At 54.1% G+C, this 55,975-nt stretch carries 54 protein-coding genes and 1 tRNA gene (2 of these 55 only partly in view); 23 read left to right on the top strand and 32 right to left on the bottom strand.

The features are described from left to right. The 4 genes in view from dxs to ABXG94_RS13245 are tightly spaced (at most 14 nt apart) and all read right to left on the bottom strand, a layout consistent with a single transcriptional unit that may run on beyond the window. A protein-coding gene (gene dxs / locus ABXG94_RS13260) for a 1-deoxy-D-xylulose-5-phosphate synthase (protein WP_353534883.1) crosses the window boundary here: on the bottom strand, positions 1–1,256 show its 5' portion. It extends 673 nt beyond the left edge of the window; 1,256 of the gene's 1,929 nt are visible here — the first part of the coding sequence; its start codon is at positions 1,254–1,256; its stop codon lies off the left edge, out of view. A gap of 14 nt (positions 1,257–1,270) precedes the next feature. After that, positions 1,271–2,140 (bottom strand): polyprenyl synthetase family protein, encoded by an 870-nt coding sequence (locus ABXG94_RS13255; RefSeq protein WP_353534881.1) that lies wholly within the window; start codon positions 2,138–2,140, stop codon positions 1,271–1,273. A 2-nt stretch (positions 2,141–2,142) separates the two neighbouring features. Next, positions 2,143–2,385 (bottom strand): exodeoxyribonuclease VII small subunit, encoded by a 243-nt coding sequence (locus ABXG94_RS13250; protein ID WP_353534879.1) that lies wholly within the window; start codon positions 2,383–2,385, stop codon positions 2,143–2,145. Next, positions 2,382–3,311 (bottom strand): histone deacetylase family protein, encoded by a 930-nt coding sequence (locus ABXG94_RS13245; protein WP_353534877.1) that lies wholly within the window; start codon positions 3,309–3,311, stop codon positions 2,382–2,384. Before ABXG94_RS13245 ends, ABXG94_RS13250 begins: the two co-directional genes overlap by 4 nt. Before the next feature lie 47 nt (positions 3,312–3,358). Here ABXG94_RS13245 and ABXG94_RS13240 point away from each other — a divergent pair, with 47 nt between their 5' ends. Then, entirely contained in the window at positions 3,359–3,904 is a 546-nt protein-coding gene (locus ABXG94_RS13240) for a hypothetical protein (protein ID WP_353534876.1), read from the top strand. Between the two features lie 65 nt (positions 3,905–3,969). Here ABXG94_RS13240 and ABXG94_RS13235 read toward each other — a convergent pair whose 3' ends face one another. Together ABXG94_RS13235 and ABXG94_RS13230 are read right to left on the bottom strand one after the other, a co-directional pair. Then, positions 3,970–4,668: a response regulator gene (locus ABXG94_RS13235; RefSeq protein WP_353534873.1), complete on the bottom strand. Its 699-nt coding sequence runs from the start codon at positions 4,666–4,668 to the stop codon at positions 3,970–3,972. Further along, positions 4,668–5,165 (bottom strand): MarR family winged helix-turn-helix transcriptional regulator, encoded by a 498-nt coding sequence (locus tag ABXG94_RS13230; protein WP_353534871.1) that lies wholly within the window; start codon positions 5,163–5,165, stop codon positions 4,668–4,670. Before ABXG94_RS13230 ends, ABXG94_RS13235 begins: the two co-directional genes overlap by 1 nt. 169 nt (positions 5,166–5,334) lie before the next feature. Between ABXG94_RS13230 and ABXG94_RS13225 the strand changes: the two genes are divergently transcribed. After that, positions 5,335–6,204, top strand: coding sequence for a branched-chain amino acid aminotransferase (locus tag ABXG94_RS13225; RefSeq protein WP_353534870.1), 870 nt, complete (start codon positions 5,335–5,337; stop codon positions 6,202–6,204). Positions 6,205–6,289: 85 nt separating this feature from the next. Here ABXG94_RS13225 and ABXG94_RS13220 read toward each other — a convergent pair whose 3' ends face one another. After that, positions 6,290–7,213 carry a DMT family transporter gene (locus ABXG94_RS13220; protein ID WP_353534868.1) on the bottom strand — a complete coding sequence of 308 codons (924 nt, stop codon included), beginning with the start codon at positions 7,211–7,213 and terminating at the stop codon, positions 6,290–6,292. Positions 7,214–7,335: 122 nt separating this feature from the next. Between ABXG94_RS13220 and ABXG94_RS13215 the strand changes: the two genes are divergently transcribed. After that, complete coding sequence (locus tag ABXG94_RS13215; protein WP_353534866.1) at positions 7,336–8,838, top strand: malonate--CoA ligase; 1,503 nt, start codon at positions 7,336–7,338, stop codon at positions 8,836–8,838. A gap of 3 nt (positions 8,839–8,841) precedes the next feature. On the opposite strand, the gene ABXG94_RS13210 is transcribed toward ABXG94_RS13215, so the two are convergent. The 3 genes from ABXG94_RS13210 to ABXG94_RS13200 all read right to left on the bottom strand — a co-directional run bounded on the left by ABXG94_RS13210 (position 8,842) and on the right by ABXG94_RS13200 (position 11,064). Then, positions 8,842–9,531, bottom strand: a complete 690-nt coding sequence (locus ABXG94_RS13210; RefSeq protein WP_353534863.1) for an HD domain-containing protein — start codon at positions 9,529–9,531, stop codon at positions 8,842–8,844. Further along, positions 9,531–10,634, bottom strand: coding sequence for a chorismate synthase (gene aroC / locus ABXG94_RS13205; protein ID WP_353534862.1), 1,104 nt, complete (start codon positions 10,632–10,634; stop codon positions 9,531–9,533). The genes ABXG94_RS13210 and aroC overlap by 1 nt, the downstream gene beginning before the upstream one ends. Before the next feature lie 118 nt (positions 10,635–10,752). Continuing rightward, positions 10,753–11,064, bottom strand: coding sequence for a hypothetical protein (locus ABXG94_RS13200; RefSeq protein ID WP_353534860.1), 312 nt, complete (start codon positions 11,062–11,064; stop codon positions 10,753–10,755). Between the two features lie 191 nt (positions 11,065–11,255). Between ABXG94_RS13200 and ABXG94_RS13195 the strand changes: the two genes are divergently transcribed. The 5 genes from ABXG94_RS13195 (at position 11,256) to ABXG94_RS13175 (ending at position 14,637) form a co-directional block, all read left to right on the top strand. Continuing rightward, positions 11,256–11,332: transfer RNA gene (locus ABXG94_RS13195), tRNA-Arg, on the top strand. A gap of 155 nt (positions 11,333–11,487) precedes the next feature. Beyond that, a complete protein-coding gene (locus ABXG94_RS13190) occupies positions 11,488–12,342 on the top strand; it encodes a hypothetical protein (RefSeq protein ID WP_353534857.1) in 855 nt (284 codons plus the stop codon). Continuing rightward, complete coding sequence (locus ABXG94_RS13185; protein ID WP_353534855.1) at positions 12,339–12,812, top strand: plasmid mobilization protein; 474 nt, start codon at positions 12,339–12,341, stop codon at positions 12,810–12,812. Before ABXG94_RS13190 ends, ABXG94_RS13185 begins: the two co-directional genes overlap by 4 nt. A 39-nt stretch (positions 12,813–12,851) precedes the next feature. Continuing rightward, positions 12,852–13,154, top strand: a complete 303-nt coding sequence (locus ABXG94_RS13180) for a hypothetical protein (RefSeq protein WP_353534853.1) — start codon at positions 12,852–12,854, stop codon at positions 13,152–13,154. 271 nt (positions 13,155–13,425) lie between these two features. Then, on the top strand, positions 13,426–14,637 hold the full coding sequence (locus tag ABXG94_RS13175) for a hypothetical protein (RefSeq protein ID WP_353534852.1): 1,212 nt from the start codon (positions 13,426–13,428) through the stop codon (positions 14,635–14,637). 42 nt (positions 14,638–14,679) lie between these two features. On the opposite strand, the gene ABXG94_RS13170 is transcribed toward ABXG94_RS13175, so the two are convergent. Both ABXG94_RS13170 and ABXG94_RS13165 read right to left on the bottom strand, forming a co-directional pair. Beyond that, positions 14,680–14,970 (bottom strand): HigA family addiction module antitoxin, encoded by a 291-nt coding sequence (locus ABXG94_RS13170; protein ID WP_353534850.1) that lies wholly within the window; start codon positions 14,968–14,970, stop codon positions 14,680–14,682. Positions 14,971–14,982: 12 nt separating this feature from the next. Then, complete coding sequence (locus ABXG94_RS13165; protein WP_353534849.1) at positions 14,983–15,264, bottom strand: type II toxin-antitoxin system RelE/ParE family toxin; 282 nt, start codon at positions 15,262–15,264, stop codon at positions 14,983–14,985. A gap of 168 nt (positions 15,265–15,432) precedes the next feature. On the opposite strand from ABXG94_RS13165, the gene ABXG94_RS13160 reads away from it, so the two are divergent. The 3 genes from ABXG94_RS13160 to ABXG94_RS13150 all read left to right on the top strand — a co-directional run bounded on the left by ABXG94_RS13160 (position 15,433) and on the right by ABXG94_RS13150 (position 22,245). Next, entirely contained in the window at positions 15,433–16,116 is a 684-nt protein-coding gene (locus ABXG94_RS13160; protein ID WP_353534846.1) for an NUDIX hydrolase, read from the top strand. Positions 16,117–16,131: 15 nt separating this feature from the next. Beyond that, complete coding sequence (locus tag ABXG94_RS13155) at positions 16,132–19,941, top strand: SIR2 family protein (protein ID WP_353534843.1); 3,810 nt, start codon at positions 16,132–16,134, stop codon at positions 19,939–19,941. 96 nt (positions 19,942–20,037) lie between these two features. Next, positions 20,038–22,245: a KAP family P-loop NTPase fold protein gene (locus ABXG94_RS13150; protein WP_353534842.1), complete on the top strand. Its 2,208-nt coding sequence runs from the start codon at positions 20,038–20,040 to the stop codon at positions 22,243–22,245. A 45-nt stretch (positions 22,246–22,290) separates the two neighbouring features. Here ABXG94_RS13150 and ABXG94_RS13145 read toward each other — a convergent pair whose 3' ends face one another. The 3 genes from ABXG94_RS13145 to ABXG94_RS13135 all read right to left on the bottom strand — a co-directional run bounded on the left by ABXG94_RS13145 (position 22,291) and on the right by ABXG94_RS13135 (position 24,130). Further along, positions 22,291–23,190 carry an HNH endonuclease gene (locus ABXG94_RS13145; RefSeq protein ID WP_353534840.1) on the bottom strand — a complete coding sequence of 300 codons (900 nt, stop codon included), beginning with the start codon at positions 23,188–23,190 and terminating at the stop codon, positions 22,291–22,293. 102 nt (positions 23,191–23,292) lie between these two features. Further along, on the bottom strand, positions 23,293–23,589 hold the full coding sequence (locus ABXG94_RS13140) for a hypothetical protein (protein ID WP_353534837.1): 297 nt from the start codon (positions 23,587–23,589) through the stop codon (positions 23,293–23,295). 4 nt (positions 23,590–23,593) lie between these two features. Continuing rightward, entirely contained in the window at positions 23,594–24,130 is a 537-nt protein-coding gene (locus ABXG94_RS13135) for a helix-turn-helix domain-containing protein (protein ID WP_298858632.1), read from the bottom strand. A gap of 253 nt (positions 24,131–24,383) precedes the next feature. Between ABXG94_RS13135 and ABXG94_RS13130 the strand changes: the two genes are divergently transcribed. After that, a complete protein-coding gene (locus ABXG94_RS13130) occupies positions 24,384–25,478 on the top strand; it encodes a tyrosine-type recombinase/integrase (protein ID WP_353534834.1) in 1,095 nt (364 codons plus the stop codon). Positions 25,479–25,646: 168 nt separating this feature from the next. Further along, positions 25,647–26,666, top strand: coding sequence for a LacI family DNA-binding transcriptional regulator (locus ABXG94_RS13125; protein ID WP_353534832.1), 1,020 nt, complete (start codon positions 25,647–25,649; stop codon positions 26,664–26,666). 7 nt (positions 26,667–26,673) lie between these two features. On the opposite strand, the gene ABXG94_RS13120 is transcribed toward ABXG94_RS13125, so the two are convergent. The 5 genes from ABXG94_RS13120 to ABXG94_RS13100 all read right to left on the bottom strand — a co-directional run bounded on the left by ABXG94_RS13120 (position 26,674) and on the right by ABXG94_RS13100 (position 33,853). After that, complete coding sequence (locus tag ABXG94_RS13120) at positions 26,674–28,341, bottom strand: class I SAM-dependent methyltransferase (protein ID WP_353534830.1); 1,668 nt, start codon at positions 28,339–28,341, stop codon at positions 26,674–26,676. Beyond that, positions 28,338–29,336: a hypothetical protein gene (locus ABXG94_RS13115; protein ID WP_353534827.1), complete on the bottom strand. Its 999-nt coding sequence runs from the start codon at positions 29,334–29,336 to the stop codon at positions 28,338–28,340. The genes ABXG94_RS13120 and ABXG94_RS13115 overlap by 4 nt, the downstream gene beginning before the upstream one ends. Before the next feature lie 71 nt (positions 29,337–29,407). Next, positions 29,408–31,636, bottom strand: coding sequence for a glycosyltransferase family 2 protein (locus tag ABXG94_RS13110; protein ID WP_353534825.1), 2,229 nt, complete (start codon positions 31,634–31,636; stop codon positions 29,408–29,410). A gap of 34 nt (positions 31,637–31,670) precedes the next feature. Then, positions 31,671–32,708 (bottom strand): glycosyltransferase family 2 protein, encoded by a 1,038-nt coding sequence (locus ABXG94_RS13105; protein WP_353534822.1) that lies wholly within the window; start codon positions 32,706–32,708, stop codon positions 31,671–31,673. Between the two features lie 116 nt (positions 32,709–32,824). Then, on the bottom strand, positions 32,825–33,853 hold the full coding sequence (locus tag ABXG94_RS13100; RefSeq protein WP_353534820.1) for a zinc ABC transporter substrate-binding protein: 1,029 nt from the start codon (positions 33,851–33,853) through the stop codon (positions 32,825–32,827). Positions 33,854–33,938: 85 nt separating this feature from the next. Between ABXG94_RS13100 and ABXG94_RS13095 the strand changes: the two genes are divergently transcribed. From ABXG94_RS13095 to ABXG94_RS13085, 3 genes are read left to right on the top strand one after another with little or no spacing between them, the layout of a single operon-like run. Continuing rightward, a complete protein-coding gene (locus ABXG94_RS13095) occupies positions 33,939–34,412 on the top strand; it encodes a transcriptional repressor (protein WP_353534818.1) in 474 nt (157 codons plus the stop codon). Next, positions 34,412–35,152, top strand: coding sequence for a metal ABC transporter ATP-binding protein (locus ABXG94_RS13090; protein WP_353534815.1), 741 nt, complete (start codon positions 34,412–34,414; stop codon positions 35,150–35,152). Before ABXG94_RS13095 ends, ABXG94_RS13090 begins: the two co-directional genes overlap by 1 nt. Continuing rightward, positions 35,145–35,936: an iron chelate uptake ABC transporter family permease subunit gene (locus ABXG94_RS13085; protein WP_353534812.1), complete on the top strand. Its 792-nt coding sequence runs from the start codon at positions 35,145–35,147 to the stop codon at positions 35,934–35,936. Before ABXG94_RS13090 ends, ABXG94_RS13085 begins: the two co-directional genes overlap by 8 nt. Positions 35,937–35,939: 3 nt before the next feature. On the opposite strand, the gene ABXG94_RS13080 is transcribed toward ABXG94_RS13085, so the two are convergent. The 5 genes from ABXG94_RS13080 to serB all read right to left on the bottom strand — a co-directional run bounded on the left by ABXG94_RS13080 (position 35,940) and on the right by serB (position 40,070). Next, complete coding sequence (locus tag ABXG94_RS13080; RefSeq protein ID WP_353534811.1) at positions 35,940–36,434, bottom strand: DUF2478 domain-containing protein; 495 nt, start codon at positions 36,432–36,434, stop codon at positions 35,940–35,942. Between the two features lie 51 nt (positions 36,435–36,485). Further along, entirely contained in the window at positions 36,486–37,265 is a 780-nt protein-coding gene (locus ABXG94_RS13075) for an isocitrate lyase/PEP mutase family protein (RefSeq protein WP_353534810.1), read from the bottom strand. Next, positions 37,262–38,326 (bottom strand): bifunctional transcriptional activator/DNA repair enzyme AdaA, encoded by a 1,065-nt coding sequence (locus ABXG94_RS13070; RefSeq protein WP_353534809.1) that lies wholly within the window; start codon positions 38,324–38,326, stop codon positions 37,262–37,264. The genes ABXG94_RS13075 and ABXG94_RS13070 overlap by 4 nt, the downstream gene beginning before the upstream one ends. 106 nt (positions 38,327–38,432) lie before the next feature. Continuing rightward, positions 38,433–39,191 (bottom strand): TSUP family transporter, encoded by a 759-nt coding sequence (locus tag ABXG94_RS13065; RefSeq protein WP_353534808.1) that lies wholly within the window; start codon positions 39,189–39,191, stop codon positions 38,433–38,435. Between the two features lie 3 nt (positions 39,192–39,194). Next, positions 39,195–40,070: a phosphoserine phosphatase SerB gene (gene serB / locus ABXG94_RS13060; protein WP_353534806.1), complete on the bottom strand. Its 876-nt coding sequence runs from the start codon at positions 40,068–40,070 to the stop codon at positions 39,195–39,197. 110 nt (positions 40,071–40,180) lie between these two features. Here serB and ABXG94_RS13055 point away from each other — a divergent pair, with 110 nt between their 5' ends. The 4 genes from ABXG94_RS13055 to ABXG94_RS13040 all read left to right on the top strand — a co-directional run bounded on the left by ABXG94_RS13055 (position 40,181) and on the right by ABXG94_RS13040 (position 44,482). After that, a complete protein-coding gene (locus ABXG94_RS13055; RefSeq protein WP_353534804.1) occupies positions 40,181–40,690 on the top strand; it encodes a hypothetical protein in 510 nt (169 codons plus the stop codon). A 155-nt stretch (positions 40,691–40,845) separates the two neighbouring features. Next, positions 40,846–41,991 carry a phosphoserine transaminase gene (locus tag ABXG94_RS13050; protein WP_353534801.1) on the top strand — a complete coding sequence of 382 codons (1,146 nt, stop codon included), beginning with the start codon at positions 40,846–40,848 and terminating at the stop codon, positions 41,989–41,991. A 96-nt stretch (positions 41,992–42,087) separates the two neighbouring features. Next, entirely contained in the window at positions 42,088–43,680 is a 1,593-nt protein-coding gene (serA, locus tag ABXG94_RS13045; protein WP_353534798.1) for a phosphoglycerate dehydrogenase, read from the top strand. Between the two features lie 67 nt (positions 43,681–43,747). Beyond that, positions 43,748–44,482: a metallophosphoesterase family protein gene (locus ABXG94_RS13040; RefSeq protein ID WP_353534795.1), complete on the top strand. Its 735-nt coding sequence runs from the start codon at positions 43,748–43,750 to the stop codon at positions 44,480–44,482. On the opposite strand, the gene ABXG94_RS13035 is transcribed toward ABXG94_RS13040, so the two are convergent. Beyond that, positions 44,469–46,361: a hypothetical protein gene (locus tag ABXG94_RS13035; protein ID WP_353534793.1), complete on the bottom strand. Its 1,893-nt coding sequence runs from the start codon at positions 46,359–46,361 to the stop codon at positions 44,469–44,471. The genes ABXG94_RS13040 and ABXG94_RS13035 overlap by 14 nt on opposite strands. Before the next feature lie 179 nt (positions 46,362–46,540). On the opposite strand from ABXG94_RS13035, the gene ABXG94_RS13030 reads away from it, so the two are divergent. Continuing rightward, positions 46,541–46,690 carry a hypothetical protein gene (locus ABXG94_RS13030; RefSeq protein WP_353534791.1) on the top strand — a complete coding sequence of 50 codons (150 nt, stop codon included), beginning with the start codon at positions 46,541–46,543 and terminating at the stop codon, positions 46,688–46,690. A 35-nt stretch (positions 46,691–46,725) separates the two neighbouring features. Here the strand turns inward: ABXG94_RS13030 and tdh are convergent, their stop codons facing one another. From tdh to ABXG94_RS13015, 3 genes are all read right to left on the bottom strand, one after another. Beyond that, the gene (gene tdh, locus ABXG94_RS13025; RefSeq protein ID WP_353534935.1) at positions 46,726–47,754 is read right to left on the bottom strand and encodes an L-threonine 3-dehydrogenase; all 1,029 of its coding nucleotides are present in this window, start codon (positions 47,752–47,754) and stop codon (positions 46,726–46,728) included. Positions 47,755–47,780: 26 nt separating this feature from the next. Further along, on the bottom strand, positions 47,781–48,968 hold the full coding sequence (locus tag ABXG94_RS13020) for a glycine C-acetyltransferase (RefSeq protein ID WP_353534789.1): 1,188 nt from the start codon (positions 48,966–48,968) through the stop codon (positions 47,781–47,783). A 402-nt stretch (positions 48,969–49,370) separates the two neighbouring features. Beyond that, positions 49,371–49,934 (bottom strand): helix-turn-helix domain-containing protein, encoded by a 564-nt coding sequence (locus ABXG94_RS13015; RefSeq protein ID WP_502901707.1) that lies wholly within the window; start codon positions 49,932–49,934, stop codon positions 49,371–49,373. 341 nt (positions 49,935–50,275) lie between these two features. Here ABXG94_RS13015 and ABXG94_RS13010 point away from each other — a divergent pair, with 341 nt between their 5' ends. After that, positions 50,276–52,459, top strand: a complete 2,184-nt coding sequence (locus tag ABXG94_RS13010; protein ID WP_353534784.1) for a response regulator — start codon at positions 50,276–50,278, stop codon at positions 52,457–52,459. Here ABXG94_RS13010 and yaaA read toward each other — a convergent pair. The 3 genes from yaaA to ABXG94_RS12995 all read right to left on the bottom strand — a co-directional run bounded on the left by yaaA (position 52,456) and on the right by ABXG94_RS12995 (position 55,659). Continuing rightward, positions 52,456–53,229 carry a peroxide stress protein YaaA gene (gene yaaA, locus ABXG94_RS13005; RefSeq protein WP_353534782.1) on the bottom strand — a complete coding sequence of 258 codons (774 nt, stop codon included), beginning with the start codon at positions 53,227–53,229 and terminating at the stop codon, positions 52,456–52,458. The two genes, ABXG94_RS13010 and yaaA, sit on opposite strands and share 4 nt — an antisense overlap. 29 nt (positions 53,230–53,258) lie before the next feature. Continuing rightward, positions 53,259–55,295: a DNA helicase RecQ gene (gene recQ / locus ABXG94_RS13000; RefSeq protein WP_353534780.1), complete on the bottom strand. Its 2,037-nt coding sequence runs from the start codon at positions 55,293–55,295 to the stop codon at positions 53,259–53,261. Between the two features lie 82 nt (positions 55,296–55,377). Then, entirely contained in the window at positions 55,378–55,659 is a 282-nt protein-coding gene (locus ABXG94_RS12995; RefSeq protein WP_353534778.1) for a YggT family protein, read from the bottom strand. Positions 55,660–55,785: 126 nt separating this feature from the next. On the opposite strand from ABXG94_RS12995, the gene ABXG94_RS12990 reads away from it, so the two are divergent. Then, positions 55,786–55,975: the 5' portion of an acyl-CoA thioesterase gene (locus ABXG94_RS12990; RefSeq protein WP_353534775.1), read on the top strand. It continues 380 nt past the right edge of the window; only the first 190 of its 570 coding nucleotides appear in the window; its start codon is at positions 55,786–55,788; its stop codon lies beyond the right edge, outside the window.

Genomic DNA, 55,975 nt, shown 5'->3' with positions numbered 1-55,975 from the left:
ACGGGCAAACGTTGGATGGCCACATCATGCACCACCTGATCATATCCGCGTTGCAAAAAGGTCGAATACATCGTGCAGAAAGGTTTCATGCCACCCGCAGCCAAAGCCGCGCAAAAGGTCACGCCATGTTGTTCGGCAATGGCCACGTCAAAACAGCGGCTTGGATAGCGCTCGGCAAAAAGATTCAGACCGGTGCCATCGGGCATGGCCGCCGTGACCGCAACGATTTTGTCGTCTTCTGCCGCCAGATCTGTCAGTGTTTGGCCAAAGACCGATGTATAGCTAGGCGCATTGGACGGAGATTTCTTTTGTTCGCCGGTCAACACATCAAACTTGGCTGTGGCGTGGCCCTTGTCACGCGCGTTTTCAGCCGGGCCATAGCCCTTGCCCTTTTGGGTCACGATATGCAGCAAAACCGGCCCAGTGGCGCGATCATGCATGGTGCGCAGAACCGGCAGCAATTGGTTCATGTCATGGCCATCGATTGGCCCTACATAGCTAAAACCAAGTTCCTCAAACAACGTGCCGCCAAGGGTCATGCCTTTCAGCATTTCCTTGGCACGCTTTGCGCCTTCGCGGAAAGGTTCTGGCAAAAGCGACACCGCGCCTTTTGCGGCGGCTTTCAGCTCTTGATAGGGTTCGCCGGCATAAAGCCGGGACAGATAGGACGACATCGCGCCCACCGGAGGGGCAATCGACATTTCATTGTCGTTGAGAACCACAAACAATCGGCGATTAAGATGGCCAGCGTTGTTCATCGCCTCATAGGCCATCCCAGCGCTGATCGAGCCATCGCCAATCACTGCAATTGCATCACCCAGACCACCGTCGCAGGTGCCGCCCAGATCGCGAGCCACGGCAAAGCCCAACGCTGCGGAAATAGAGGTGGAACTATGGGCCGCCCCAAAGGGGTCAAACACCGATTCAGAGCGTTTGGTGAAACCAGACAGCCCGTCTTTCATGCGCAATGTGCGGATGCGGTCACGGCGCCCAGTCAGGATCTTATGTGGATAACACTGGTGGCCAACGTCCCAAATGAGCTTGTCGCGGGGCGTGTCAAAAACCGCGTGCAAAGCCACGGTCAGCTCAACCACACCCAGGCCCGCGCCCAGATGCCCGCCGGTTTCTGAAACCGCAGAGACGGTTTCGGCCCGCAGCTCATGCGCCAACTGCGTCAGTTCAGCGTCGCTGAATTGCTTCAGGTCTTCGGGTTTGTGCACCCGGTTCAATAGCGGCGTATCGGGTCTGGCAGACATAGCTCGCCCTTTTCTTAGCTTTCCCGCGCAATAACGAAGCGCGCAAGGTCCCGCAAGGTGTCAGCCCCTGCGCCATATGAGTCCAGCGCAGCGCAACTGTCATCAATCAAATCTCTGGCACGGGTTTTGGCAGCTTCCATCCCCAAGAGCGAGACAAAAGTCGCTTTGCCTGCAACGGCATCCTTGCCAAGGGTTTTTCCAACCTTATCCGCGTCGCCTTCGATATCCAAAACATCGTCCCAGATTTGAAAGGCAAGGCCCAAACCATCCGCATAGCGCGCAAAGGGCTGTGTCTCTGCCTGTGCCATGCGCGCGCCACATTGCGCTGACCAGCCAAACAAAGCGCCGGTCTTTCCGGCTTGCAACGTGATGATTTCATCAAGCGTCAAGGGCGCTTCGGCGGTTTCTGCGGCCATGTCTAGCGCCTGACCCAAAACCATGCCCTGCGCCCCGGCGGCTTTGGCAAAAGTCAGCGCAAGATCCGCCCGCACCAGCGGGTTTGGGCTTGTTTCCGGATGCGCCACCATTTCAAATGCCAAGGTTTGCAGCGCGTCTCCGGCCAATACCGCCGTGGCATAGTCCCATTTGACGTGCACGGTTGGCTGGCCCCGGCGTAAATCGTCATCATCCATACAGGGCAAGTCGTCATGCACCAGCGAATAAGCATGCATTGCCTCTATCGCGGCGGCGGGCCAGATGGATTGCGCTGGATCGATATCGTGCAGACGCGCACTTTCGGTCACCAAAAAGGCGCGCAGGCGTTTGCCACCATGGCTCGCATAGCGCATAGCCTGCACAACCGGCAATTGCCCCATCGGGGCCATCACAGCATCCAGATGCGCCTGCACCCGGGTGGCGGTCTCGGCCAATTGGCGTTTAAACACAGTTACAGCCCTTCGACGGGCTTCAGGCCACTTGGCTGACCCTTGCCATCCAAAGTGATGGCAGCAACTTTCTCTTCGGCTTCCTTCAGCTTGGCTTCGCAGCGCGCCTTCAGGGCAGCTCCGCGTTCATACAGCTTGATGGAATCATCCAGTGCAACATCGCCACGTTCCAGATTGCCAACAACCTGCTCTAATTCAGCCATGGCTTGCTCAAAGCTCATTTCTGCAACGGGTGTATCGCTCATGCGCTTTTCTCCATCAAAACACCAACATGGGCGGTAACCGACTCCGCCAAGGCCCTCAGATCATATCCGCCTTCCAAAGTCGAGACGAGACGCCCCCCACAATGGGTCGACGCAAGGTCGCAGAGCCTTTGGGTGAGCCAGGCAAAATCCTCGGTCTGCCAATTCAATTGCGCCAACGGGTCAGCAGCATGGGCGTCAAAACCAGCAGACACCAAAATAAGTTCGGGCCGGTAGCGGTCAAGCGCTGGTAAAATCTCGCGCGTGTAAACATCGCGCATATGGGGCCCATCAGAATGGGGCGGCAGGGGGAAATTCCAGACATTATTGTGACCGCCGGTCTCATGGCTCTGTCCGCTGCCCGGCCAGAGGGGGCTTTGATGACTGGAATAAAACTGCGCGTTTTCTTCCTCCCAAAGCAAGGCCTGCGTGCCGTTGCCATGGTGAACATCAAAATCAACGACTGCCACGCGGGACAGACCATGTCGTTTTATGGCGTGGCGCGCGGCGATGGCGATATTACCAAACAGGCAAAAGCCCATCGGCGTGGATTGCTCGGCATGATGACCAGGCGGACGCGTGGCCACAAAAGCATTGGTGGCTGCCCCGCCCAGCACGGCATCTACGGCGGCAATATTTGCCCCGACCGCGCGGCGCGCCGCGCGCAAGGTGCCCGCAGACATATGTGTGTCGCCATCCAAAGCTCGTTGCCCGCTGCTTGGGGAGGCCTGGGTGATCATATCCAAATAGCTTTGCGGATGGCACAACAAGATGTCGTCATCCTGACAATCAGGGGCCTCGCGGCGCTCTAATGTGGCAAAGCCAGCGAGTGCGTTTTCAATATACGTCAGCCGCGCGACTTGCTCTGGGTGCCCTGTTGGTGTGACATGGGTCAAACAATCGGCATGGGTGTAAAGTAATGTTGTCATAACCAGCACCAAAGCCGAATTAGCAAAGGTCTTGCAAGGTGCTACTGATGAAATTCTTGGTTACGCTCACAGTTTTTATCAACACCACGCTGGTCGCAACGGCTGCAGATATGGTGCGGTCAGACTTGGATCAGGATGGCCATGTGGAAGAATTCGGACTTGTTCACCAAGACAACGGCCAGGTTGATCTGCGCATTAAAACAAACACCGGATCAGATATCCTGTTGCCAAATATTGCTTGGAAAGGCGGGCTTTATGGCCAAAGCCCGCATCTCAGCCTTGCGCCAAACGGCTCGGTCTTGCTGACATCCAAGAACGAGGGGTGTTGCCGTTTTCGCTGGGCATTGACCGTGACGATTGCCAATCGCCAGCAGAGCTATCGGGTTGCTGGCCAGACTTACAGCTGGCGCGACACGCTGGATCTGGATGCCTTTGGTCGCTGTGACGTCAATTTTCTGACCGGGCGCGGGTTTTTGGAAAATGCAAAAGGCATCACCCATTTTGCCAGTGATCTTGAGGCAGCGCCACTTGCAGAATGGTCCCAAGATTCAGCCCTGCCGACACGCTGCAACCCCGATGCCCCTGCCCAATAGGCGCATCACCATCATTGTTCTTGATCCAAATACCCAAAAAACCGCCGCACCAGATGATGTCGTTGCTAGTCTGGGGCCAACATATAACCCGCCCCGCGCACGGTTTGCAGATATCGCGGCTGTTTTGGGTCGCTTTCGATCTTGCGCCGCAGACGGGTGATTTGCACATCGACAGCCCGTTCCTGCGCCTGACCGCGATCGCGTCCCAATTCTTCCACCAATTTGCTGCGGCTGATAGGTTCCGCAGGGGTTGCGGAAAAGATCTTCATCAATTGGCTTTCCGTGGCCGTTAAGCGCACCAGATCATCCCCTTGCCACATCTCGCCGCGTTCAATGTCATAGCGAATCGGCCCCAATTTCAGCATTTTCGGCGCGGCATTTGCCGCATCGCTCTCTGGCACACGGCGCAAAATCGCATTGATGCGCAGCAACAGCTCTTTGGGTTCAAAGGGCTTGGCCAAATAATCATCTGCCCCCGCCTCTAGACCCACAATGCGATCTTCGGTCTCACCTTTGGCCGTCAGCAGCATGATCGGGGTCGACGAGGTTTCGCGAATAGACCGGGTCAGCGCAATGCCGTCTTCGCCGGGCATCATCACATCCAGTACAATCATATCAAAATCAAGCCCGGCCAAGATGCGCCGCGCATGGGCTGCGTCGCGGGCTGCAGAGACCAAAAAACCGCTGCGGATCAGAAATTTTTGCAACAACCCGCGAATGCGTTCGTCATCGTCAACGATCAAAAGATGTGGTTGTAGATCCATCAGGTTTTATTCCCGCGCAGCGCGGCATTGCGACGCCGCATTTCTTTATCCATCATGGCCTCAAGCACCCGCCGAAATCCAGCCACTGCCTCGGGGCCAGCTTCACGATAGGCCGAGCGCATGCGTGTGCGTTGCGCATCTGACAGGCGCGCTTCCAGCCGTGTGCCATCTTCGGTCAAAAACAAATTGCGTTCGCGCTTGTCAACTTTGCCCACCCGGCTTTCAACCAGCCCATCTTCGATCAGCGTGCGTAGGACCCGATTAAGCGACTGTTTGGTGACCCCAAGAATCTCCAGTAAATTGGTCACGGTGGTGCCCGGTGCACGGTTGATAAAATGCACCGCTCGGTGATGCGCGCGCCCATAGGCCATGGTGGCGAGGATGCGATCTGGTTCTGATGTCAGCCCACGATAAGCAAAATACATGCCCTCGATGCCCTGCCGAATCTGCTCGTCTGTCAGAAAAAGCAGGCTTTCGCTGCCGTGGGTGTCGCCCATCTTGTTATTTCCAGTCAATAAAACCCTCGTACGAGGCCCACACTAAGTCAGCCTTGTTGACACTCCAAGGGTGAATTGGTAGCGAAACGCAGTTTTTGCGTAATAATATGCCCGAAACGGCCTTAACCTGCGCAACATATGACATTTAGAAAACGAAAAGGGATGCACTATGGCGGGCGCATACGATGATCGCGACGGCAAAATCTGGCTTGATGGCAAATTGGTCGAATGGCGGGATGCGAATGTGCATATCCTCACCCACGCGCTGCATTATGCAAGTTCGGTCTTTGAAGGCGAACGCGCCTATAACGGCAAGATCTTCAAAAGTGAATTACACTCTGAACGCCTGCTGAAATCTGGCGAACTGCTGGATATGCCGATCCCATACACCGTCGAAGAAATCGAAAAAGCCAAATATGACGCGCTAAAAGCCAATGGCCTAACCGACGCCTATGTGCGCGTTGTGGCTTGGCGCGGTGCAGGCGAAGACATGGGTGTGGCCTCTTCCAAAAACCCGGTGCGCATGGCTGTGGCCGTGTGGGAATGGGGTGCCTATTATGGCGATGCCAAAATGAAGGGCGCAAAGCTCGACATTGCAAAATGGAAGCGCCCAAGCCCGGAAACCATCCCGACCGCAGCCAAGGCCGCAGGTCTTTACATGATCTGCACCATGTCCAAGCATCAGGCCGAGGCCAAAGGCTGCTCTGATGCGTTGTTCATGGATTTCCGTGGTTATGTGGCAGAGGCGACCGGGGCCAACGTGTTTTTCGTAAAAGACGGCGAAGTCCACACGCCTATTCCCGACGCCATCCTGAATGGCATCACCCGTCAGACCATCATCCAGATGTTAAAAGACAAAGGCATCAAGGTGATTGAACGCCATATCATGCCCGAAGAACTGGCTGATTTCGAACAGTGCTGGCTGACCGGCACCGCCGCCGAAGTCACGCCGGTGGGGCAGATTGGCGATTATAAATTCGAAGTCGGTGACATCACACGCGATGTTGCAGAAAGCTATGAGGCGCTGGTGCGCGTTTAAGACTGCACAAAAAGGCAGCTAAGAAACGCGGGGCTTTGGCTCCGCGTTTTGCATTTGGGTGACCCTTTGCCGATGTCGGCTGCCTCTAGCCCTGCGGCGTCATATTCGGGCGGGCTTTGCCGCGCTGCAAGCCCAGTTTGCTTTCGCGCCAGATGATCAGGATGCCAGCCGCGATGATCAGACCAGACCCAGCCAAAGTCGCACTGGTTGGCACTTCGCTGAACACGAAAAACCCAATTAAAATCGCAAAAATCATAGATACATAGTCAAAAGGTGCCAGCAAACCGGCCTCAGCAAACCGATAGCTAGAGGTCAGGAATATCTGTGCGACGCCGCCAATCAATCCTGCCAGAATAAGAAACACCAATTCCTGATTGGTCGGAATCACCCAGCCCAAAGGCAGAGTAAGCAACGACAGCCCAGTGGCCGTCAACGCAAAGTAAAAGACAATGGCCGAGGTCTGTTCGGTCTGCACCATGCGTCGAATATGGATCTGCGCGAGCGCCCGAAACACTGCGGATCCTAATGTCAGCAACGCGCCCAACAGCAAAAGTGTTTCTGTGCCACCGCTGTCAAAAACCGTAAGCCGTGGATACAGAATAATACCGACACCGACCATACCAACAGCCAGCGCAGAAAGTCGGAATATGCGCACCTGTTCGCCCAAAAACATCGCTGCAAATATGACGATCAGCAAAGGCGAGGTAAAGCCAATGGCGGTCACTTCGGGAAAGGGTAAAATGCCAAGCCCTGCAAAGCCAAGCGCCATGGCTGATGTGCCAATAAACCCACGCCAGAAATGTCCCATCGGGCTTTTAACCTTTAACCCTCTGTGCAGCTCTTTACGATAAAGCAGCCAGATGATGATCACCGGCATGGCAAAAAACGACCGAAAGAAAACCGCTTCCCAAGGGGGCACATGCGGCGCAGAGGCCTTGATCAGCGACGCCATGATCGAGAACAAAAAAAGCGCAAACGTCTTCAGCAAAATGCCGCGGGTCGGGTTCATTAGGGGCTCGCTTTTTCATAAGGCGCAATTTTTCTGCGATAATGCGCAGCTTGGGCCGTTTGTACCCTTGCTTTGTCGCACGGGATCACCAAAGTGTGCAACCGCTGAAACCGGAGGCGCATATGTATCACCAAAACACCCTGATTGCGCGTCTGCGTGCCGCCAGCCTTGATCAAGATACTGCGGTTTTCGCCAAAACTCCCGGACGCGCCGACATGCGTTTTGCAGAGCTGTTTCAAGGGGCCGAAAAAATCGCGGCTGCATTGGTGTCTCAAGGGGTTGCGCCAGGTGACCGTGTAGCGGTGCAGGTCGAAAAAACCATCGAGGCCATTCAACTGTATCTTGGAACCGTTATGGCGGGCGGCATCTTTTTACCCCTAAACACTGCCTATACAACCGCAGAGATCGCCTATTTTCTGGATGATGCCGCGCCTCGGATTCTGGTCTGTGATCCCACGCGTCAAGCGGCCTTGGCCGCAGTCGCCCGAACCGCCCAGATCCTGACCTTGGATGCAGAAGGGGCCGGAAGTTTGACGACCCTGGCCAAGGGTTTTTCAGGGTTTGAACCTGTGGCGCGCGCCGGCAGCGATCTTGCGGCAATTCTCTATACATCGGGCACCACCGGTCGCAGCAAAGGTGCCATGCTTAGCCATGACAATTTGGCGTCTAATTCTGAAATGCTGCGCGATTATTGGCAGTTCACCAACTCAGATGTGCTGATCCACGCCCTGCCCATCTTTCACACCCACGGATTGTTTGTCGCCACCAATGTGGCGCTTTTGTCTGGCGCGTCAGTGCATTTTCTGGCCCGTTTTGACGCCGACGCCATTCTAGAGGCAATGCCAACCGCAACCGCTTTGATGGGCGTGCCCACCTTTTATACCCGCTTATTGGCTGACCCGCGTCTGAATAGGGATTTGGCGCAGAACATGCGCCTGTTCATTTCAGGTTCTGCACCTCTGCTGGTGGATACCCATGAACAATGGCAGCAGCGCACCGGGCACCGTATTTTGGAACGCTACGGCATGACCGAAACCAATATGAGCACCTCAAACCCCTATGAGGGCGAAAGGCGTGCGGGCACGGTTGGTTTTCCTTTGCCTGGGGTAGAAGCCAAGATCATGAAGGACGGTTCAGAAGTTGCAATCGGTGATATCGGCGTGTTGTGGGTGCGGGGGGCAAATGTCTTTCAAGGCTATTGGCAAATGCCGGAAAAAACCGCCGAAGAGCTGTTGCCCGATGGTTGGTTCATCACGGGCGATCTGGCAAAGTTTGACAGCGACGGCTATGTGACCATCGTTGGTCGCGCTAAAGATCTGGTGATCACCGGCGGATTTAACGTTTATCCAAAAGAGGTTGAAAGCCTGATTGACGACCTGCCGGGTGTCATTGAAAGTGCGGTGATTGGCGTGGCGCATCCCGATTTTGGCGAAGCGGTTGTGGCCTTGGTTGTGGCCAATTCCAAACAGGTAACGCCGGATGATATCGCGGCGGCGCTGCAAGACCAACTCGCCAACTTCAAACGCCCAAAGCAGATCATATTGGTCGACCAACTGCCACGCAATACGATGGGCAAGGTGCAAAAGAAAGCGCTGCGCGAGACCTACGCAGACCTGTTTGGGTAAGGGTTACTCAGCGGCCTTTGCGTCGCCCCATTTCAACAGATCAGACCAGTGATCCGGCAGTTCCGTATCCATTTCTTTAGACAATTGCACCAAATAGGCCAACATCAAACGGGCGCGTTTGCGAGCGATTTTACGCCCCTTGGCCGTGAGCATTTCGTTGGGCAATTGCAGCAGCTTTAGGTGCCAATGGTCGATGGACCATTGCTGATCATCCAAAGGGCGATCTGCGGCGAAAGGGTCGTTTGGGTCCGCCAAGGGGCGGCCCATTGTGGCCCCAACCATAAAGGTGCGCGCGATGCCAATCGCACCCAATGCATCCAGCCGGTCAGCGTCGCGCAAGATTTCGGCCTCGGGGCTTTTGGGGGGGATTCCTGCGGAATAGCTATGGGCAGCGATGGCGTGTTGCGTGGCCTTGATCTCGGCGTCACTAAACCCGATGTCAGCCAAAATAGGGGCCACTTTGCGCGCAGACAAAACCGAGGCTTCGGCACGATTAGGCGCGTCTTTGGGCAAGTTTACCAGATCATGAAAATACGCAGCGGCCATCAGCACATTCAGGTTTGCTGTGCCTTCGTCCTCGGCAATCCGGCGGGCGTTTGACCAAACCCGATCCAGATGCGCGATGTCATGCGCCGGATCTTGTTCCATCTCGCGTTTGATAATGTTGCGCAGCTGCGCCTTTAGATCTTTCATCAGCCGATTTTGCCTTGGTTCTCACCGATTTGGCCACGGTGCAGCAACAAGTGATCCAGAATAACACAGGCCATCATAGCTTCGGCCACGGGCACGGCGCGAATGCCAACACAGGGATCGTGTCGGCCTTTTGTCACCACTTCAATCGGGGAGCCGTCAATGCGAATAGAGTTGCGCGGCGACAGAATAGACGACGTCGGTTTCACAGCAAATCGCACCACCACATCCTGACCCGTCGAGATGCCACCCAGAATACCGCCGGCATGGTTGCTGGAATAGATCGGGCCGTTTTCACCCATATAGATTTCATCGGCGTTTTCAGTGCCTTTGAGCATGGCTGCGGCCATGCCTTCGCCAATCTCCACCCCTTTGACAGCGTTGATAGACATCATCGCAGCCGCCAAATCCGTGTCGAGTTTGCCATAAACCGGCGCGCCGATTCCGGGCGGAACGCCGCGGGCCACCACTTCGATCTCCGCCCCAACGGAATCATGCGCTTTGCGCAGGGCCTGCAGATAGTCTTCCCATTCCTGCGCCTTGTCGGCACCATTGGGAATCCAGAAATCATTTTGTTCAATGGCGTCCCAGTCAAAGCTTTCGCGATCAACCGTGACGTCCCCCATGCGGGTCATATAGCCTTTGATCTCCAGACCCGGCACCAAGGCTTTGATCGCCTCGCGCGCCACGCCACCCGCAGCCACACGCGCCGCGGTTTCGCGCGCCGAAGACCGGCCACCACCGCGATAATCGCGATTGCCGTATTTCTGATGATAGGTGATATCCGCATGGCCCGGCCGGAAGGTCTGCGAAATCTCGCCATAATCGCGGCTGCGCTGATCGGTGTTTTCGATCATCAACTGTATCGGCGTGCCGGTGGATTTCCCGTCAAACACACCCGACAGGATCTTCACCGCATCTGGTTCATTGCGTTGGGTGGTGTTTTTGTTCTGGCCGGGGCGACGTTTGTCGAGCCACTGCTGCAGCATCTCTGCTTCAATCGGCACATTGGGTGGGCAACCATCCACGGTGGCCCCAAGGGCCGGACCATGGCTTTCACCCCACGTTGTCACGCGGAAGAGGTGTCCAAAACTATTGACTGACATGGGCATGCTCCTGTTTGAAAAACCCTTAGCGCCAAAGCGCCACAGGGGAAAGACCCAGAACGCAAACGCCGCCTCGATTGGGCGGCGTTATAGGGTCATCTATTGCGGCGGTGCCACATCAGTTTGGCCTGACAACCACTGCGTCAACTGGCGGAACCCAAGCAGGGCCAAAAACAGTCACATCGCGCAAGGCGAATTCCGGTGTGCCGTGATACAAATAACGCCAAATCGGCATTTCACTTGGTAAATCCAATCGCTGGTCCAAATCGTGACCAGATCGGGATTGGCTGACGATATCCACGCCGGCAATTTCCAGCATGGTATCTAAATATTGGTCTGCAGTATGGGCGGCCGCTGGTGCGGTCAGGGAGAGACTGGTCGCCAAAGCGATCATCGCGCCGCCCATGGAAGTTATTCCAAGGCGTCTCATTCTGTTTCCTTTCTCAAAACTGTGCCCCTCGGCATCTCTAAGAATTGGGGGCCCATATACGCGATTGCTAGGGCGCGACCAGTGAAATCGCTTCACGCTTTTGGCACCCACCCCCTGCGTTTCCGTGCCCCAGACATTTTTGCAAAACCGCTTTGAAATCAGCGCAATATTGTTTTACTCAGGGCGTTAACGGCCCCGTGGCTCAACTGGATAGAGCAGCCCCCTCCTAAGGGGCAGGTTATTGGTTCGAATCCAATCGGGGTCACCAAAAACACCTATAAAATATGGCTTATTTACAGTACTTTGTGCAGACGCTTGCAGAAAGTCCCGTGAGCTTTCGCACCGAATTCTGCTGAAACGACGGAAATCTCGTACAAAACCTGTACAAATTTCGCACGTCTTTGCGCACTTTGGGGCCATCCGATGAGTTGGCGGGTCGCAAACACATGCGCGGAACGGAAGTTTGGCAGCGCAACGCGCAAGCAGATCATCATGTTTCTGGCTGACAAGGCGAGTGATGACGGTTCTGGTATCTGGTGTTCTAAGGGGACGATCCAACGGCATACCGAGCTGGGCGAGACCACAGTCAAGCGAACCGTGCGTGAGTTCCTGAAAGAAGGCATCCTGGTCGAGACCGGCGCACGGACGTGCAAGAACGGGTTCACTGTCGTTTACCGCATCGATCTGACCAAGGTCGAGGCGTTGGATCCGACGTTAGAACCCGAGATTCAGACGGGGTCCACAGTGGCCCCCGTCCAGACTGGACCCGGAACGGGGGCCACTGTGGCCGGGGTACCGGGGCCACCACGGCCCCCAAACCATCCTAAAACCATCCATAAACCACCTACGCGCAGGCGCGAGGCAGCGGCGGATAAAGAGGCTGAGAAGATTTTGGAGGCTTACCCGGTCGACCGATTGCGCGGCAAAGCGGCCTGCGTTGCCCAGATCGAAGAGGCCATGAAGGAAGGGATCGCACCGGCGGACTTGCGGCAGGCGGTCCAAGCCTACGCCACCGAGAGCGCAGGTTTCACCCGCTCTAAGGTCTGTTTTTCCGACAACTGGTTTCAGACGCGGCGCTGGCTGGCCTATGTTGAAAAGCAAGCGGAAGACCGAGAAAAGGCGGCAGCGTTGACGGCGGACCACCACGCGCGGCTGGCCTGTTGGATCAGTGACCGCAGTCCAATGTGCACACACATCACGGGCACCCAAGTTACGGCGTTGCTTGCCTCAAAGCTTGTGACGCAGGCCCAAATCCAAGCCGCAGGCCTCAGATCATGACCGCTACCGATCCCACCAAAGAGCAAACAGCAAGGCGACCCATGTCATACGCTGGCGCTGCTGACACGGGACCTTGCGAGGGGCGGCAAGCCTCCCCTTCGAACCCTACCGGCGCGGGAAAGGCCCGCACCAAAGAGCCACTGGCCGAGACGTTCGTCTTTCGGTGCACAGCGGCAGAGAAGGCCCAGTTGCGCGCCAAGGCTGAGGCGGCTGGCCTGCCCGCCGCGACCTTGCTGCGCGAGGCGCTTGGCCTGACCGAGGCTCGCCGTCGCAAGCCCATCCCCCGCGTTGATCCAGCGCTGGTGCTTGCTGTCGGGCGCATCGGCGGCAACCTCAATCAGATCGCCCGCTGGCTGAACCGCGCGATGCTGGCGGGCCACACTGACCTCGACGCGCTCACCGTTGCCCGCCGTTTGCTGACCATCGAACGCCAACTTGCCCAGATCGTCGAGGCCGCGCGCCGATCTTGATGCAGGTCACTGATCTGCATCAAGATCGAGGAGGATTAGATGACGACACCCCTGACAGCCTTGGAACGCGACTTGCTCGCCTGCGTCGAGCGGTTGGTGACGGCTTGCGAGGTCTCAGCAAAGGAATTAAACGGCTTGGAAGCGCGCTCGACGAACAAGATGCAGAGCCAGATGGATGGATTGGCCGCCTGCGTGTCGGTGCTCATTCAATCGCAAGTGGCGTCCGTGGCTGCGTTGCACGGCTTGTTGAGCGAGGGATCGAACTACGGGAGGCTGCGCACGCAACTAGAGACCAGCTTGAAATTAGTGAAGGCCGCCGAAGTGAGGTTGAGACAGAGCTAGAAGAGCGGGAGGTCGAGATGGACCGAGGGCTGACGCATTGAGGGAACGTTGAGGGAGGCGTTGAAGAAAATGGGAGTCATTAACCGTACATTCTATCATCCCCATTTACAGGCCAAATCGAGCATGCCAGCTGGAAAATTTGGGACCCCATTAAAACGGGCATATTAGGTGTGAGCACACTAACGATTTGACCTTCGAACTAGCGTAGTAAATGCTGAAACGTGGAGTTGAGGGTCGTTGACTTAGGCTATGCGGCCGGCAAGGAGAGCAATTGTTAAAAGGAAAAATCGAGGATTCGAACATTACTCGGACTGAAACTGAAATGTTTGAAGAGTTTCTAAAGCAGCCTGGTGCTCGAAAAGCACATAGAGGTGTAATTCTGGATACACCGGATGGCAGCTTACACTTATTGGGCTTCGCTAAAAATGACGACAACCTCCCACAAGAGGCTCATTTCTACCTTCCATTTTGCACATCAAAAGAGGCTTTGCGCGTTCTTGAGATCAAGAGTGCTGACGATTACCTGCTGAAAAAGCAAGCCGACGCAATTGCTGACCAGCCAAGAGAACTCCGAAAAATCCTTGCAGCTAAGGATGAGTGGCAAAAGCGAGGGCGCATTTGGAGCCTGACTTCATACTATAACACCCTAAATAAAGATGGACGATCGTACATTTCAGCTCTTCCCAAAAGGACGAGGCGCACGTTTTCAAATCTTGCGTATGGTCGAGCGCCCTTACCGCAACCAAATGGAATTTGCCTTAAATCGCTCGTTGGTGATGTGGTGATGGTATCTGACAGCCTTCACTACTTCTTCTACTTTACGGCACTTGCGAACCTGGGAAGATTTTACGGGTTGTCGCGAGAGCAGAGAGCGCATGCTTTTTTAATTTCCCTTCGCATCATGGCAGGTGTCGAGAGTTTGGACTTCGAACTTGACCCTCGTGAGAACTTGCCTGCTTCTGTCAGATCAGAAGTCCTTTCGGACGTCGGGTGGATGATGCAGTTCACCTTCGGTCACGAATTTTCCCACTATCGTCTAGGCCACTTGGATGTCGCCGCAGCTGAATGTGAAGACGAAATCAGTTTTGCACATAACTTAGAGTTTGATGCAGATGCAGGGGCCATTTGCGGTGCTGGGGTTAATGCGTTTCGCGCGGGAAAACTGGCTTGGGCAGCCCAGCAAGTGTTTCTGTCTTTCTACACGCTGCAACTAGCTGGAGAGCACCGGAGCGACTTCCCAAATTTTTCAGTGTCCAAGACACACCCTAGCCCAATCGAGCGCTTATTCGCTGTCCAGAACCTTGGTCTAAAAAACCAGCCGGTGAGCCAGGACATTCTGGATGACGCAATAGGCGGAACCGAGCGTTTTTCGACTGAAGTATTGAAATGGATAGCGGCCGATAATGGAGTTTTCGACAGGTACGGCTCGGTTTATATCCCAGGCTTTGGTGTTGGAAGGAAGATGGATAGGATCGACTTTTGATCTTGGGAAAAAGTTCATCTTTGTAATGCGCAATTGAAACTGCTACGCGGCAACGAGCGGTTCAATGCCAGAAACGTCGATCTCCTTCGCGGCCAGCGCCATGTCGTAGTTCGTCTGCAAGTTCACCCAATAGGCCGGGGTCGTATTGAACACACGAGCGAGGCGCAGAGCCGTGTCAGGCGTGATCCCAGTAGTGCCCTTGATCAACCGCTCGATCCGCGTCCGAGGCACACCCAGACGCCGCGCAAACGCGATTGCCCCCATGTCCAGAGGATCGAGGTAAAGCTCCTTCAAGACTTCACCGGGGTGCATTGGTTCTTCAAGCAGGCTCATCAGCGTATCCTCTCAATGGTAATCGACAATCTCGACATCAGCAGGGCCGTTCGGCGTCCAGACAAAGCAGATGCGCCATTGTCCATTGATCCGCACGGAATGTTGTCCTGCCCGATCACCTTTCAGTTCTTCTAAGTGGTTGCCGGGTGGAAACCGTACATCTTCCACAACAACCGCAGCATCCAGCGCCGAGAGCATTGCCCGCGTGCGTTTCACCAAGTCACCTGGGAAGCCTTTTCCATATTTGCCTCTCACAGCACTGGCAGCGAGTTTTCCCTTGGTGCTTTGGATCATTTGATATGTGTATCACTGTGCGATACTTGTGTCAAGGCGTGATACTAATTCAAGTACGGTAAGGACATCTGCCGGAAGGTCCAACCGCTACCAAGGAGAAAGGCGGGAAAAAAGTACTTTACTTATTATCAATATAGATATAACTACTGCGGTAATTAGGAGCGTACGATGTCATACCCAAAACCAGCCCTTGCAGTTGACTTGGCTCTAATCACTGTTTCAGAAGGCTATCTGAACTGCCTTTTAATGTTGCGCGCAGACGCGGAAAAAGTTGGAGGCAAATGGGCACTACCCGGCGGCTATGTTAGAATAGACGAAGAAATTCACGCGACTGCCCAGCGAGTACTTCGAGAAAAGGTGGGAATTGGGCCGGCATATCTCGAGCAGCTGTTCACCTATGGGGCGATAGAACGAGACCCACGTGAACGGGTCGTGAGCGTCACTCACCTTGCTCTCATGCCATCGAGCGACCTTTTAGCAGCAGTTGAAAAATCGGCGACTTTAGAGCTTGCAATAGTTCAGACTGACTGGGCCGGAGAAGCTGACGGGCTGGCATCTGCTATCGGAACGGATGGAAGTGAATTGAAGCTGGCTTTTGATCACTCCGCAATTCTCGGAGATGTGGTTAAGCGTCTACGGGGCAAGCTCGAATACACCAACATTGCTTTGGAATTACTGCCACAGCTTTTCACACTCCGTCAGGCCCAAGAGGTCTATGAGGCAATCTTAGGGCGAAAGTTAACCAAGCCCGCATTCCGTCGAAAACTTCTTGACCGAAACATAATCAAAGCGACCGGGCAGCGAGAGGAAGCTTCCGCCTTTCGCCCCGCTGAGCTTTACACTCGACTCTAAGAAAGGAGTCACGAAATGCGTTTCTCTAAAAATTCGCCGTCGATACCCGACATCCTGCTAGATCGTCGCGACGCGGGGCGAGTCGTGTTCCTTTGTGGGGCAGGCGTATCATTCAATTCTGGGATGCCTGACTTCTTTGGCTTAACTAAACACGTCGTCGAAACATTTGATCCTCCAAGTTCCTCGCTGATTATGGACGGGTTTTCACCTTGGCTCGAGGGCCGAAAGTCTAGGGCAATTCCTCTCGACCAGATATTTAATCTGTTGCAACAAGAATATGGCCGAGATGAAGTGAACCGATTGGTTGCTGAGCGCCTTGCCCAACCCATTGTTATAACTGAACCGTCAACGGAGCATGGCATAGTTCGGCGAATCTCATCCGATATGCACGGCAACCCCCAGATTGTTACAACGAACTTCGACACGCTTTTCGAGACTGGGTATCAAGGGGTAATCAAGCACGTTCCTCCTGCTCTTCCAAACTTGTCACTTGGGATGCCTATAACCGGTATCAGCTACCTACATGGTCGCCTCCCAGACGCATCGACATACCAGTACCCCTTTGTACTTAGCAGCGCAGACTTTGGCCGTGCCTATCTTGCGGAGGGGTGGGCAACCCAGTTTGTTCGGGACCTCTTAGCTGAGTACACTGTGGTGCTGGTCGGCTATCAGGCTGAAGACCCGCCGATTAAATACCTGCTGCAAGGGTTGAACCATGATGGTCGGTCCGATCGAACCAACCTTTATGCATTCGATCGCGGAATTCCTGAACAAATCGAAGCCAAATGGAGAGACAGAGGCGTTACGCCTATCGCTTATCCGGAGCATGATGTTCTCTGGGAAACCCTTGAAGCTTGGGCGCAACGAGCAGATGATCCTCGAAGGTGGCGTGACGATGTAATTTCAAAGACCGGCAGTGATCCCAAAACACTTCTTCCCTTCGAGCGCGGTCAAGTTGCGCATCTACTTCGGACTACAGCCGGAGCAAAGTCCTTTCAGTCTGCCAGTCCAAAGCCGCACCCCGAATGGATCTGTATACTCGACGCGGGTTCCAGAGCTGCCAAACCAAGCAGCGGATATGGCGATGATGCTGAAACATTTGACCCTCTTGAACACTATGGCCTAGACGACGATCCAGAGCGCCCGAAAGAAACAGGGCGGCTGACCCATAGAGTTCATGAGAACCTCTTGGAGTGGAACCGTAACGACACCAATCCGAGTACGGCCCACCGGCTAGGTGGAAGACAAGTTGAAGGGCGTGAAGACATACCCTCTCGTCTATTTCAGTTTAACAACTGGATAGGTAAGTCCTTGGACAGACCTGCAATGGCATGGTGGGCCGCTCGTCAAAATGGGCTCCACCCTCGGGTTCTAGACACCATTCGGTGGCATCTCAGAGACAATACCACCCTGCCTACAAAGGCCCGTACGGTATGGAACTTTATTGTCGAGCACCAGTCCGACCCCCGTCAGAGAGCTTGGAACGAGGGCTGGTACGATTTGAAAGACAGAGTTTCAAAAGAAGGTTGGACAACTTCCGTTCTTCGCGAATTCGCTGCAACCACCAAGCCGATGATCAAATGCAGTATTCCGACTGGGTTGTCAGCGTCAAAGCCGCCGCAATCTGAATGGAAAGACGTAGAATTACATGAGATCACCAACCTTGAAGTGACATTCCCCGAGCGTCACGGTGAAGAGTTGGATGTGCCTGATGAAGCACTTTTTCCCGTCCTGAACGCTTTGCAACAGGGTCTTTTAGAAACGTCAGGCATTTTGGCAGAAATCGGCACGACTTACTTTCAGACGCCTACTTGCTATCCAGAAAGAGACGTGGACGGCGACGACCAATACCAAAATTTCTATCACGATGTTCGCCTATTCATTGGTTTGTTTGATCGGCTCACAGCTTACGATCCCGCAGCGGCAGCTGCGCTTTCGCGGACATGGCCAACTGATGATAAATTCTTCTTCAGGAATTTTTGCTTCTATGCCGCCAACCAAACTCAGTTGTTTGGCATTGAAGAAGCATATCATCTTATCGAGAAGGTCGACGCCAGATCTTTTTGGCGAGAAGAATGTCAGCGAGAGCTAATGTTCTTGATTGCTGATCGATGGGCCGAGTTCTCGGAGGAACAGCAGGTGGAAGTTTCGACACGCATTCTCGCAGGTTTTGAAAATCCCGGACACCTATCCGAAGAAGAGTTCAGCCCACTGATGTCTCGGATGATCCTTCGGCGTGGGAGATGGTTGCAAGCTCAAGGATGTGCTTGGCCAACCAAGCAAGCCAAGCAATTGGACGAACTTGCTGAGTTGTCCACAGATTGGTCTGATGAGTGGGTAATGGGAACAACCACCCGACATGGGACAAAAGGCGGGATGGTCGTGACTGATGACAACCCAGCGGCGGTTGCCGATCTGCCAGTGTCGGAGATCATCGATACTGCAACAAACGATCTGAAGCGCGACTTTGACGACTTCCTAACTGAAAAACGGCCCTTCACCGGCCTGGTCAAGGCTGATCCGCGCAGAGCGATTGCCGCTCTAACAGCCAAGAGCAAGCTTGGGCAATTCACAGAGACGTTTTGGTCATCCCTTATCCGAGATTGGCCAGACGATGCCTCAGCACGTTTGACCAAGCTTATGCTGCATAGGATCGCAAGGTTGCCACACTCTTTTCTCAGAGAATTAAGGTACACTATCGGGGATTGGCTTCGCAATAAGCTGCCAGAGTATCTTGAGCTGGACCGCAATCTCGCTTGGGAGGTATTCGATCAGTGTGCGACGGCGCTAATCTCTGATGCCACTGGTGCTGCAACAGTGAGCGGCATAGGGGAAACGCGGATCGGCGGAGAGATCATCAATCCATCCAGGCGCACCTACGGCTACGCAATAAACGGACCAATCGGTGAATTGACTGAGGGAGTGGTCAAGAGTCTAGTAAACTCAAAGCCAGAAGAAGGCTCATTCATTCCTCTAGAATACAAAACCCGTTTGGAGCGATTGATGGCATCACCTGGCGAGGGGAGCGATCATGCCGTCGCGATTTTAGCTCGGGACATTCCTTGGTATGACTTCATTGATCCGGACTGGACCAGTAGCAGACTTTTGCCGCTATTGGCCTTCGAACATACTGCTGCCGAACCTGCTTGGAACGGCTTCCTGGCAAGAGGCAATACACCAAATCCGAAAATCCGGACCACAATCAAAAGCCTACTCCTGGATTTGTTCCCACGAATCTATGACTTTGGATGGGATCGCGACCTAGCGAAGGTGGCCGCGACTTGGTTGATATGGATGGCGGTGTTTCGTCGAGACGAGAAAGACGGTCTGACAACCAGCGAAGCAAGAGATGTTCTTCGTAATATGTCCAATGAAACTCGGCAAAACGTGATCTTTTGGCTAGGTCAGGTTGGAAAGGGCAACGAGAATGGTTGGTCAGAACTTGTAGCGCCATTCATCAAAGAAGTTTGGCCCAGAGAAAAGGCATTCAGAACTAGTTCGTCGGTAACATCTTGGATCGGTTTACTTGACGATACAGGAGAGAACTTCCCAGAAGTCTACGAAGCCGTGAAGTTGCACTTGGTTCCAATCGAGGGAGAAAGCCATTGGCTCTATCGCTTCACTCGTGAGGTCGGCGGCGAACGACCGATTACATCGGACCATCCGATAGAAGTCCTGGACATGCTACACATGATAATTCCGAATTCTGCAGAGTCCCCTCCATACGAACTCAGGCAAATCCTAAATCTGGTGGCGGATGCTGACGATAGCTTGGTTGGAGACCCACGCTTTATTCGTTTGTTAGAACTGACCGAAAAGACGTAGCAGATTGGGAAGCGCGCAAGAGTTTTGGGGTCATCTGCAAGGTATGGTTTAACCTATTGTTTTTAGAAATTTTTATTCTTTGGATTGGAAGACACAATGACAACAGTATTGGATTCAGACCGAGCACTGGAAAACGAAGCTGAGGATCAATTCGGTTTTGTTGGCATGGCAAAAAGACTCGCTCCATCGATCGTTGAGGCATCAAAGGGTGATGGGATGGTAATCGGTTTGGAAGGCCGTTGGGGTTCGGGAAAGACTTCACTTTTGAACTTTTTACGTACCGAACTCGTCGCAGCGGAAAACGAAGGAATTCATACCATTACAATCGCGCCGTGGCTGAATGGGGATACCTCGTCGATGGTCGCGTCATTGCTGGAACCGATGACTGCAATACTAAAGACCAAAGAAGACGAAATCGCTGCAGCTGGCGGCGAGCAGCAAAATGCAGCGAAGGAACAGATTGCCGAAGTCGGCAAGCTTCTACGGGACTACGGTCCAAAGACGGCCCGCAGGATCGCGTCAGTTGCGAATGTTGCCGGGTACTTCATCCCCGGCGGCCAGTTGGTTGGAGATGCATTAGGAGCCGTTGGAAATGCGGCAGATCAGTTGATGCCTAGTGGACCAACACCATCCGAACTAAAGCAAAAAATTGCGCAAAAAATCCAAGAGCTGGATGTCGGGTTTGTTGTTATTCTCGATGATCTAGATCGCCTTGAACCCGAGCAAGCAGTTGAGGTTGTTCGGCTGGTTCGTTCCGTCGCTGACTTTCCACGGGTTGCTTACCTGATGTGTTATGATCGCGAAGTCTTGGCTCAGGCCCTAAAGACCGGCCTCAAAGTTGCAGACGGTGATCTTTTCCTTCAGAAAATCGTGCAACTCACCTTCAATATCCCGCTTCCAGAGCCATTTGATCTTCGCACCCAATTTCGAGATGAAGCAAAAGCCATCTATGCTGAAGTCATGGGGACTGACGCTGATGGCGAGCTACTCAATGATTTAGGCTCAGCCGTTGACCGAGAAGGAATGGGGCTGTCTACACCACGCGAAGTCAAACTTGCTTTGAACAGCATTCGCTTTGTGTTCCCACAGGTCAAAGACGATGTATATTTCCCAGATTTTTGCCGCCTACACTTGATCAAAACCACCAATTACAAACTATATCAATGGCTTGAGGTGTATCTTTCAGTGCGCTCAGTATTGGTAACTGGAGATGCAACGGTTGCAAGTGATGAAAAGGCCAAAATGGGTGAACAGTTAAAGACGCTCTTGCCTTCCAAGGGCCCTGACTCTGGACGTTCGATCTGGAGTTTGAGTCGCTTCATTCCGGGCGTAGCTGATGTGGAAGAGGCAGAAAAGCGAGTTTTTAACACGATGAATTCGGCCGCTGTTTCCGAAGCTATCACGCTCAAAAGGCTCGGTAGCCCATTGCACTATCGATTTTATTTTGCGCTCACTGGTCCAAAGACAGTTATGCCAGACGACGATTTTAATGGTCTCCTGGCGTTGGCGCGGGCAAATGTCGTACAGTTGACTATACGCCTTACCGAAGAAGTTATGAAGCGCCGTAGCTCAGGCAAGACGTGGTTCGAGCATGTGCTGAACCGACTAGATGACGAGTGCATAGCAGGGCTGGATGAAGCTCAGCTTGTTGGGATTGTAAAAGCGCTGTCCGGAATGATGGACGCCGCGATGGCAGAAGACGGTGAGCAGCGCGCGTTTTCTCTTTCACTTGATGGCATTGCGAACATGGTTATCAAGAGTTGCCTAATGCGATTGCACGGTCTGAACCCGGAAACACAGGCTGAGACGGTCCGACAGATAGCAAGGGAAGGACAGGCCATAAATTGGTTAGTCGGCAAGTTTTTTAGAAGCCAACTGTTTCGCCACGGGAAAGTCGGCAATGAAGCAGATAGTCCGGACCAATGGGAAATTTCGGACGAGGTTCTGAATGAAGCCATAGAAATCTTAAAAGCGCGCGTCAGCGAACAAGCCACAAAAGAACTGATACCAAATCTGCCTGACATTTCAGCCTACCTATATGGTTGGCTAAACATAACTGAAGATGATCAAGCCATCGACTGGGTTCGAGAATACAGCGAAACCGACGAGGGGTTTCTCAGCATACTGAACCATCTCAGAGGCTGGTCTATGAGTGACAAAGTCTATTATCCGCTGTCCAAAGAGACTGTTGAAAGATTTCTCGATTGGGATGACACAGCTAAGCGCTTGGATGACCTGAAGGACGGTAAGTTTGCTGATCAAGTCGCGGAACTTCAGTTGGCAATTAGCCAATCCAGACATTGAGCGGAACGGCAATTCGGACATCTCAAAGAAGGCAGTGTTTGGCAGTTAGTGTTTAAAGCAATTTTCTCGGTGCCAAGCTACAAACTCGGTTCTCGGCCGGTTGGCTGGACGTTCAGGTACCAAGAGCTTTCCCGAGGAATTGATCATCGCTGTCACGGCTTCTAGGTCATTGCTTTGCCTTGACACTAAAATGGAAAGATCATCGGCCAGCCCCACTAGGCCACGATCAAACATCCAGTGTGCAGTTCCAGATAATGCTAGCCCATTGCTCACGATATCGGGTCCGTCACGCTCGACAGGCCTGATGTGTGCGGCCTCAACCTCGGCACGTCCACCACCATTGATCAGGCGCAGCCCTGTAATCGCGCAACGTTCGCCATAAGCGCGAAGAACACTCTTTCTGAAGTTGCGGTCGCGCACTGCGCGGTTTGTCAATCGGTCGACACGCTCCCGTGCTGCGAGATGCTGAAAGGGTATCTGTGGATCTTGGAAGCCACCAATCTGGTTGATCTGATCGACGCGAGGCAGAAAATCATCGTCTTGCTGAAGCCCGCGCTCCACGATCCGGGCGAAATCCTCTGCCGAAAGTGGCCGTACTGCAGCCTGGGCACGGCCGGAAATGTTTCCAAGATCGTTCAAGACGCCTTGCTCGACGATGCCGTCAATATCGCGGAATGGAACCGGATCGCCAAAGTCGAGATAGGTCCCGGGTTCGATGATAGCCAAATACATATCAGCTCTGCGGGGGTCTGCGATAATATCTTTAACCTTGGCGACAGCAAAGTAGCCTTTGGTGTTTTTCACCTTGGTGGGTTCAAGGTAGACGATCCAGTCGCCTTGACACTGCTGCACACGCGTCAGGTATTTTTTTGGGAACTGGTATCGTTCCGATGGGACGTCATCGTATACTGAGTCCGTCCGGTGAATGAACACTCCAAACGTCACGCGAATTGGCCTCCCCGGCAGACAAGCTGGAGCCAAGTCTTAATCGTATTGGAAAGTTTCCCGCATGTCCGAAGAGCTGTAAAACAGCACTTTGTGCTTTGGTCACTCAGCAATCAAACGCTCCAATCTCTTGCTCGCGAAATGCAAGGTAAGAACTGAGCCTGTTAGCACTGGAACAAGAGCGCCCGCCACGGCAACACAGATGATTAGGCATGCCGTGAACCAACTGAAATCGGTGCCGTAGTCGAAGAATTTGAAATGAAGAAAGCCCGCGAGATACAAGGCACAGACGCCCGAATATATGTTGTATAGCGGCGACAGCGGATCGATTGCGGTTCGTTGCGCACGCTCCAAAGCCGCCCGACGGATACGCTTCCAGTTTTTGCTCGGTTTCTTCATTTCTCTACTCCCTAACAAGCTCGATCCATGTGTGAACGTCGTCATCCGTTACTTCACGACCCTTGACGTGTGACTCGTACCAGCGCGCGACGATTGCCCCGCGTTTTTCGCTTTTAATCTTGATACCCTGTGCGTTGAGGTGCTGATCCAGCGAGCTTTCAATCTCTTTGAGTGCGTTGAAGTCGTGTCCGGCTCTGATGGCGTTTGTCCCTAGCAATAGCCAAGGCACATCGACTTCAAACCGTTCGCCCATTGCTATCAGGGCTTCCACTGGAATGCCGCGCTGGCCTTTCTCGTAGCTATGATACGCGCGTGGGGAGACGCCGATAGCCTCCGCCATTGCGGCCTGCGAAATGCCAACTTCACTGCGTGCAATGGTCAGACGCGCACCCATAGCAGCAAACAAATCAGCATGTTTTTGCGCCATCTTCGATTTCCAATTGACGACTTCGTCTTTTTTCGCGAATATCGCAAAAAATGACGAACTATTACGGTTATTCCCATCTGAACACGTCAGATGGTGCTGAACAAGCGATTCCATGCGGCACACCTATTCACACCTAGCGGACAAGGACGAATGAAATGGCAGAAATTGAAAAATCAGACAGCTCGAAAATTCTGGAACTTGGCAAGACGCCTGCTCAATGGGTCCAAATCATGGCCAATCTTGGGATCGAAATTTCAGAACGCACGTTGCGCGAACGAGCCAACGAAACGGGAGCGTTTTATCGCGTCGGGCGAACTATGCTCATCACGCCTGCACAACTCGATATCATTTTTGAAGGAGGTCAGTCATGCCGCTCCAAATCTACAAGAGGGGGCGCTACTATTACGCCTACGGCAAGATTGAATACAACGGCCGACCGTTCACACGTACATACCGAGACAGCACTAAATCGACTACAGAAGCAGGCGCACGGGACTGGGTAGCCCGTGAAACCGAGCTTCAGATACGCCGTTATGTGGTTGGCGACGAGTCGAGCAAGTCCTTCTCTGATGCTATCATGCTCTATAACGCGTCCCCGAAGACCGCGAAGCAGTTGATCCCTATTGTCGAAGAAATAGGCGAAATGCCCTTAGGCGCAATCTCTGGTGCACTCTTGAAGGGGCTCGGACCCAAGCTGAAGCCAAGTGCGTCTACTGACACATGGTGGCGCGAGATCGTGACGCCAGCGAGCGCGGTGATCAACAACGCCCATGAGTTGGAAGGCACGCCACTGATACGGGTGAAGCCCTATGACAAGTTTGAACGGATTGCACAGGACAGGCGGCGCGGTAAGCTCAGCAGGGTGGAACGAACCCCAGCGGACAAGGAGTGGATCGAAGCGTTTTGTAGGGCAGCCGATCCTTACAACGCCGCGTTGGTGCGGTTCATGTTCGAGACGGCGGCGCGGATTGATCAGGCTATCTCATTGGAGCCTGACGATCTGAGGCCCGCCGAGAACAAGGTTAGGGTGAAAGCGCAGAAGGGGCATCCAGAGAGCTGGATTACTGTCTCGCCGCAGATGATGGACGAGTTGCTGGCATTGCCAGCGAAGCGGCCCAAGAACCGCAAGACTGGCAAGTTCATGAAGCCGCGTGTGTTCGGCTATGGAAGCTCGACTGGCTACAACACGCGATGGAAGACCATCTGCAAGCGTGCAGGCATCCAGTATCTGTCAGCGCACCCCGCAGGGCGGCATGGGTTCTTCACTGAGTTGGTAGTTCGGCAAGGGGTCGATCCAGTCACAGCGGCCAAGGCTGGGCGCTGGTCAGATCCAAACTTACCTATGCGCATTTATGCCCATGCAGAGACGGATGAGGCCGATGTTAGAGCCCGTTTTCGTACAAACCATGTACAGGAAGACCCTGTACAAACACCCAAACAACAGAAATCAAAGAAGGAATAACGCTATGAACCGTTCCCTCCTAAGGGGCAGGTTGCAGGTTCGAATCCTGCCGGGGTCGCCAATTGTTGTTCTGAATGCCCGCATTGTCGTGCAAAGCAACACAGACTGCTTGAATAAGGCGGATTCAAAGCGCTAACATGAAGTTAACTTTTCAAAGGAAGAATTTTCGTGGCCTCAGACGACAACCGTTCGCTTACCCTGCGCGATGTTTCCGAAGCATCTGGCGTTTCTGAAATGACAGTCAGCCGTGTGCTGCGCAATCGCGGGGATGTCTCCGAAGCCACCCGCCAACGGGTTCTAAAGGCCGCCAAAGAGCTTGGCTATGTGCCCAATAAAATCGCCGGTGCCCTGGCCAGCCAAAGAGTCAATCTGGTTGCGGTGATTATTCCCTCCTTGTCCAATATGGTTTTTCCCGAAGTCCTTAGCGGCATCAGCGAAGTGCTTGAAAACACCGAACTGCAACCGGTTGTCGGTGTGACAGATTACCTGCCCGAAAAAGAAGAAAAGGTGCTCTACGAGATGCTGTCTTGGCGGCCTTCTGGGGTGATCATTGCGGGTCTTGAACACACAGACGCAGCCAAGGCGATGATGCGGGCGGCGGGCATTCCTGTGGTCGAAATCATGGATGTTGATGGCAAACCAGTTGATGCGGCTGTGGGTATTTCCCACCGACGCGCCGGGCGCGAAATGGCCAAGGCGATCTTGAAAGCTGGCTATGAAAACATTGGTTTCTTGGGCACGAAAATGCCTTTGGATCACCGGGCGCGCAAACGGTTTGAGGGTTTTACCGAGGCGCTGGCCAAAGGTGGGGTCGAGGTGCAAGACCAAGAGTTCTATTCAGGTGGCTCTGCGCTGGCCAAAGGCCGCGAGATGACGCAAACCATTCTTGAACGCTCACCAGAGTTGGATTTTTTGTATTATTCCAACGATATGATCGGCGCAGGTGGGCTTTTGTATCTGCTGGACCAGGGCATTGATGTGCCGGGTCAGGTGGGGCTTGCCGGGTTCAATGGGGTTGAATTGCTGCAGGGTTTGCCGCGCAAATTGGCCAGCATGGATGCCTGTCGCAAGGAATCAGGGCGCAAAGCCGCCGAGATTATAGCAGCGCGGGTGCGCAACGAAGATTGCGAGACTTTCGTTGAACTCAGCCCGAAAATCGCCTTTGGCGACACGCTAAAGCGCCGCTAGCCCGGCATTATTTTTGGCGCTTGGATTTGACGGCATTCAAGGCCTGCCGAAATTTAGGGCCGCGCCGCCGATTAAGAACCGCTTCGCAAAACCAAGCGATGCGGTTGGCGTTTCCGACTTTTTCCAGCGTGTCCAGAAATTCACGTAAAAACCGCCCGGTGTCCCGCCGCTTGCGCATCAGCGCATAGAAATTTGCCGGGCGCAATGTGCCGTCCAGGCAACGATCTATCACCTCTTTTAAAACGCCCATTTGCACCCAAAGCGACGCCATGCGGTGGCCAAAGAACCGGCAACGATAACGCTGGATATTGTCCCCGCGAAACAAAGTCGCGTGCATCGCGTCCTGCGGCATCCGCGGGTCAAAAAACAAAAACACCTTTTCAGCGGTCTTCACCATGTCAGGCGCATAGCCATAGCGGGTGTTAAAGCTGCGCCGCCAGGCTTTCAGATACCGGTGCTCCCAAGGGGCGGTTTCGCGATCAAGCGTCGCTTGCGGTGAAATCAGAATAACCGTCGATCCGGGGGCTGCAGCGCTAAAGGCCGCCGCCGCATATCCGCCCATCGACGCGCCATAAAACACCACCTTTTTGAACCGGTCGAAAAAGCCTTCGTCGCGCAAACGATCAAAGAAATCGAACACCGTTTCGTCGCGATACCATGTCCAGTCATGCGCCATCATGCCCAGCATCGACCAGCCACGCCCCGTCACAAACCCATAGCCCCAGGGCATGCGGTCGTCAGTGAAATCGTAAACATGATCAAGGTTCTCAAAAGTTACAATCAGCGTGTCACCTTTGTCGACAAACAGCGCTGAATGCTGATCCCCCAGCTCTTCAAAAAACCCTTCGCGCGCGCCCAGGTCTGTCAGATGTGCTTTCCAGTCTGACTTGCTAAGATCCGCCAGCGCGTTCTCCGCTGCCGGTTTTTGAACCATCACACGCAGACGATTGCCGCGCTCGCTAAGAATCGTGACAGCCCCCAAAGTTTCCAACAGCGCCAGTTGCGGGTCTTTCTTGGCCTTGCGCAGATCCAGAATGATGCGGCCACCCGGGGCCACATTTGTTTCAAAGAACGGCATATAAGCATCAACCGGAAAGTGAAAACCGCAGGCCAGAAAACTGACTGCAAGATCCACCTGGGGTAGGGATGATACATCTGTCTTGTCGGGATTGGTCGCAGTGACGCGGGTTTTGTCCAATCCGTTTTTGGTCAGGAATTTGACCGCCTTTTGCAGGTCTGAATAGGCAGATCCTGCCTCGTTAAACCCAAAGTGACGCAGGTCGTTGTTTTCCAGATCAATCAGATGCACATCTGCGTCAAACTGGGTCGCTGCTGCCAGATCAAAAAACGCATAGCCACAGCCAATATCAGCGATGCTTTTGGGCGGCGATTGCGCCAAATGCCCAGATAAGTCGTCAAATTCATCACAAATGTCCACCATGGCCCGCCGTGCCAGCTGCACATTTTCCGCTTCAGCGATTTCCTGCAATTTGCGGTTTTCTCCAGAGGACCACTGGCTGATCAATTTGCCAGAATCCTTAACGCCCTTAAGCACATCAGACCGTTGCAAAATGATGTTCACAAAATCAGGCGTGCTGAACATCGAATAATCCAGCTGTCCCGGATCAATCGGGTCGGCACCGGGGCCGCGTTGCAAGCGAATTACTCTGTTCATTGAAACAACTTCACCGCATTAGAGACCAGTTGAGAGCGCCACTCGCGAATTTGTGCAGGGCTGACGCCATTGTTTTTTGCCAGCTGTGCCACCGGCTCGTCATTTTTCAAGGCCTCTACTGCCAGCATCGCCCGAAACCTTGGGTCTTGGGCAGAGCCAAAGAATTTCATCTGTTTTGGAGGAATCGGCGCATCGGCTGGGCGAATGTCGTGCTTGTCCAGCATCCGGTGCAAAAACGACCCGCGCCGCGGTTTGTTATTTTCGTCATCGCGCAGCCGCGGCTTTAGGCGGCGCGCCCACAAATGCACGCCCCGCGTGCTTTGGGTGAAATAATCCTCGGGATTGTGGCGGCTCAGAATAAAGTGGTTTCTGTCTTTAAAGCTCTTGGCGTAAAACGCTTCGACATCCTGCGCATGTTTGATTTCATCGCTTTGCTTTAAAAACCAAGACACCGCTTTGGGCCCGGTAAAGCCCCAGTCTTGCTGGGTCATATGCACGGGATGACCGGCGTCGCGTTCGGCCCTCAACTCGGCTTGCTGGTGGTCTTTTAACCAGGGACCAATGGCATAGGGATCCTCAAAAAAGGCCATCATATTTGCCAAAGCGGGACTGTCCTTGGGAAGGCCCAAAACCGCATTACACACAAGGTTTTTCTTTTCCCAGCCAAACACATGTTCTTGGTCGTAATCAAACGCGCGGTAACACAACACATCAGCATCCACCCACAGCTTATCTGTGGTTTGCAATAGCCGCATACGCCAAAAATCCGCATGAATCGCTGGGCTGCCCGTGACCGCATGCCGATACATCGGCTCGGCTGGAAAAATCACTGCGGCGTCCCCGGCGTGTACCCCTTTGGGCAGGTTGTCTATGGGCTCATAACTGTACAGGGTGATGTGATGCCCCGCATCCGCAAATGACTTTAGGCACAGTTGTTCCAGCCACGACAAATTGCCGCCGATCCAAAGGCTTGCGATCTCTGGTAGTGCCGCCATGCTCTGTTCTTTGTCCCTGTTTTGGAAACAGTCTATAGGCACTGTTTCTGTTTGTCTTTGCGCAATCGTGCCTAATGCGCGGTTTCATCCTGTCGTTCAACGGTAAAGAAATAGTTCGGCGCATGATCTTGCAGCGCCACGTCATCTGGCACCACATCCGGGCCCGCCAAAAACACATTGGCCCCAAAATGCGGCAGCAGTTTTGACAGTCGCTGCATGCGTTCGCTCGTCAGATCCTTGTAAAACTTTGCATAGTTTTCGGTGGCTTTCAGCGCGTCGATCTTTTCGCGATGCGCTGCAACACAGCGTGCATGCATCGCGGCAATTTCTGGGTCAGCCAGCAACCTATCCATTTCGGCGCGCAGGGCAGGTAACATGCGTTGTATCGAATGGTCTTTGGCCACGTTGTGGTTCATGCGGAACCAATAGGCCAGGCCCTGATCGCGGTCCACATGGTTCACCCGGCCGCGATCGCGTTTCACCAAAAAGCTTTCCGCAGAGCGCACCGCATAGTGATTTAATGTCACCAGATCATAACCCACTGTGTCTTGGGTTGACCGCCAAGCATTGCGGAAAAACTCTTTGGGCATTGGTTTACCAGAACCGTTCACCCAATTGATGTGTTCCCACAATTGCGGGTTCAGCCCCTTGGGCCGATGCACACCCAGCTTTTTAAACAGCCCAATATTGCGGAACAGGGTCTTAAACCCCCAGGCCTGATGCGGCTTGCGAGTCATTTCGGGGGCGCAGTTAACATAGTCACCAATAATCGGCTGGTCGCGAAATTCATGAATGTCAGAATTGCCAAACAGCCGCCAGGTCAGCGAAATCATATTCGCGTTGCCCACCGCTTCAAACAGCGCCCCAAGCGTGCCGTCGCCGGTCTTGATGTTGATGAATTCATCCACGTCCATACAGATCACCCAATCTGCATTCTTGATAATGTCTTCTTTTTCACCAGCCTGCAAAGCGGCGTGCTGCGGCTTTAGGCCGGTGTTTTGAAACGGGTTGTCGCGATGCTGCACAAGGCCCTTGGCCTGCAACAGATCATGAAAATCATCCGTGCCATCGGTGCAATCATTGGTGAAAACCATGAAATTATCGACGCCAATCGCTCGATGATAGGCAATCCATTCCAAAATAAACGGCCCCTCGTTTTTCATCGTGGTGATGATGGTGACCGAATTTTTGCTTGGATCAACCTTAGGGGCCTTAAGCTGCGGCATGCGCACCGGCTTATGATTGAAATGCTTGCGCGCCAGATCCAGCAATTCAGGATCTTCAATCAGCGAGGTCTTGGGCACGATTTTGGACACAGAGTCCACTGGATGCCGCAGCCCCATAAAGCGCATGAATTTCGCCTGTGGTGCGTCGGTGCCCCGCAACCCGGTGATGCGTACAAATCGCCATGTGCAATCAGGACCAGTCTTGCCGGGGGCCACACACCAACGCAGCCGCGGGTTTTGTGCATCAAACTGACAACAGATGTGATCGGCAAAATGACAGGTATCATTGTCGCGCACGCGCCACGGGTAACAATGCGTGCCAAGCAGGGTCACAACTCCATCGCGGGTCTCCGTGGCCTGATCAAACACTGACCGATCTTGGATCACCAGATCACTGATATCCAGCTGCGCCACCGCGCGGGACTTTTGCAGAAACCGCGCGCGCAGCAGCTCAAACACATTCAATTGCCCCAATGGTGCCCGCCAAGCATCCGGCGGCGGTATTTCCATGCGGTCTTTGCCTGGCGCATCCGGCGCACAAAAGGCGTGCTGTTCGGCGGGCGTGTCAGCTGCGCCAAGGGGGGTGTCAAACTGCACAACCAGCAGTGTGCGCAGCCCAGATATGGCCTGACATCCCTGCTTCAGAGCCTCAATATAGTCTCTGTTCTCGCCCGATTTGGCACGGTCTACAATCAGGGCCGCCTGCATGCCCTGTTGGCTGACATGCCAGGACAACCACTCCAAAGTGATTTCAGCGGATTGCCCATTGCGAATGGCCAAACCAACATTCTGGCCCGCCAACCAACCCAGCTGAGGCTGCGAAAACAGAACTGAATAGCCGCTGCCAGCAACGCGAATGCGGGCTGTCTGGCAGCTAGGCATTTTTATGATCGCAGCCTCGCCAACCGATTTTACAGTGTCAAAAGCAACGCCGCGCCCCGGTGTGATCTGGCCTTTGTCCGTGCCAGCCGCAAAAAACAGATGTGCCGCCTGACCATCTGACACCGCGTCTAAAACCACGGCATCGCCCAAACGCTGATGCGCAAGTGTCATGTGATGAAAGGCGACCTGCATGTGCCTATGTACCTGTTGCGCCCTTTATAGGGCTTTAATTTTCGTTGCTCGTGTTGGCTTCGTGATACCACGTCAAAAGCCGTTTCTGCAAATCTTTGGGCACAACTGCGCTGCTACCGGCAGTTATTATCTGGGTCATCAATTTCTGGTTGACTGGTTCCCTGATCAACGCGGCAAATTGGGCTTTGTGCCAAGCCAGCGCATCTTGATGCAATTTGCGCAAGCCCGGCAGGTCTAGCATCTTGTCAAACATCGCCTGCGTCGCCGGGCGCATCGCCGCAACAGAAACGTCGGTTTCGGTGTTGAAATTGCGCTCAACCCAATAGTTCAAGCCAATGTCTTTCTTGCGGTTTGGCAATCCCCGTGCGCGCTTCAGCAGAAAGGCACTCGCTGACCGCACCGCATAATGGTTCATCTCCACCAAATCGCGACCTGGCGGCAGCCCATACATCGAAATGCGCGCCGGTGTGGTTGCAAAGGCTTCTGGCAGAAACAGACCCGATCCATCGACCATAATTGGGCGCCGCGCTTTGGCCAAATCCTTTTGTTTGGGGCGATGCACGCCAAACATGTTAAACGGTCCATTGGGCTTAAACAGGGTCTTACACAGGCTCGCAGCAATGGGGTAACTCTGGTTTGCCGGGATCGCTTTAGAGAATTGCGCGGTCACCGGCGCGTCAGTCAGATCAACCACGCCCGCGCTGCCAAACAAGCGCCATTGCATGACAACCGCATCAGCCTCGGGCGAAACCGCACCAATCAGATCGGCAAATGTGTGGTCGCCGACTTTGATATTCACAAACTCATCGACGTCCGCGACCAAGATCCAATCAGCCCTTTGCCGCAGCGGGTGCTTCCACGCCGCCTTCAACGCTTGCCACTGTACTGATTGCCCATCAACTTTTTCCTGAGGCACATGGCGCACGATGCCCGCCATTTGCAGGATCTTCAGCATCTCATGGGTGCCGTCATCGCAGTCGTTGGAATAGATCAGAAAATCCGTCACCCCCGCCGCCCGATGGTGGGCGATCCATTCCAGCAAATAGGGGCCTTCGTCCCTGACGGTGGTCACACATAGAATCCGCACTGCACGCTCTGCCTGTTTGTTTTCCCACGCATAACACGCAAAAGGGCGCAATACAGCGCCCCTTTGAAATTTCTATGGTCAGTGTCAGCCAGAAACAGAGTCTATTTTAGACACTTTTCAAAAGATTTTGCCATCGCGTTCAACAGATTTGGGTACAACGAAGGACCGGTGCCCAGCTCCACACCCAATGGATCAAGCAGGCCAATTTTCACGCCGTCAGGTGCCACAGAATGCACGATGGCGTCATTGAATTGTGGCTCTGCGAAAACACATTGAATGCCCTGCTCCGCAATCTCTTCCTGAATATCATGCAGGCGTGCGGCACTGGGTGTCGAAGCATCAGACAATTGCAAAGCACCCCGCGCCTGAAGGCCAATGCTGGCCTCGAAATATTGATAGGCATCATGAAAAACCACAAAGGGCGTTTCTGCATAAGGCGCTAGGTCGCCGCGCATGCGATCCACCAAATCGTCCAATTCAGACACAGCTGCTGCGGCATTCACACTGTACAATTCCGCATTGTTAGAGTCGATTTCTGACAGAGTTTCCGCGATCACGCCCAGCCACAGCTTGGCATTTTCCGGAGACAGCCAGACATGCGGGTCATTGCCATCATGCGCGTGACCGTGTTCGTCATGATGTTTGTCATTGCCCTGATCTGTGTGCGCGTCATCATGGTCATCATGGTCATCATGGTCATCATGGTCATCATGGTCATCATGGTCATCATGACCTTCGGCGTGGTGATCACCGTCTTCCTCGTGGTCTTCATGTTGTGCAAACACAGCGTTTTCACGCATGGGCAACAACAGGCCACCTTCGACATGCAGTAGCTCAACGGACATCGCATCGCTTGCCAATGTGTCGACGCTGCGCTCCAGCCATGGGGTCAAATCTTCGCCCACCCAAAACACCACTTCCGCCTGTTGCAAGGCCCGCGCTTCTGATGGGCGCATCGCGTAATTATGTGGCGAAGACCCCGCTGGCATAATCAAAGAAGGCTCTGTAACGCCCTGCATCACGCGTGCGACAAGCGAATGAACCGGCGCAATATCGGTCACAACCTTTGGGGCTTCGGCCTGGGCTGAACCTGCTGTCACAGCAAGGCCAACAAATATCTTTTTCAACATGTCAATTTCCATGTAATAGTATAACATCGGGCTTGCACTTAGAGGATATGTTATACTATATCAACCCCAAACCTGAGAGGTAGTTATGACAGCGCATGGTTTCCAACCACATGATCACAAGGCCTGTGTCACAGACGCAATTGTTGTGGCCGAAGCCCAATGCGCTGCTCAGAACCTGCAATTCACGCCGGTGCGCCGCCGTGTCCTAGAGATATTGCTGGGCGAACATCGCGCCATGGGGGCCTATGATATCCTGCCCATTCTGGCGGTCGAAGGATTGGGGAAACAGCCGCCGGTGGTCTATCGCGCGCTTGATTTTCTGGTCAGCAATGGCTTTGTGCACAAGGTTGAAAAACTAAACGCCTATATCGCCTGCGCCCACCCCGGCGCAGACCATGCCCCGGCCTTTATGATCTGCCGCTCCTGTTCCAAAGTGGTCGAAACCCAAAGCCAACCGGCCACGGGTCTCAGGCAGGCCGCCGGTGATCTTGGATTTGCCATAGAGGCCACCGTGATCGAAGCCGAAGGGCTTTGCCCAAATTGTCAGGCCGCCGAATAATGAGTTTGGTTTCAACGCAGAATCTCACCGTGCAAATGGGTGGTCACGTCGCCATTCGCAACGTCGATTTTTCCATCAACCAAGGTGAAATTGTCACTATTGTTGGTCCCAACGGCTCTGGCAAATCAACCTTGCTGCGTGCCCTTATTGGGGCGTTGAAACCCGCCAGCGGGTCAGTGACGCAAAAGCCGAAACTGCGCATTGGCTATGTGCCACAAAAGCTGCACATTGATCCAACCCTGCCGATCACCGTCAATCGTTTCCTCAGCCTGCCAAAACGGCGCAACAAAGCGGCCATCGATCAGGCGCTGAAACGGGTTGGCGCGGATGATTTGCAGACCAGACAAATGTTTGCCCTGTCGGGTGGCCAATTCCAACGGGTGCTGCTGGCCCGCGCGTTGCTGGAAGATCCCGAATTGCTGATCCTGGACGAGCCGACAACCGGCCTTGACCAACCCGGCTCTGCCGCGCTCTATCGATTGATCGAAGACATCCGCCGCGATCTTGGGGCGGCGGTTTTGATGGTCAGCCACGAACTCCACGTCGTCATGAGCGCCTCTGATCGCGTGGTTTGCCTAAATGGTCATGTCTGTTGTCACGGCACGCCCGATATCGTGGCCTCAGCCCCTGAATATCGCGCACTTTTTGGCTCTGGAACACAGGGGGCCTTGGCTCTGTACCGCCACGATCATGACCACAGCCACGAAAAAGACACGCACGAGGGCTGCACCCATGCTTGATGATTTCCTCATCCGCGCGACCCTTGCAGGGATCGGCGTGGCCCTAGCTGCGGCCCCCCTTGGCTGCTTTGTAGTTTGGCGGCGCATGGCCTATTTTGGGGACGCCACAAGCCATGCGGCCATCCTTGGAATTGCGCTAAGTTTGGCTCTGAATACTTCGGTTTTTACGGGTGCATTGGCGGTTGCGCTGATCATGGCGCTTACAGTCACGTCGCTCTCTGGGCGCGGCTATGCAATGGACACTTTGCTCGGCGTCATGGCGCATTCGGCCTTGGCTATTGGCCTTGTGGCCGTCAGTTTTTTGCAAGGCGTGCGCCTGGATCTGATGGCCTATTTGTTTGGCGATATTCTGGCTGTCAGTAAATCTGACCTTGCGGTGATCTGGATCGGGGCCGTCGCGGTTATGGCTTTGATGGTCTATCGCTGGTCGGCCTTGCTCACAGCCACGCTCAATCACGGTTTGGCCTATGCCAGCGGCATCGATCCGCGCCGCGAACAGCTGATCTTGACGATCTGTCTTGCGGTGGTGGTGGCTGTGGCCATCAAAGTTGTCGGCGTTTTGCTGATTGTCGCAATGCTGATTATCCCGGCCGCCGCCGCGCGCCCCTTGGCCCAGACGCCCGAATCCATGGCGGTGGCCGCCGCTGCTTTGGGGGGCATATCGGCTGTATTAGGATTGCGTCTCAGCTTCCTTTACGACACGCCCGCCGGGCCAAGCATCGTTTGTGTGGCAGCAGGCTTGTTTGCCATGGCGATGATTTTGGGCCGGTTCAGAGCCGCATAGCGCCTATGTGGCAAGCCATTTCTCTAGCGCCCCGGATGAAGGCGCAACATATTCCGCCATGCCATCGCAGAAATCTTCCAGCGCCGCACGGTTCAGACTGTTGACGCCACAAACAACCGGCACTCCAAGCGCCAGGGCCTGACCAATTGTGTCTCGAAACCCGCGGCCACCGGCCTCGTGCTTGCCAAATTTGTTCAAGACCAACAGATCCAGATCAGCGTTCAGCCGCGCGCCAACTTCGGCCACCGATTGCTCCAGCGCTTCTGGGTCCAACCGGCAGCCACGGGCCTCTTTGCCCAGGTTCTGTGAAATGCGATAGGTCGGCCCGTCCGGCAAAACCTGCACATCCATGTCGCACAATGGGCAATCGTCGCGATCCGTATTCACCTGAACCACACCGCCAACCCGCAAGCCACGTTTGATTTGTGCTTGGGCAAAATGGTACAACACGGCGTCTAAATCGCCTTTGCCCTCGGTCATCGTATAGGCCAGTTTCATCTGCGGGTCCTTTTGCTGAGGCCCCAGATATAGGCGCCCCAGCGAAAAATGCTACTCGACAATTGGTTTTGCAATCGCGTCCAGATAACGCACGGCCAAATCCTGCATTGCTTGCCGATAAGGCGCAGGCCCATAGCTGATGCGCGCAACCCCCAGATCGGCCAAAGCGTCGATCCCGGCGCTCTCGGGCCCCCTCATCACATTCACCGGTAAATCAAAGGCATCCACAACCTGTTTGATCAAGGCCAGGTCCACCAATCCGGGCACAAACAACCCGCTTGCCCCCGCTGCTGCATAGGCTTCTAGACGCTCAAGGGCTTGTGGCATCAATCCGGCATGCCAATCGCGGTTGGGTTCGCGCAAAAAGACATCGGTGCGGGCGTTGATAAACAACGGCACGTTAAACTCGGTAGCAGCTGCGCGTGCGCCCGCGACCCGGCGGGCTTGGTCCGGGGTTTTATGTAAGCCTTTGCCGCCAATCACTTGATCCTCTAGGTTGATGCCAACCACCCCCAGTTTCAAGGCGCGCGTCACATTGGTGCCAACCCCAGTCGGACCGGTGGCATAGGCCCCTTCAAAATCCAATGTTACGGGCACATCAACCGTCTTGCAGATGCGGCGAATGCCCATCAATGCCATCTCTAACGGCAGTTGTTCGCCATCCTCATGGCCCTGGCTTGCTGCCACAGACCAACTGCCTGTGGCCACAGCTTTGGCTCCAGCTTCGACCACCACACGGGCTGAGCCTGCATCCCAAATATTATATAACACCAAAGGGTCACCCTTTTGGTGCATTGCAGCAAACTCTGCTGCCAATTCTGCCTGCGTCATGCCGCTGTTTTATCCTTATAGGCCTGCTCTAGTTCGATTAGCCGCTGTTTGCGCCAAAGACCGCCACCGTATCCGGTCAACGACCCATCTGCGCCAATCACGCGATGGCAGGGCACGATCAGGGCAATTTGATTGGCCCCATTCGCCCGCGCCACCGCCCGCACCGAAGCGGGGCGACCAATGGCTCTAGCCATATCCGAATAAGACCGCGTTTCACCAGCAGGAATCTGGCAGAGCGCTTGCCACAAATCCTTGGTAAATTCTGTTCCATGATAGGCCAGCGGCATGTCAAATGTGGCTCTATCTCCGTCAAAAAACGCTTTTAGTTGGGCTTTTACATGGTTGGTAATTTCAAAGCGCCCAAAGCCCAAGGAGCCTTTGGCAAAGCCCTGTAATTTTTTCAACGACGCCGGCAACGCCTTGCGATCCATAAATTCCAAAAGGTGCAGCGCGTGCTTATCACACACAGCAACCATAGAGCCGAGTGGGGTGTCTATCACCTCGGCACGCAACAGGGCGTCAGCGGCAAAACTGCCCGGACTTTGGCCCAGTAATTTGCCAAATGCCGCACGAAACGCGCTTGGGCTTTCAAAGCCCGCATCCAGTTGTGCTGCGATCACCGGGCCGCCTTTGGCGAGTGTGGTAAACCCCTCTCGCAAACGCCGTTGCCGCGCCATTTCTAGAAAGGTCATGCCGAAATGTCGTTTGAATGCACGCCGCACGGTAGAGGCGTCCAATCCCATGCGGGCCATATCAGCCTCACGCCAACGATAAGAGGGCCGGGCCTCGAGCGCCGCTAGCAATTGTTGGATGATTGGTTCAGCCTTGGCCATGGGTGCCAAGGGGTGACAGCGTTTGCAGGCGCGAAATCCGGCCTCGATGCAAGAGCCAACCGAGTCAAAGAATTGGCAGTTTTCTGGTTTAGGGTTCCGGGCAGGGCAGGACAGCCGGCAGAAAATTCCGGTGGAAGAGACCCCAACCCATACGCGGCCGTCATAGGCGTCATCGCGGTTGCAAAGGGCAGCGTACAGCGTGCTGTGATTTGGCAAATAGGACATCATGCACACAGCTTAGACCGAGACGGATGTAACCGCCGCCTAAAATCGGGCGTCGATGTGATTTGCTTGGGTGGATTTTGAGTATTTTTGGAAAGATGAAGCAGGAGCGTTAGAGCATGTCCCAAAGAAGTTTGGCTGCGAGCGCGAAAGAGGTCAGTACAAGTAAGGGTTTGATCAGTTTTGAGCCGATTTTTTGCGCTAAAGATGCGCCCAGGCGGGCACCAAAGATTTGCGCGACGCCCATGGCCAAACCGGTCAACCACCATGGGGTTGCGACAAAGGCGAAGGTCAACAAGGCACCAGCGTTGGAGGCAAAATTAAGCAATTTGGTATGGGCGGTGGCCTTTAGGATGCCGTAACCGCCAAGTGATACAAATGCGAGCATAAAGAAACTGCCGGTGCCCGGCCCCAGCAGCCCGTCATATCCGGCAATCAGCGGCACCATCGTTAGCATGAACAGCGCTGGGGCCATGCGGCGCGTTTTGTCCCGGTCGTCGAGCCCTTTTTTGGTGGCGAAAAAAACGGCAATGCCCACCATGAGAATGGGTAGGAAGATCTTGATCACCTGTGTTGGCATGACCGAAACCAGCAGCGCACCGCCGATTGAGGCAATAAAAGCAATTGTTGCCGGGACAATCTGCGTGCGCAAATCAACGTGACCGCCCTTGGCATAGGACAAGGCCGCCGTTGCCGCGCCAAACACCCCTTGTACTTTATTGGTGGCCAATGCGGTGACCGGATTGGCCCCGGTCAACATCAGCACCGGCACCGTGATCAAACCACCGCCCCCCGCTATCGCATCAACAAAGCCCGCCGCAAAACCCGCGGCCAGCAGCATCAGGAGGATGTCAAAGGAGACTTCAAACATCAATTAGGAAGCAAATTCGTTTTGCGCGTAGCCCTGGATGTACAAAAGCGCCGTCAGGTCGCCGTGGTTGATGCGAATGTCACATTGGGCGGCCACCGAAGGTTTGGCGTGCAGGGCCACTCCGGCCCCCGCCAATCCCAACATGCCCAGATCATTGGCCCCGTCACCCACCGCCATCACGTCGTCTTGGGCCAGGCCCAAACGTTGGGTGATGTCTTTTAAGGCCTGCACTTTGGCTTCGCGGCCCAGGATTGGACGCCCGACGTTGCCTGTTAACTTGCCATCGGCCACCAACAGCGTATTGGCGCGGTTCTCGTCAAAGCCAAGGGTTTTTGCCACATGGCCGGTAAAGGCGGTAAAGCCGCCTGACACCAGTGCCGCATAGGCCCCATTGCGTTTCATCGTTGCCAACAGTGTTTTGCCACCCGGCATCAATGTAATGCGGGTTTTTATCACTTCAGCGATCACGCTTTCATCCAGATCTTTCAGCAGGCCCACCCGTTCCGTCAGCGCCCCGTCAAAATCCAACTCGCCGTTCATCGCCCGCGCGGTGATGTCTTTGACGCGCGCGCCCACGCCAGCCACATCTGCCAGCTCGTCGATGCATTCTTGCTGGATCATCGTGCTGTCCATATCGGCCAATAGCATCTGTTTCTTGCGGCCCTCGGCCGGCAAGATCACCATATCGACGCCAATTTTTTGCAGATCGGCCCAGATTTCCCATTGGTTGTCAGGCTTTTCTGCCAGCGAAAACTCTGCCGCTTCACCGGTGGCCAGCCATTGCGCAGCGCCGCCGCCCCAAGCGTTGCGCAGGTTTTCAACGAGCGAGGCCTCTAGATTGGGGTGAGCGGGGGCAGTCAATAGGGTCAATACATACATAGCGGGTTCTCTTGCTTGGCTTGCCCCCCTATCGCACGCCGCTGTGAAAAGTCCAAGTGATCCATTCTCGCACTTGCTGCGTATTCAATAAGAGCAACAGGAGAGCGATCATGCGATTTTTTCTAACCTTGATATTGGCGCTGGCCCCCTTGGGTCCGGCTTTGGCCAAATCGGTGTTTCCGACGGTCACATCCGAAGATTTAAACGGCGCGCCCAAAACCCTGCCAGCAGAGTTGCCAGGGGATCCGACAATTGTCTTTGTGGCCTACAAGCGACAACAGCAAGAGGCGGTGAACACCTGGATAAGCGCCCTGGATCTCGATCCCAGTCAAGGGACAGAGTTTGTTGAAATTCCAGTTGTTGGCGGTGCAACAAAGTTGATCCGCAATGTGGTCGACAATGGCATGCGGTCCGGCATTGTAGATACAGATATGCGTGCGCGCACGATCACGCTTTATGAAAACGCCAGCTTTGTGAATGATCCGCTGGGCTTTGTCGGGCGCAATCAAATTCGTGTTCTGATTGTGCGTCAAAACGGTGAAGTGCTTTGGTCAACATCGGGGCCTGCAACCGACATACAGGTGAATGCGCTGAAAGAGGCTTTCATAGCCGCGCAATAATCAGGTTTCCGATCATAAACTTAAGGCGTCGGTTTTTTGCCACAAACCGCCGCAAGTTGGCATTTTCCCTGTTGCCCGAGTCAGCCAAGCCCACTATGTCCGGCGGTGGGACACCCTTCCCCAACGAAGGGCATTTATCTGTAAGGATAGCATTAATGGCTACTCAGCAACCGGCAGCGCGCCCGGCAAATCCGCGTTTTTCCTCTGGCCCATGTGCCAAACCCCCTACATTCGAATTGTCCAAACTGGCAGACGCCCCATTGGGTCGCAGCCACCGCGCAGCTGTTGGCAAAGCCAAGCTGAAGGATGCCATCGAAGGCACCCGCGACGTTCTGGGCATCCCCGCAGATTATAAAATCGGCATCGTTCCTGCGTCTGACACCGGCGCAGTTGAAATGGCTTTGTGGTCGCTTTTGGGCGAACGCAAAGTTGAAATGCTGGCATGGGAAAGCTTTGGCGCAGGTTGGGTGACTGATGTTGTCAAACAGCTGAAAATTGATGCTGAAGCAAAGATCGCAGATTACGGTCAGATCGTCGATCTAGCCTCTGTTGATTTCAACAACGACGTTGTTTTCACATGGAACGGCACCACCTCTGGCGTGCGCGTTCCAAACGCCGACTGGATTGATGCCAACCGCACCGGCCTGACCATCTGTGACGCGACATCTGCTGCCTTCGCGATGGATCTGGACTGGGACAAGCTGGATGTGACCACATTCTCTTGGCAAAAAGTTCTGGGCGGCGAAGCGGCCCACGGTGTGATTGTTCTGTCCCCACGCGCTGTTGCGCGTCTGGAAAGCTATACACCAGCCTGGCCACTGCCAAAGATCTTCCGCATGACCAAAGGCGGCAAGCTGATCGAAGGCATCTTTACGGGTGCTACAATCAACACGCCGTCGATGCTGGCAGTCGAAGATTACCTGTTTGCGCTGGATTGGGCGCGTTCCGAAGGCGGTCTGAAAGGCCTGATCGCGCGCGCTGATGCAAACGCCCAAGCGGTGTTTGATTTCTGCGACGCCAATGACTGGATCGCAAACCTCGCGGAAGACGATGCAAATCGTTCCAACACCTCTGTGTGCCTGAAATTCACAGATGACCGTATCAAAGATGGGGCGGCTTTCGCCAAGGCCGTTGCAAAACGTCTGGAAGCGGAAAACATCGCGCTGGACATCGGTGCATACCGCGACGCGCCAGCGGGCCTTCGTATCTGGTGTGGCGGCACTGTTGAAACGGCTGACATCCAAGCCATGCTGCCATGGCTCGCATGGGCGTTTGACGCTGAAATCGCAGCCCAAGCTTAACGTGGTGGTGGGGTAGAACCCCACCCTACCAATTTCCACAATCGTAGGGTGGGGTTCTACCCCACCGCCCCGACCCCAAATCAAAGGACCAAAACCATGGCCCCTAAAGTACTCGTATCTGACAAACTGTCTGAAACCGCCGTTCAAATCTTCCGCGATCGTGGCATCGACGTTGATTTCATGCCCGACCTTGGCAAAGACAAAGAGAAACTGGCCGAAGTTATTGGCCAATACGACGGTCTTGCGATCCGCTCCGCCACCAAAGTCACGCCAACCATTCTGGAATCCGCGACAAACCTAAAGGTTGTTGGCCGCGCGGGTATCGGCACGGATAACGTCGACAAAGAAGCCTCTTCCAAAAAGGGCGTGATCGTCATGAACACGCCATTTGGCAACATGATCACAACCGCAGAACACGCGATTGCCATGATGTTTGCTGTGGCGCGTCAGATCCCCGAAGCCTCTGCATCCACCCATGCGGGCAAATGGGAAAAGTCCAAATTTATGGGCGTTGAGCTGACCAACAAAACCCTTGGCGTGATCGGCGCAGGCAACATCGGTGGCATCGTCTGCGACCGTGCCCGTGGCCTGAAAATGAAGGTCATCGCGTTTGACCCCTTCTTGTCCGAAGAAAAAGCCGACAAAATGGGTGTTGAGAAGGTGGAACTGGACGCGCTTCTGTCCCGCGCCGACTTCATTACATTGCACGTGCCTTTGACTGCTGGCACCAAAAACATTCTGTCCGCTGAAAACCTAGCGAAAACCAAAAAAGGCGTGCGCATCATCAACTGTGCCCGCGGTGGTCTGGTGGACGAGGCCGCGCTGGCAGAACTGCTGAAATCAGGCCACGTGGCCGGCGCAGCCTTTGACGTCTTTGCCGAAGAGCCCGCCAAAGAAAACGCCCTGTTCAACCTGCCAAACGTCGTCTGCACACCGCACCTGGGCGCAGCCACCACCGAAGCGCAAGAAAACGTTGCGCTGCAAGTGGCAGAGCAGATGTCCAACTATCTGCTGACTGGTGCCGTTGAAAACGCGCTGAACATGCCATCTGTGACCGCCGAAGAAGCCAAGATCATGGGCCCGTGGATCAAACTGGCCGATCACCTTGGCGCCTTTGCCGGTCAAATGACCGACGAGCCAATCACCGCCATCAACATCCTCTATGATGGTGTGGTCTCTGAAATGAACCTGGATGCGCTGAACTGTTCGGTGATCGCGGGCATCATGAAGAAAGCCAACCCAGACGTGAACATGGTCTCTGCACCGGTGATCGCCAAGGAACGCGGCATTCAGATCTCCACAACCAATCAGGACAAAGCCGGTTCCTTTGATGGCTACATCAAAGTGACCATCGTCACCGATAAAATGGAACGCTCTGTTGCAGGCACCGTCTTTTCTGACGGCAAGCCACGCTTTATCCAGATCAAAGGCATCAACATTGACGCCGAAGTGGGCGCACACATGCTGTACACCACCAACGAAGATACCCCTGGTATCATCGGGACATTGGGTCAAACCATGGGCGAAAACGGCGTCAACATCGCCAACTTTACCCTCGGCCGGTCCGAAGTGGGTGGTGGCGCGATTGCGCTGCTCTATGTCGACGCCGAAGTGCCCGCCAATGTCATCAGCAAGCTTTGTGACACCGGCATGTTCAAACAGGTCAAAACCCTGCGCTTTGACGTTTAAGCAAATATCCAGCATGACTATCAAAGCGTCGCCTCACCGGGCGGCGCTTTTTTTAGTTGAGGCTATTATGACAAATCCCATCTATGCCATTGGCGACATCCACGGTCATCTTGACCAGCTTGAAACCGCGCTGGGCCGCATCCATTCAGACGGTGGTCCTGATGCCGAAATCGTCTTTCTGGGTGATTATATCGACCGGGGCCCATCCTCTGCCCAAGTTCTAGACCTGCTCATTCAGGCCCAAGCCAAGAACCGCCCCTGGACCATGCTCAAAGGCAACCACGATGCCTATTTGCCGCTGTTTCTGAACGACGGCAACGCCTTTGGCAGCCGTGGTCGTCCCGGCACCCCGTGGTTTGACCCGATCCTTGGCGGCGACACCACCATGGCCAGCTATGGCCTCAGGGTTCAAAACCGCGCGCCGCAGGACATTCTGGCAGAGGCCCGCGCCGCCGTGCCCCAAGCCCATATTGATTTTATCGAAAACCTGCCGGTGTTTCACCAGACAGATCACCTTGCCTTTGCCCACGCAGGCATCCGCCCCGGCATCCCCTTTGAGGCGCAAACAGAGATCGACCTGACCTGGATTCGCAAAGAGTTCCTGGAGGATCCGCGCGATCACGGCAAACTTATCATCCACGGCCACACCGCCCGGCCCTATCCCGAACACCACGGCAATCGGGTTAATCTGGACGGCGGCACAGGCTGGGGCCGCGAACTTTTTCCGGCAGCCTTCGAAGGCAGCGATGTCTGGCTGCTGACAGCAACGGGCCGCGAAAAACTAGTGCCTAATCCCGCCTGATAATCCCGGTGATGGCAGCCGCGCCAACCGCCGTAACGATCCAGCCTGTGATCGTTAAAACCCAGCGCAACCACCACGCGTGCCAGCCCCAAGGGCCACGATTGGTCGAGGGTGCCCAAGCGCGTTCTTGCCCCAAATCGATAATTGGGATGACAATGTCAGCTGCATAGGCGTAGCGATTGAAGGTTTCGTAATCCATTCCTGCACCAGCTCCCGCAGGCTTCTCCGCAGAGAGCTCTGCGCTCCATACCTCAGCAGGGTTTGGGTATGTTTCTTTATCTTGTACCAAGGCTTGCCAACTTTCAGATGACAAAATGACATCGGAATTTGGCGCAAAGTCGCCGGCCCTGTAGGCTTTATCAAATACAAATGTTGCAATTAGAAATAGCAAAAAAAGGACACCAATAGTCCGAGCCGGACGGTATCCGTAGCCGACAGTCCAATCAAAAACACGATCTAAGACCAAGCTGCCTAACCAACGCGCTGGTATTCTTGGGCGTTGGCCAAACGGAGGATCCAGCAACCTCGAACGGTGTGCCGTTGATGCAAGCCTTTCTTTCTCGATAAGCACCCGCCGCCGATCCGCGTCATGCCCCATCTCGCCATAGACCTTGGCAAGCTGTTGATAGGGCTGGGGGCGGAACGTGTTTATTAAGTCTAGATCTTTTTTCAGCCAGGAAAGCCGTTCATCTACGCTGGTTGGGTTAGTTAAGTGATCGTATCGAAACCTATCGACGGATAACGACTGAACCAAACGCCAGCTTTCCGAGTTGTCAGTCAAAGTTTCGATTGCGGTTCCAGTTAGGTCGACAGCACCTTCTACAGAGCGGACATTGCGCCAGATCATTGACTTTGCTGACATAAAAGAAATTAGTAATGCAATTCCCTGATCCTTTCGGAAGGCGGCCTCTTCTACAAAAAAAATACCCTTGATGTGGCTTCCGTGAAAATTTACGGTTCCAATGGCCTTAAAACTTGAAGTCAGCATAACGCTTGATTGAACTTCAGTTGATTCAGCGGTAAGCGCTTGGCCGTGCGGGTTGCAGAATTGAGAACCGCTTAGGTCGAGTTGCCCTCCTATTTTTGCCCCGCTCAGATTAATACCCCCAAATGTCGCCGCGCCCATAAAATTTGCGCTTTGCCTGATAGTAGTTTCTCCAGCGGATAACGCGACACAACCCTTAAGGCCAAATAACGGGTTCTCAAAGTGAGATTGTGAGCACTCAAGCGCTCCGCCTATATATGAATTTTGTAGTGCAATTGAACCCAGTGACTTAAAGCCCTGATCAAGGAATAAGTGCCCGCCAACGCTAGTATCAACTGCCCTTAAGGTGTCACCCTTACTGGATCGCAGAATGGCTCCTCTGAAAATGAGTTGTCCTGAAATTTTTGCGTTGGATAAATGTATAGTTTCATGAGAAGCAAAACGTTTGTTGAATAGTAAGTTGTCTTTGACCGTGAGCTTGTGGCCATTGAACCCATTTTTAAAAACACTACCTGTAAAAACCAAAAGAAGAAAACTGCAGAATGAGGCCTGAATTTCTTTTTCGAAAGTGCATCTCGTTAGATCCACTCGTTTTGCGATTTCGCAATATTCTAAATTGAGCGCTTCTAGAATATAAGCACCGCTTAGTCTAAAGGTGTGCTGCCCGCCAGTCACTGAAGGGGAGAGTAAAAGCAAAAAGCGCAGCAAATCCGCGCCGATGTTGCGCTCTTTGCTGGGGGTCATGGGAACATCTTCACCAAGAATGCAGGCCGTTCCCTCTTTGCAATGTTTGATCAGACTTAGCTCGGCATCGCTAATGTTGACTTCAGCAACTGCCTTTTCAACATCATCCCACGTCCGAATATTCCGCGCTGCCATCATTTCAAATCCCATCAATCAATATCAAACAGCCTAGCCTGCTGCGGGGCCGCGTGAAAGCTGCGCAACCAAAAAATGCAAAATTAAACCGGCGTTAACCAAACATCCTGTTTGTCGCCACAATTGGCCCCAGATTTTGCACCGGGTTCGCCCTCAGCGTGCAAGGGTGGGAGCGCAAACAAACAGGTGAATACATGCAGAAAGCACGTCACGAACAGGCCGCAGAAACCGCAACCGGTGCCTTTGCGAAATTTGTAGCTGCTCAGAAAGAGCACACACCAAGCACGGTCCGTTTGTTGAACGGATTTGGCGAGTCTACTTTGTTTAAGTCATTTAAATACTAAACAAAAACGGCGGGATAAGCTCCCGCCGTTTGTCATCAAGTCCAGTCCAGAACCACTTTGCCCGACTGGCCAGATTTCATTGCCGCAAAGCCATCTTTGAATGCGTCTACCGCAAATCGATGCGTAATAACCCGGCTGACATCCAGCCCATTCTGCAGCATCGCAATCATTTTATACCAGGTCTCAAACATCTCACGGCCATAGACGCCCTTGATGGTGATCGCCTTAAAGACGATGCGTGACCAATCCACCGGAGACTTGCCCGGGGGGATGCCCAGCAGAGCGATTTTGCCGCCCATCACCAGCGCTTCGATCATCTGATCCAAGGCCTGTTGATTGCCCGACATTTCCAGCCCAACGTCAAAGCCCTGGGTCAGGCCCAATTCAGCAATCACGTCGTTCAGATCTTCGCGTGTCACATTCACCGGACGCACCGTTGGCACCACATGTTGCGCCAGTTGCAGCCGGTCGTCATTTATGTCCGTGATCACCACATTGCGTGCTCCCGCATGGCGCGCGACCGCCGCGGCCATGATGCCAATCGGCCCCGCGCCAGTGATCAAAACATCTTCGCCCAACAGATCAAAACTCAGCGCGGTGTGCACCGCATTGCCCAGCGGGTCCAAAATCGCACCGATTTCATCAGGGATGTCATCCGGCAGAGGCACCACATTAAACGCAGGCAATCGCAGATATTGCGCAAACGCCCCCTGCACGTTGACCCCAACGCCCATCGTGCCCGGATCAAGGTGAAACTTGCCCGCCCGCGATTGCCGGCTGTCATGCTCAATCAAATGCCCCTCACCAGAGCAGCGTTGACCCAGCGACAGCCCGGTGACGTCCTTGCCCATCTCGACAATTTCGCCCGCAAATTCATGACCGGTGATCATCGGGGTTGGCACCGTATGGCTGGCCCAATCATCCCAATTCCAAATGTGAATGTCTGTGCCGCAAATCCCGGTTTTGTTGACCTTGATCAGCACCTCATCCGGGCCAATCTCCGGCACCGGGGCCTGCACCATCCACAGCCCTTCCTCGGGCTTAGATTTTTCCAGTGCTTTCATGGCGTTTGGTCTGTGGAAATTCCGGGTCATGAAATAATCCCCAAGTCTTTGCCAACTTTGCCAAAGGCAGCCAGCGCGCGGTCAAGTTCGTCGCGTGTCAGAGCAGCATTCATCTGGGTGCGAATGCGGGCTTGGCCACGGGGCACGACTGGGAAAAAGAACCCAGACACATAGACGCCCTCGTCAAACAACTTTGTCGCCATGTCTTGCGCCAGTTGGGCCTCTCCCAGCATCACCGGAATGATCGCGTGTTCTCCCTCTAGCAGCTCAAAGCCCAGCTTGGTCAGCCCGTCCCGCCAATAGCGCGCGTTTTTAAATAGTTTCGCGCGTTGATCTGCGCCTTCTTCGACCAGACGAATGGCTTCGATCCCCGCGGCCACGATCGCGGGCGGCAAAGAGTTGCTAAACAGATAAGGCCGCGCACGTTGGCGCAACAGGTCAATCACCGGCTGTGGTCCGGCTATATAGCCGCCGACGGCGCCGCCCAAAGCCTTTCCCAACGTGCCGGTCAGAATATCAACATCCACGCCAAAATGATCTGGCGTGCCCGCCCCATTTGGCCCCATAAAGCCGGTCGCGTGACAATCATCCACCATCACGAGGGCATCGTATTCTTTGGCAATACGGGTGATTTCGGGCAGGTTTGCCAGATAGCCATCCATCGAAAACACTCCATCTGTGGCGATCATGATGTGACGTGCACCTGCCGCGCGGGCCTCTTGTAATTTGGTTTCAAGATCGGCCATGTCATTGTTGGCATAGCGAAACCGCTTGGCCTTACACAGGCGAATGCCGTCAATGATCGAGGCATGGTTCAGACTGTCAGACACAATCGCATCCTCGGGCCCCAAAAGCGGCTCAAACAATCCGCCATTGGCGTCAAAGCAGGCGGCAAACAAAATGCTGTCGTCTTTGTTCAGAAACTTGGCAAGCTGCTGTTCTAATTCGCGGTGTATATCTTGGGTGCCGCAGATGAACCGCACCGACGCCATGCCAAACCCCTTGGGTTCCATCGCGTCCTTTGCGGCTTTGATCAGATCCGGGTGATCTGCCAATCCCAGATAATTGTTGGCGCACAGGTTAATCACCTGCCGATCACCCACAGAAATTTCGCCCCCCTGAGGCGAAGTGATCATGCGTTCACGCTTCATCAGCCCTTCGGCTTCGATCTGCTGAAGTGTCGAATTGATATGCGCAATAAATTGATCAGACATGGGGGCGACTCCTTTTCACTGAACCTGGTTCTACCATAGTGGAATAATTTCCGAAATAGGGGAAATACGCAATGACGGAAAAAATCCGTGATTGCGGAAATTCTCATTAAGGCTCCAATATATCTCCCAAAACTGCTTCAAGGGCGTCAAATCCGCCACCGGTGCCCGCAAAATAGTGCAACATCACCATGCCCCAGTGCTAGGCTGGCGCGGAGTTACGCTTTGACCTGGTCCCGTCTCGTAAAGCGCGGAGGGACCGCGCGCGGGCCGGCTGTATTGGGCATCGCGAGGACCGAGGTGTTTGAAGTTGGGATCTTACGGATCAAAGTGCCGCGAATCGTACGTTTGGACGCTCGAAACGTACAAATTGTACAAATAACCAAAAATAAAGGCAGCGCGCGCTTAGTCGCTTTGAACCACTAGAAAGGCACGGGCCGTGCTGCCGATGGCTTCGATCTTATGCGCGACGTCGGCTTGATAGCGCGCTGTGTCGCCGGCCATCACTTCCTCTTGCGCAGCGCCTGAAATGACCCGAACACGGCCTTCGATCACTGTCAGATGCTCACGCGTGCCACGAGAATGCGGGCCGCTGTCCAGAATGCCGCCATGGGCAAATCGCAACTCGTATAGCTCATGTTTGCCGGCGTCTTCGGGTGGCGAGAGAATGCGAATATTGCAGCCACTGCCGCGATTTTCAATCGAAGGCGTGTCCGCCGAGCGCAAAACTTCAACCCGATCTGTCGTGTCTTCGTTCTCTAAAAGTCCAGCGAAATCAACCTGTAAGGCCCGTGTCAGGTTCCAAAGCGTGGCAATGGTCGGGCTGCTTTCGCCCCGTTCGATCTGACTGACCATAGAGCGCGATACCCCAGACAGTTTTGCCACCGCATCCAAAGACAGGCCCTGTGCTCGGCGCGCGTCTTTCAGCCGGGCGGGCAGCAAATTCAGAATTTCGTTGTCCGTTGTCATAGGCATGATTTGACGTCCCAAGGCCGCGCTGTCAATCCGCCCTTACGCCAGACTGGGTTTTATCCGGCGAAGATGGCAGGTCTGGTCGTGCGGGACACAATGAAAAGCGTAAACCGACGTGCCAAAGGCAGCGCCGTCAATGAACGGCAATTTGAATTGCGGGTCAATCTTCAACCTATTGTTTGTATTGTATAAATTTTGATAATTGGGGCAGCCTCTGCCACCCTCACGATCAAAGCGCTATACGGGTCTGAGCGACTTTAGCGGCAATCTTTGCTCTTAAGACGATCTTCATTTGATGCGCTGATCCTAGGTTCTGGTTAACCACAAGGGATAGACGCATGTCGCTTGAACGGCAATTGGCTGCAGAACGTCGCGCGCGCTTAGCGGCAGAGCGGATTTTGGCCCAAAAAGAGGCCGACCTGAATGCCGCAAACGCCAAGTTGGCAGATTACGCCCAGCACCTAAGCAGCGCGATCCAGCAAACCCGGGCGCAGGTTGAAAATTTTCGCAACGAAAACACCAAATTTCGCACCGATTTACAGAATGTATCGCAAAAGGCCCGTGCCACCGAACAGCGGCTTTGGCACGCGATTGCGTCCCTGAAAGATGGGTTTGTGATTTACGATTCTTGTGATCGCTTGGTGATGGCCAATCGGATGTTTGCAAAAATGTTTGATGAAATCGAAGATATCCAACCCGGTATGTCGCTGACGTCGTTGCTTATGGTTGCCGCTGATCAGGGCATCATCAAGTTAGGGGAACAGGGTGCCGAAGAATGGTTGGCAGAGATGTTGGCTTGCCACGCCGACCCAACACTGCCTGCCCCTATGTGTCAGCTGTGGAACGGAAAATTCGTGCGGATCATCAATCGCAGGTCGCCGTTTGGCGATTTGGTCAGCCTCTATGCCGATGTCACCGAGAGCCAGAATTCAGAAGAAGATTTACGGGACGCGCGGCGCCGCGCCGAAGCTGCAAGCCGTGCCAAATCCGCCTTTCTTGCCAACATGAGTCATGAATTGCGCACGCCGATGAATGGGGTGGTTGGCATGGCGGAACTGCTTCAGGAAACCGTTCTTACAGAAGAGCAACGCGTGTTCGTCGACACGATTTGCGGCTCAGGCAACGCGCTGTTGACTATCATCAATGACGTTCTGGATTATTCAAAAATCGAGGCTGAAATGCTGGTTCTGCGCAGCGACCCCTTTGATCTTGAAACCTGTATCCACGAGGTCATGCGATTGTTGCAGCCTCTGGCCAAAGAAAAAAACCTCTCGCTGTTGGTGGATTACGACTTGTTTTTGCCAACGCAGTTTCTGGGGGATTCTGGGCGCATTCGTCAAATCTTTACCAACCTAATTGGCAATGCGGTCAAATTTACCAATGCTGGGCATGTGTTGGTGCAAATCGTCGGCACCTATGATGCCCCATCCCAAACCGCACAGATACATGCGGTGGTTCAAGACACGGGAATTGGTATTCCCGCAAAGCATGTATCTCAGATTTTTGAGCGGTTTCACCAAGTGGAAGAACGGCAAAATCGCCAATTTGAAGGCACTGGATTGGGGTTGGCGATTTCCAAACGTTTGGTCGAGATGATGACTGGCTCTATCTGGGTGGTCTCCGAAGAAGGGCAGGGGTCAAGCTTTGGCGTGCAGTTCCCTTTGCCGGTCGATCCGTCAGCAAACCTGGCTGCGCCGCAGCTGCCTAAAGACATTGGCCATGTCTTGATCGTGGATGATGAAATTGCCAATCGCGATTTGATCGCGCGGCGCATTCAGCAAATGGGCGCGCAGGCCACGGGTGTCAGCTGTACTGGCTCTGCGTTGGACAATGCCGCCGGGGCTGATCTTGTTTTGGCCCGGCATGATCTTCCGGGATGTGATTGCCTAGGGTTGGTGACCGCCATGCGAAACGCTGGTGTTCGGGTGCCGGTTCTGGTGTTCTCTTCGTCCAGTGGGCTGATAGAGCTGACCGCTAACGATGTGAAAACCCCGTTGGAAATTCGCGGCAGGCTGGGCAACCCTTTCACCAACCGGGAATTGCTGGCAAAACTTGCCTCGACATCAGACACAGAAAACGGTGCAGATCCCGCTGACGCAGATCGTAAATTACGGGTGCTCGCAGCAGATGATAACAAGACCAACCGCTTGGTGCTCGAAAAAATGTTAAACTCCTGCGACATAGTGCTCAAATTGGTGGCTGATGGCCAGGCCGCGGTCGAAGCTTATCACGCGTTCAAACCCGATGTTATTTTCATGGATATTTCGATGCCCGTATTAGATGGGCGCGCAGCCTCTGGCCTCATTCGCGCCAAAGAAAAGGGCCGGTGCCCAGCGGTGAAAATAATTGCGCTTACCGCACATGTCTCCGAGGACGACCACAAATCCATTTTGGCCGCTGGCATCAATCAGGTGATGACCAAACCGTTGAACAAACAGCATTTGCTTGCAACGCTAGAAGCCGCTGATCAAGAAAGGAAAATGCGCCTAGCCGCACCAATAAATGCAAGCCGAGCAAGTTAGCTCTCAGGATAATCGCGCAAAAACACCAATCGGTTATCTTCGCTTAGATCAGGGTCATAGGCATAGCCACCTAGATCAAAGTCTTTCAATGCGCTGGCTTTGGTTAATCGATGCTGGCTGATGAAACGCGCCATGCTGCCACGGGCTTTCTTGGCAAAGAAACTCACGATTTTTGGTTGGCCATTTTTCAGCTCCATAAACACCGGCGTGATCACCCTGAGCTTCAGCGCTTTTTGATCGACCGCTCCAAAGTATTCTTGCGAGGCGCAGTTGACCAATGTGTCGGTGCCAATGTGTTCGGCCTGGGTGTTCAGCGTCTTAGACAGGGTATCACGCCAAAATTCATACAGGTTCTTGCCGCGCCGAGTTTTCAAACGGCTGCCCATCTCCAAGCGATAGGGCTGGATCGCGTCCAAAGGTCTTAAAATACCATAAAGCCCGGAAAGAATGCGCAGGTGGTCCTGGGCCCAAAGGATTTCATCCGCATCCAAAGTCTTGGCCTCAAGTCCAAGATAGGTATCACCTGCAAATGCATAGGTTGCCGGGCGCGTTATATCGGTGCCGGGCTGCATGTCATAGGCCTTGAACCGGTCCCGATTTAATCTTGCCAAATCAGGGCTAAGCGCCATCAGTTTTTGCAAATCGCCTAACGTCAGATTGCGGGCCGTTTTCACCAGCTTTGCCGCTTCGTCCAGTAATTCTGGTGTGGTTGTAGGGCCTTGCACCGGGGACCAATCCAAGCGTTTGGCTGGCGAAATTACAGTTAACATGGCGCGTCCTTTGGATGGTTTAGACAGACTTAGGTTGCTTCACGCAAAACGTCCAGAAAGGCGCTGGCAAATCGTTCGGCGCGTTTGTCACCCAGCAGCCGTTGCATGGCACCTTCGTCACCTGGCCGCGCCGAGGCCACCTTGGCCAACAGCGATGCCGAACAGGTCAGGGGCTTGTCAATTCCTTCTGGGCCTCGCGACAAACCGGTTTGCACTTCCAGCAGCCGGTCATAGATCGAACCGGCTTCTCGGCCTGCCAGTTTGCGGCGGCTGGGGTGCAAGGTTTCGGCTTCGCCAGTGATGACCTGCAGGAAATCAGCCCCGTAGCGTTCAAGCTTTTTAGCCCCAACGCCGCCAATATGCGCCATGTCGTCCAGCGAATTTGGCCGCGTTTCGGCCATTTCAATCAGGGTTTTGTCATTGAAGATCACATAGGCAGGTACTTTTGCGGCTTCCGCCAAGGCGCGCCGTTTGGCTTTTAAGGCTGACAAAAGCGGCGCGTCTTCTTCGTTGATCAGGGCTTTGACGGCAGGGCGTCTTGTGGCCTTTTTTATCGAATCGCGACGCAGCTCAATCGTAGCCTCGCCGCGCAAAATCGGTAGGGCATCATCCGTCATGCGCAAGGCACCATGGCGTTCTGGATCCGGGCGGATCAGGTCATGCCCCATCATTTGTCGAAACACTGCTTGCCACTGGCGTTTGTCATATTCGGTGCCCACGCCAAAGGTTGGAAGCGCATCATGACCCTTTTGACGCATGCGGTCGGTGTCATTGCCCAAAAGAACATCAATCAAATGCCCCGCACCGAACCATTCGCCGGTGCGTAGAATCGCAGACAGGGCTTTGCGCACAGCCACCGTGCCGTCAAACACATCCGCAGGCGCGTCGCAAAGGTCGCATTTGCCACAGGTTACATCATCTTCGCCAAAGTATTTTAGCAATGTAGCCCTTCGGCATTTCAAAGCTTCGGCCAGCCCCAACAGGGAATTCAAGCGGCCATGATCCGCCAAGCGCATTTCTGGCGGGGCCAATCCCTCATCAATCTGCGATCTGCGCAAACGGATGTCTTCGGGACCAAACAGCGTCAGGGTTTCCGCGGGGGCTCCATCGCGCCCGGCCCGGCCGATTTCCTGATAATAAGATTCGATTGATTTTGGCAGGTCAGCATGCGCCACCCACCGGATATCGGGCTTATCAATGCCCATTCCAAAGGCCACCGTGGCCACAACAATCAACCCGTCTTCGCGCTGAAACCGCACCTCGGTTGTGCGTCGATCCTCGGCATCCATGCCCCCATGATAATGCAGCGCCAGATGACCCGCGTCGCGCAGGGCCTTTGCCAGGGCTTCGGTTTTGGCCCGCGTGCCGCAATAGACAATGCCAGATTGCCCTTTGCGGGCGGCGGCAAATTCCAAAATTTGCTGACGCGGGCTGTTTTTTGCAGCAAAGGCCAAGTGAATATTGGGGCGATCAAACCCGTGCAAAAAGACCTCTGGTGCGTCGTCATCAAACAAGCGGCGCATAATCTCTTCGCGGGTCTCGGCATCCGCGGTTGCTGTAAAGGCCGCAAGCGGCACGCCCAATGCTTGGCGCAATTCTCCGATCCGCAAATAATCGGGCCGAAAATCATGTCCCCATTGGCTGACACAATGGGCTTCGTCCACAGCGATCATGCTGACACCGATGCGCCGTAACATGCCCATGGCCGCACCAGAAGCCAGCCGTTCAGGGGTGATGTACAATAGTTTTAAGCGTCCAGCCTCTAGGGCCTGCCAAACCGCATCGGTTTCTTCGTCTGTGTTACCAGAGGTCAGTGCGCCGGCCTCGACACCCGCTTCTTTCAAGGCGCGCACCTGATCGCGCATCAAGGCAATCAACGGGGAAATAACAACCGTCACCCCATCGCGCATCAGCGCGGGCAATTGAAAGCAAAGCGATTTGCCGCCACCTGTGGGCATGATCGCCAGAACATTGCGTCCTTCAGACACAGCGGTCACAATGTCTTCCTGCCCGGGGCGGAAGGCATCAAAGCCAAAAATGTCGCGCAACAAAGAGGCGGCGGCCATGGGGTTCCTGCCTGTGGTTTTTGGGTCAGCTCTGGCAGAAATGAATCACATGCGCGCAGGGCGCACAAGTGACCTTGTCAGATCACAGCAATATTGAAGGCAAGATATAGTCGCGCAGGGAAATCACGATGATAAAGGCAACCAAAGGCGCAAGATCCAGCGGATGGGTGTTTGGTAGAATATTACGAATGGGCCGATAGATCGGCTCTAGCACACGGTTCAAACCATACCAAAGCTGCGCGACAAACTGCTGCCCAAGATTAAGGACGTTAAAGTTGATCAACCAGCTCATGATGATGTGAATGATCATGATAAAAAACACTGCGTCCAAAATCAGCCGCAGCGGGCCATAGATTGCCATCATCTGTTTGATCCTCTTTCTAACATCGCCAACTACCTAAGCATCGCAGCGACAAAGGGCAAGAGTGCCGCAAGGTCGGTGTTGACCTTAGCCGAATTGGACGCAACAGGATGACATAAGGAGAGTTTTATGTATCCAGTGCTTCGAATGTTGTGGGGGGGGCTAAAAGCCCGTCGTCAATCTCCAATTGCTTTGTTGGACACCCATGTGTCCCACCATATCTGTATGCCTTGGGACATCGACCTGTGGCGCGAGCTTAACAATGGCCGCACATTAACGCTGTATGATCTGGGGCGCATTCCTTTGGCCATTCGCACAG

This window comes from Cognatishimia sp. WU-CL00825 (assembly GCF_040364665.1).
GTDB lineage: Bacteria > Pseudomonadota > Alphaproteobacteria > Rhodobacterales > Rhodobacteraceae > Cognatishimia.
Note: the sequence above shows the minus strand (reverse complement) of the source record. Positions and strands in the feature narration are given on the sequence as shown.

What these genes read in the sequence shown, in the direction of transcription:
- aroC (WP_353534862.1), bottom strand. Translation starts at nt 10,634, where the DNA reads ATGTCAGTCAATAGTTTTGGACACCTCTTCCGCGTGACAACGTGGGGT.
- ABXG94_RS13140 (WP_353534837.1), bottom strand. Translation starts at nt 23,589, where the DNA reads ATGAAGAAACCGAGCAAAAACTGGAAGCGTATCCGTCGGGCGGCTTTG.
- ABXG94_RS13080 (WP_353534811.1), bottom strand. Translation starts at nt 36,434, where the DNA reads ATGAAACTGGCCTATACGATGACCGAGGGCAAAGGCGATTTAGACGCC.
- recQ (WP_353534780.1), bottom strand. Translation starts at nt 55,295, where the DNA reads ATGGCCGCCGCCTCTTTGTTGCGCGACATTTTTGGCTTTGATGCCTTC.
- serA (WP_353534798.1), top strand. Translation starts at nt 42,088, where the DNA reads ATGGCCCCTAAAGTACTCGTATCTGACAAACTGTCTGAAACCGCCGTT.
- ABXG94_RS13015 (WP_502901707.1), bottom strand. Translation starts at nt 49,934, where the DNA reads ATGACAACGGACAACGAAATTCTGAATTTGCTGCCCGCCCGGCTGAAA.
- ABXG94_RS13190 (WP_353534857.1), top strand. Translation starts at nt 11,488, where the DNA reads ATGAGTTGGCGGGTCGCAAACACATGCGCGGAACGGAAGTTTGGCAGC.
- ABXG94_RS13225 (WP_353534870.1), top strand. Translation starts at nt 5,335, where the DNA reads ATGGCGGGCGCATACGATGATCGCGACGGCAAAATCTGGCTTGATGGC.
- ABXG94_RS13075 (WP_353534810.1), bottom strand. Translation starts at nt 37,265, where the DNA reads ATGACGCAGGCAGAATTGGCAGCAGAGTTTGCTGCAATGCACCAAAAG.
- ABXG94_RS13185 (WP_353534855.1), top strand. Translation starts at nt 12,339, where the DNA reads ATGACCGCTACCGATCCCACCAAAGAGCAAACAGCAAGGCGACCCATG.
- ABXG94_RS13235 (WP_353534873.1), bottom strand. Translation starts at nt 4,668, where the DNA reads ATGGATCTACAACCACATCTTTTGATCGTTGACGATGACGAACGCATT.
- ABXG94_RS13090 (WP_353534815.1), top strand. Translation starts at nt 34,412, where the DNA reads ATGAGTTTGGTTTCAACGCAGAATCTCACCGTGCAAATGGGTGGTCAC.
- serB (WP_353534806.1), bottom strand. Translation starts at nt 40,070, where the DNA reads ATGTATGTATTGACCCTATTGACTGCCCCCGCTCACCCCAATCTAGAG.
- ABXG94_RS13215 (WP_353534866.1), top strand. Translation starts at nt 7,336, where the DNA reads ATGTATCACCAAAACACCCTGATTGCGCGTCTGCGTGCCGCCAGCCTT.
- ABXG94_RS13050 (WP_353534801.1), top strand. Translation starts at nt 40,846, where the DNA reads ATGGCTACTCAGCAACCGGCAGCGCGCCCGGCAAATCCGCGTTTTTCC.
- ABXG94_RS13030 (WP_353534791.1), top strand. Translation starts at nt 46,541, where the DNA reads ATGCAGAAAGCACGTCACGAACAGGCCGCAGAAACCGCAACCGGTGCC.
- ABXG94_RS13170 (WP_353534850.1), bottom strand. Translation starts at nt 14,970, where the DNA reads ATGAGCCTGCTTGAAGAACCAATGCACCCCGGTGAAGTCTTGAAGGAG.
- ABXG94_RS13250 (WP_353534879.1), bottom strand. Translation starts at nt 2,385, where the DNA reads ATGAGCGATACACCCGTTGCAGAAATGAGCTTTGAGCAAGCCATGGCT.
- ABXG94_RS13055 (WP_353534804.1), top strand. Translation starts at nt 40,181, where the DNA reads ATGCGATTTTTTCTAACCTTGATATTGGCGCTGGCCCCCTTGGGTCCG.
- ABXG94_RS13240 (WP_353534876.1), top strand. Translation starts at nt 3,359, where the DNA reads ATGAAATTCTTGGTTACGCTCACAGTTTTTATCAACACCACGCTGGTC.
- ABXG94_RS13135 (WP_298858632.1), bottom strand. Translation starts at nt 24,130, where the DNA reads ATGGAATCGCTTGTTCAGCACCATCTGACGTGTTCAGATGGGAATAAC.
- ABXG94_RS13150 (WP_353534842.1), top strand. Translation starts at nt 20,038, where the DNA reads ATGACAACAGTATTGGATTCAGACCGAGCACTGGAAAACGAAGCTGAG.
- ABXG94_RS13035 (WP_353534793.1), bottom strand. Translation starts at nt 46,361, where the DNA reads ATGGGATTTGAAATGATGGCAGCGCGGAATATTCGGACGTGGGATGAT.
- ABXG94_RS13110 (WP_353534825.1), bottom strand. Translation starts at nt 31,636, where the DNA reads ATGCAGGTCGCCTTTCATCACATGACACTTGCGCATCAGCGTTTGGGC.
- ABXG94_RS13020 (WP_353534789.1), bottom strand. Translation starts at nt 48,968, where the DNA reads ATGTCTGATCAATTTATTGCGCATATCAATTCGACACTTCAGCAGATC.
- ABXG94_RS13065 (WP_353534808.1), bottom strand. Translation starts at nt 39,191, where the DNA reads ATGTTTGAAGTCTCCTTTGACATCCTCCTGATGCTGCTGGCCGCGGGT.
- ABXG94_RS13180 (WP_353534853.1), top strand. Translation starts at nt 12,852, where the DNA reads ATGACGACACCCCTGACAGCCTTGGAACGCGACTTGCTCGCCTGCGTC.
- ABXG94_RS13220 (WP_353534868.1), bottom strand. Translation starts at nt 7,213, where the DNA reads ATGAACCCGACCCGCGGCATTTTGCTGAAGACGTTTGCGCTTTTTTTG.
- ABXG94_RS12995 (WP_353534778.1), bottom strand. Translation starts at nt 55,659, where the DNA reads ATGATGGCAATCTATGGCCCGCTGCGGCTGATTTTGGACGCAGTGTTT.
- ABXG94_RS13200 (WP_353534860.1), bottom strand. Translation starts at nt 11,064, where the DNA reads ATGAGACGCCTTGGAATAACTTCCATGGGCGGCGCGATGATCGCTTTG.
- ABXG94_RS13230 (WP_353534871.1), bottom strand. Translation starts at nt 5,165, where the DNA reads ATGGGCGACACCCACGGCAGCGAAAGCCTGCTTTTTCTGACAGACGAG.
- ABXG94_RS13165 (WP_353534849.1), bottom strand. Translation starts at nt 15,264, where the DNA reads ATGATCCAAAGCACCAAGGGAAAACTCGCTGCCAGTGCTGTGAGAGGC.
- yaaA (WP_353534782.1), bottom strand. Translation starts at nt 53,229, where the DNA reads ATGTTAACTGTAATTTCGCCAGCCAAACGCTTGGATTGGTCCCCGGTG.
- ABXG94_RS13010 (WP_353534784.1), top strand. Translation starts at nt 50,276, where the DNA reads ATGTCGCTTGAACGGCAATTGGCTGCAGAACGTCGCGCGCGCTTAGCG.
- ABXG94_RS13040 (WP_353534795.1), top strand. Translation starts at nt 43,748, where the DNA reads ATGACAAATCCCATCTATGCCATTGGCGACATCCACGGTCATCTTGAC.
- tdh (WP_353534935.1), bottom strand. Translation starts at nt 47,754, where the DNA reads ATGAAAGCACTGGAAAAATCTAAGCCCGAGGAAGGGCTGTGGATGGTG.
- ABXG94_RS13115 (WP_353534827.1), bottom strand. Translation starts at nt 29,336, where the DNA reads ATGGCGGCACTACCAGAGATCGCAAGCCTTTGGATCGGCGGCAATTTG.
- ABXG94_RS13130 (WP_353534834.1), top strand. Translation starts at nt 24,384, where the DNA reads ATGCCGCTCCAAATCTACAAGAGGGGGCGCTACTATTACGCCTACGGC.
- ABXG94_RS13070 (WP_353534809.1), bottom strand. Translation starts at nt 38,326, where the DNA reads ATGATGTCCTATTTGCCAAATCACAGCACGCTGTACGCTGCCCTTTGC.
- ABXG94_RS13100 (WP_353534820.1), bottom strand. Translation starts at nt 33,853, where the DNA reads ATGTTGAAAAAGATATTTGTTGGCCTTGCTGTGACAGCAGGTTCAGCC.
- ABXG94_RS13160 (WP_353534846.1), top strand. Translation starts at nt 15,433, where the DNA reads ATGTCATACCCAAAACCAGCCCTTGCAGTTGACTTGGCTCTAATCACT.
- ABXG94_RS13120 (WP_353534830.1), bottom strand. Translation starts at nt 28,341, where the DNA reads ATGAACAGAGTAATTCGCTTGCAACGCGGCCCCGGTGCCGACCCGATT.
- ABXG94_RS13155 (WP_353534843.1), top strand. Translation starts at nt 16,132, where the DNA reads ATGCGTTTCTCTAAAAATTCGCCGTCGATACCCGACATCCTGCTAGAT.
- ABXG94_RS13210 (WP_353534863.1), bottom strand. Translation starts at nt 9,531, where the DNA reads ATGAAAGATCTAAAGGCGCAGCTGCGCAACATTATCAAACGCGAGATG.
- ABXG94_RS13085 (WP_353534812.1), top strand. Translation starts at nt 35,145, where the DNA reads ATGCTTGATGATTTCCTCATCCGCGCGACCCTTGCAGGGATCGGCGTG.
- ABXG94_RS13095 (WP_353534818.1), top strand. Translation starts at nt 33,939, where the DNA reads ATGACAGCGCATGGTTTCCAACCACATGATCACAAGGCCTGTGTCACA.
- ABXG94_RS13245 (WP_353534877.1), bottom strand. Translation starts at nt 3,311, where the DNA reads ATGACAACATTACTTTACACCCATGCCGATTGTTTGACCCATGTCACA.